General features: G+C 45.7%; 39 protein-coding genes (1 of these 39 running past the window's edge). 18 read left to right on the forward strand and 21 right to left on the reverse strand.

The annotated features are described in order from the left end of the window. Positions 1 to 343 precede the first annotated feature (343 nt). Entirely contained in the window at positions 344 to 1,375 is a 1,032-nt protein-coding gene (locus tag C7475_RS31920; RefSeq protein ID WP_110057503.1) for a LacI family DNA-binding transcriptional regulator, read from the reverse strand. 111 nt (positions 1,376 to 1,486) lie between these two features. Here C7475_RS31920 and C7475_RS31925 point away from each other — a divergent pair, with 111 nt between their 5' ends. Next, complete coding sequence (locus C7475_RS31925; RefSeq protein WP_110057504.1) at positions 1,487 to 2,611, forward strand: acyltransferase family protein; 1,125 nt, start codon at positions 1,487 to 1,489, stop codon at positions 2,609 to 2,611. A gap of 91 nt (positions 2,612 to 2,702) precedes the next feature. After that, complete coding sequence (locus C7475_RS31930) at positions 2,703 to 3,488, forward strand: SDR family oxidoreductase (protein WP_110057505.1); 786 nt, start codon at positions 2,703 to 2,705, stop codon at positions 3,486 to 3,488. Between the two features lie 191 nt (positions 3,489 to 3,679). On the opposite strand, the gene C7475_RS31935 is transcribed toward C7475_RS31930, so the two are convergent. The 5 genes from C7475_RS31935 to C7475_RS31955 all read right to left on the reverse strand — a co-directional run bounded on the left by C7475_RS31935 (position 3,680) and on the right by C7475_RS31955 (position 12,744). Beyond that, positions 3,680 to 5,110, reverse strand: coding sequence for a SusD/RagB family nutrient-binding outer membrane lipoprotein (locus C7475_RS31935; RefSeq protein WP_110057543.1), 1,431 nt, complete (start codon positions 5,108 to 5,110; stop codon positions 3,680 to 3,682). 23 nt (positions 5,111 to 5,133) lie between these two features. Continuing rightward, positions 5,134 to 8,349, reverse strand: a complete 3,216-nt coding sequence (locus tag C7475_RS31940) for a SusC/RagA family TonB-linked outer membrane protein (protein WP_110057506.1) — start codon at positions 8,347 to 8,349, stop codon at positions 5,134 to 5,136. A gap of 369 nt (positions 8,350 to 8,718) precedes the next feature. Continuing rightward, complete coding sequence (locus tag C7475_RS31945) at positions 8,719 to 9,480, reverse strand: hypothetical protein (RefSeq protein ID WP_110057507.1); 762 nt, start codon at positions 9,478 to 9,480, stop codon at positions 8,719 to 8,721. Between the two features lie 17 nt (positions 9,481 to 9,497). Beyond that, positions 9,498 to 10,292: an N-acetylmuramoyl-L-alanine amidase gene (locus C7475_RS31950; protein ID WP_233260039.1), complete on the reverse strand. Its 795-nt coding sequence runs from the start codon at positions 10,290 to 10,292 to the stop codon at positions 9,498 to 9,500. A 163-nt stretch (positions 10,293 to 10,455) separates the two neighbouring features. Beyond that, entirely contained in the window at positions 10,456 to 12,744 is a 2,289-nt protein-coding gene (locus tag C7475_RS31955; protein WP_110057508.1) for a GH92 family glycosyl hydrolase, read from the reverse strand. Positions 12,745 to 13,097: 353 nt separating this feature from the next. Here C7475_RS31955 and C7475_RS31960 point away from each other — a divergent pair, with 353 nt between their 5' ends. Continuing rightward, positions 13,098 to 14,660: a S41 family peptidase gene (locus tag C7475_RS31960; RefSeq protein WP_158286669.1), complete on the forward strand. Its 1,563-nt coding sequence runs from the start codon at positions 13,098 to 13,100 to the stop codon at positions 14,658 to 14,660. A gap of 2 nt (positions 14,661 to 14,662) precedes the next feature. Here the strand turns inward: C7475_RS31960 and C7475_RS31965 are convergent, their stop codons facing one another. The 5 genes from C7475_RS31965 to C7475_RS31985 form a co-directional block, all read right to left on the reverse strand. Then, positions 14,663 to 15,559 carry an aldo/keto reductase gene (locus C7475_RS31965; RefSeq protein ID WP_110057510.1) on the reverse strand — a complete coding sequence of 299 codons (897 nt, stop codon included), beginning with the start codon at positions 15,557 to 15,559 and terminating at the stop codon, positions 14,663 to 14,665. Between the two features lie 22 nt (positions 15,560 to 15,581). Beyond that, on the reverse strand, positions 15,582 to 17,870 hold the full coding sequence (locus tag C7475_RS31970; protein WP_146217722.1) for a DUF2357 domain-containing protein: 2,289 nt from the start codon (positions 17,868 to 17,870) through the stop codon (positions 15,582 to 15,584). Between the two features lie 5 nt (positions 17,871 to 17,875). Next, complete coding sequence (locus C7475_RS31975) at positions 17,876 to 19,579, reverse strand: McrB family protein (protein ID WP_110057512.1); 1,704 nt, start codon at positions 19,577 to 19,579, stop codon at positions 17,876 to 17,878. A gap of 559 nt (positions 19,580 to 20,138) precedes the next feature. Next, positions 20,139 to 20,666 carry a hypothetical protein gene (locus C7475_RS31980; protein ID WP_110057513.1) on the reverse strand — a complete coding sequence of 176 codons (528 nt, stop codon included), beginning with the start codon at positions 20,664 to 20,666 and terminating at the stop codon, positions 20,139 to 20,141. A 49-nt stretch (positions 20,667 to 20,715) separates the two neighbouring features. Beyond that, positions 20,716 to 21,249, reverse strand: a complete 534-nt coding sequence (locus C7475_RS31985) for a hypothetical protein (protein WP_110057514.1) — start codon at positions 21,247 to 21,249, stop codon at positions 20,716 to 20,718. Positions 21,250 to 21,470: 221 nt separating this feature from the next. Between C7475_RS31985 and C7475_RS31990 the strand changes: the two genes are divergently transcribed. From C7475_RS31990 to C7475_RS32045, 12 genes are all read left to right on the forward strand, one after another. Continuing rightward, the gene (locus tag C7475_RS31990; RefSeq protein ID WP_110057515.1) at positions 21,471 to 22,127 is read left to right on the forward strand and encodes a GIY-YIG nuclease family protein; all 657 of its coding nucleotides are present in this window, start codon (positions 21,471 to 21,473) and stop codon (positions 22,125 to 22,127) included. A 149-nt stretch (positions 22,128 to 22,276) separates the two neighbouring features. Further along, positions 22,277 to 23,107: a DUF6515 family protein gene (locus C7475_RS31995; RefSeq protein ID WP_110057516.1), complete on the forward strand. Its 831-nt coding sequence runs from the start codon at positions 22,277 to 22,279 to the stop codon at positions 23,105 to 23,107. A 607-nt stretch (positions 23,108 to 23,714) separates the two neighbouring features. Beyond that, entirely contained in the window at positions 23,715 to 30,689 is a 6,975-nt protein-coding gene (locus C7475_RS32000) for a type I polyketide synthase (protein WP_110057517.1), read from the forward strand. A 21-nt stretch (positions 30,690 to 30,710) separates the two neighbouring features. After that, the gene (locus tag C7475_RS32005) at positions 30,711 to 34,943 is read left to right on the forward strand and encodes a type I polyketide synthase (RefSeq protein WP_110057518.1); all 4,233 of its coding nucleotides are present in this window, start codon (positions 30,711 to 30,713) and stop codon (positions 34,941 to 34,943) included. Continuing rightward, positions 34,931 to 35,239 (forward strand): acyl carrier protein, encoded by a 309-nt coding sequence (locus tag C7475_RS32010; protein WP_110057519.1) that lies wholly within the window; start codon positions 34,931 to 34,933, stop codon positions 35,237 to 35,239. The genes C7475_RS32005 and C7475_RS32010 overlap by 13 nt, the downstream gene beginning before the upstream one ends. Then, complete coding sequence (locus C7475_RS32015; protein WP_110057520.1) at positions 35,221 to 36,048, forward strand: alpha/beta fold hydrolase; 828 nt, start codon at positions 35,221 to 35,223, stop codon at positions 36,046 to 36,048. Before C7475_RS32010 ends, C7475_RS32015 begins: the two co-directional genes overlap by 19 nt. Next, complete coding sequence (locus C7475_RS32020) at positions 36,015 to 37,238, forward strand: glycosyltransferase (protein ID WP_110057521.1); 1,224 nt, start codon at positions 36,015 to 36,017, stop codon at positions 37,236 to 37,238. The genes C7475_RS32015 and C7475_RS32020 overlap by 34 nt, the downstream gene beginning before the upstream one ends. Positions 37,239 to 37,251: 13 nt before the next feature. After that, positions 37,252 to 38,451, forward strand: a complete 1,200-nt coding sequence (locus tag C7475_RS32025) for a glycosyltransferase (RefSeq protein WP_110057522.1) — start codon at positions 37,252 to 37,254, stop codon at positions 38,449 to 38,451. Positions 38,452 to 38,467: 16 nt separating this feature from the next. Beyond that, entirely contained in the window at positions 38,468 to 39,781 is a 1,314-nt protein-coding gene (locus C7475_RS32030) for a condensation domain-containing protein (RefSeq protein WP_110057523.1), read from the forward strand. A 7-nt stretch (positions 39,782 to 39,788) separates the two neighbouring features. Then, positions 39,789 to 41,060 (forward strand): condensation domain-containing protein, encoded by a 1,272-nt coding sequence (locus tag C7475_RS32035; protein WP_110057524.1) that lies wholly within the window; start codon positions 39,789 to 39,791, stop codon positions 41,058 to 41,060. Beyond that, a complete protein-coding gene (locus tag C7475_RS32040; protein ID WP_110057525.1) occupies positions 41,041 to 41,532 on the forward strand; it encodes a hypothetical protein in 492 nt (163 codons plus the stop codon). The genes C7475_RS32035 and C7475_RS32040 overlap by 20 nt, the downstream gene beginning before the upstream one ends. A gap of 81 nt (positions 41,533 to 41,613) precedes the next feature. Continuing rightward, on the forward strand, positions 41,614 to 42,726 hold the full coding sequence (locus C7475_RS32045; RefSeq protein WP_110057526.1) for a hypothetical protein: 1,113 nt from the start codon (positions 41,614 to 41,616) through the stop codon (positions 42,724 to 42,726). On the opposite strand, the gene C7475_RS32050 is transcribed toward C7475_RS32045, so the two are convergent. The 4 genes from C7475_RS32050 to C7475_RS33100 all read right to left on the reverse strand — a co-directional run bounded on the left by C7475_RS32050 (position 42,727) and on the right by C7475_RS33100 (position 45,100). After that, positions 42,727 to 43,353: a response regulator transcription factor gene (locus C7475_RS32050; RefSeq protein WP_110057527.1), complete on the reverse strand. Its 627-nt coding sequence runs from the start codon at positions 43,351 to 43,353 to the stop codon at positions 42,727 to 42,729. A 93-nt stretch (positions 43,354 to 43,446) separates the two neighbouring features. Further along, positions 43,447 to 44,658, reverse strand: coding sequence for a lanthionine synthetase C family protein (locus tag C7475_RS32055; RefSeq protein ID WP_110057528.1), 1,212 nt, complete (start codon positions 44,656 to 44,658; stop codon positions 43,447 to 43,449). A 63-nt stretch (positions 44,659 to 44,721) separates the two neighbouring features. After that, on the reverse strand, positions 44,722 to 44,907 hold the full coding sequence (locus C7475_RS32060; protein ID WP_110057529.1) for a hypothetical protein: 186 nt from the start codon (positions 44,905 to 44,907) through the stop codon (positions 44,722 to 44,724). A gap of 37 nt (positions 44,908 to 44,944) precedes the next feature. Then, positions 44,945 to 45,100: a hypothetical protein gene (locus C7475_RS33100; protein ID WP_158286670.1), complete on the reverse strand. Its 156-nt coding sequence runs from the start codon at positions 45,098 to 45,100 to the stop codon at positions 44,945 to 44,947. A gap of 246 nt (positions 45,101 to 45,346) precedes the next feature. Here C7475_RS33100 and C7475_RS32065 point away from each other — a divergent pair, with 246 nt between their 5' ends. Beyond that, a complete protein-coding gene (locus C7475_RS32065) occupies positions 45,347 to 48,469 on the forward strand; it encodes a lantibiotic dehydratase (protein WP_110057530.1) in 3,123 nt (1,040 codons plus the stop codon). Here C7475_RS32065 and bla read toward each other — a convergent pair. Continuing rightward, positions 48,462 to 49,352, reverse strand: a complete 891-nt coding sequence (gene bla, locus C7475_RS32070) for a class A beta-lactamase, subclass A2 (protein ID WP_110057531.1) — start codon at positions 49,350 to 49,352, stop codon at positions 48,462 to 48,464. The two genes, C7475_RS32065 and bla, sit on opposite strands and share 8 nt — an antisense overlap. Before the next feature lie 10 nt (positions 49,353 to 49,362). Beyond that, positions 49,363 to 52,005 carry an amino acid adenylation domain-containing protein gene (locus C7475_RS32075; RefSeq protein WP_110057532.1) on the reverse strand — a complete coding sequence of 881 codons (2,643 nt, stop codon included), beginning with the start codon at positions 52,003 to 52,005 and terminating at the stop codon, positions 49,363 to 49,365. 335 nt (positions 52,006 to 52,340) lie between these two features. Here C7475_RS32075 and C7475_RS32080 point away from each other — a divergent pair, with 335 nt between their 5' ends. Further along, positions 52,341 to 53,063: a hypothetical protein gene (locus tag C7475_RS32080; RefSeq protein WP_110057533.1), complete on the forward strand. Its 723-nt coding sequence runs from the start codon at positions 52,341 to 52,343 to the stop codon at positions 53,061 to 53,063. A gap of 23 nt (positions 53,064 to 53,086) precedes the next feature. Here the strand turns inward: C7475_RS32080 and C7475_RS32085 are convergent, their stop codons facing one another. Continuing rightward, positions 53,087 to 53,443: a Crp/Fnr family transcriptional regulator gene (locus C7475_RS32085; RefSeq protein WP_110057534.1), complete on the reverse strand. Its 357-nt coding sequence runs from the start codon at positions 53,441 to 53,443 to the stop codon at positions 53,087 to 53,089. Between the two features lie 139 nt (positions 53,444 to 53,582). Between C7475_RS32085 and C7475_RS32090 the strand changes: the two genes are divergently transcribed. Further along, a complete protein-coding gene (locus C7475_RS32090) occupies positions 53,583 to 55,019 on the forward strand; it encodes a T9SS type A sorting domain-containing protein (protein ID WP_158286671.1) in 1,437 nt (478 codons plus the stop codon). A 231-nt stretch (positions 55,020 to 55,250) separates the two neighbouring features. Here the strand turns inward: C7475_RS32090 and mnmE are convergent, their stop codons facing one another. The 3 genes from mnmE to C7475_RS32105 all read right to left on the reverse strand — a co-directional run. Continuing rightward, entirely contained in the window at positions 55,251 to 56,636 is a 1,386-nt protein-coding gene (gene mnmE / locus C7475_RS32095) for a tRNA uridine-5-carboxymethylaminomethyl(34) synthesis GTPase MnmE (RefSeq protein ID WP_110057536.1), read from the reverse strand. 97 nt (positions 56,637 to 56,733) lie between these two features. Then, entirely contained in the window at positions 56,734 to 57,573 is an 840-nt protein-coding gene (locus tag C7475_RS32100; protein ID WP_110057537.1) for an energy transducer TonB, read from the reverse strand. Positions 57,574 to 57,610: 37 nt separating this feature from the next. Next, positions 57,611 to 57,671: the 3' end of a biopolymer transporter ExbD gene (locus C7475_RS32105; RefSeq protein WP_110057538.1), read on the reverse strand. 533 nt of this gene lie beyond the right edge of the window; 61 of the gene's 594 nt are visible here — the last part of the coding sequence; the start codon falls outside the window, past its right edge; its stop codon occupies positions 57,611 to 57,613.

Raw genomic sequence — 57,671 nt, forward strand, 5'->3', positions numbered from 1 at the left:
CCTTGCTTGACCAATACCAGAAAAGAAATAATGAATTGAAAATAAAAAGATTAGAAAAAAGACTGGAGCAACTTAAAGCGATTGTTGTATAGAAGAACTACCAACGTCTAACCGACCAACCAAAGCTAAATATCAAGGAAACTTCAAAGAACTGCAGCCAGCGGTCCCACCTGCAACCGCGAGCTAGAAGGTCAACGCTGGAATCACCGCATCCCATATTCGCGTCCAATACATAGCATCTAATCTGCAACCACGAGCAGATCGCCGTTAGTCGCCCCCTAAAGCACAAAAAAATAGCCAGTAAAACTGGCTATATAATTAAATAATAAATCTTCAACGAGAATCAACCAAGACGCTTCTGCGACGATTGCCTGAACCGCTCAATCGGTTCTAACACAACTTTCGTCCGCGTCTGCTGACTAACAACACCATTCCCTTCAATCAACTCCATCAACAGCCGGAACGCCTCCTTCCCCATCACGACAGTCTGCTGATCAATACTCGACAAACTCGGTGTAATATGCTCATCAAAAGATTCATTCGCGAATCCGACAACACCAAAGTCGCCGGGAATATCTATGTGTTTATCTTTTAATTCCTTGACAGCACCTAAAGCCGTAAAATCCTCAACGGCAAATACCGCATCCGGTGGTTTAGGCAAAGATAGCAGATGTTGAATAGCCTGGCGGCCTGCATGAATGGATACATCCCCTATATATACCAGTTCATCCTCAACGGGAACACCATTCGCGACTAAAGCAGCCTTATACCCCTCAAGACGGTCCTTGAAGATCTTGAGATGCTGCTGCCCCGCAATGTGAGCGATCCTTTTATAGCCCTGCTTCAACAGATGTTCGGTAGCATAGTACGCCCCTTTAAAGTCATCCACGACAACGGAAGGAATATTGAGACTGTCATTCGCACGGTCAAAAAAGACCAGTGGTACTCCCCGCTCCTTAATTTCAAGGTAGTGACTGAACTCCATCGTCTCTTTGGCAATAGACGCCAGAATACCATCAACGCGGGTACTTAAGAAGGTTTCGATCGCCTTCTTCTCATATTCCGGCTTCTCATTGGATTGATATATCAGCACGTTGTAACCATGCTGATTGGCCAGGCTTTCTATGCCGTGGACAACAGAACCGAAGAAGTTGATCTCTGCACTGGGAATGATCACACCAATGATATTAGTACGTCCTGACCTGAGCGACCAGGCGATCCTGTCCCTTCTGTAATTCATTTTTTCCGCAGCTGCCTGCACCAGTTTACGTGTTTCCTCACTGGTGCCTTTGCGGTTGTTCAGAGCGCGGGATACAGTAGCACCCGTTAAATTCAGCTCTTTAGCGATATCTGCTATGGTAACTTTGTTATTCAACCAGGGGTAGCTTTAGCACTAAAGTAAAAAATTCATTCCGGATACGCTAAAATTTCTATCTATGCGTAGTAAAATGGTTGTACTATATTTATAGGCAACCAATTACCATCTATGACCAATACTATACCTCAGCGCTTTTTACCGCTGGACGTTTTCCGTGGGCTCACGGTATGTTTTATGATCATTGTGAATACACCGGGTTGGGACACCGCCTATGGCATCCTCAATCACGCACAATGGCATGGCTGTACACCCACAGACATGGTATTCCCTTCTTTCCTCTTCGCCGTAGGTAACGCCATGAGCTTCAGCATGCGCAAGTTTGCACAGCTGGACAACACCACGGTGCTGGCAAAGATCTTCCGCCGCACCATTCTCATTTTCCTGCTGGGTTACCTGATGTACTGGCTGCCCTTCGTACGTCATACCAGTACCGGCTGGGAGTTTATTCCTATTGCCGAAACCCGTATCCTGGGAGTATTACAACGTATCGCCCTCTGTTATTGCTTTGCCTCATTACTGATCCACTTCCTGCCTAAAAAGGGCGTATGGATCGTTAGTGCATTGCTGCTGATAGGTTACTGGCTCATTATGTATGCCTTCGGCGATCCGGCTGACCGATATAGCCTGACAGGAAATGCAGCGCTGCATTTTGACAAACTGGTGCTGGGCGATAAACACCTGTATCATGGAGAAGGCATTCCTTTCGATCCGGAAGGGCTGTTAAGCACACTTCCGGCTATTGTGAATGTCATTGCCGGTTATTATACAGGCCTCTTCATCCAGGAAAAAGGTAAAACAGCCGTTGGCAGGACCCGCCTGTTCCAGATGGGAGGACTACTTATACTGGTGGCGTTATTGTGGAATACGATGTTCCCTATCAATAAAAAGCTCTGGACCAGCTCCTACGTACTGTATACAGTTGGGATAGACCTGCTGATCCTGGGCCTGCTGATCTATATTATAGACTATAAAAAACAGGAAAAATGGACCGGCTTCTTCACCGTTTTTGGTAAAAATCCGCTGTTCCTCTACCTGTTGTCGGAAGTGCTGGTCATTTTCCTCTATTTCTTCCAGGTAGGCGACCTTAGTATGCACCGGTGGATCAATACCTATCTTTTCCAGGTGATACTGCCAGGTAAACCCGGCTCCCTCCTGTTTGCACTTGTATTTATGCTACTTTGCTGGTCCGTGGGTAAAATCCTTGACAAAAGACGTATATACATACGTGTTTAGACAAGTATATCCTATCTTAGCTAAATAAATAACGTGAACTAACGACAACGGCTTTTGCAGATCATTGTGTAATTATCAGTTATCTATTAGTATGGAACTATCGTTAAAGGGGAAAACCGCCGTTATCTGTGGAAGCACTCAGGGAATAGGACTAGCTACTGCCAAAGAACTGGCTGCCTTAGGTGCGGAATGCATCCTGCTGGCCAGGAACAGGGATACGCTCAAAGCCGCCATATCCACTCTTGCCACCGATCATTTACAGGAACACAGTTATCGGGTGGCCGACTTTCGGGACACTCAGCAGGTAGAACAGACCATCCAGAGTATTACCGAGGGTAAAACAGTGCATATCCTTGTTAATAATACCAGCGGACCTAAAACCGGTCCGATAATGGAAGCCGATATCCACGAATTTACAGATGCCTTCCAGCAACACCTGGTCATCAATCATATACTTGTACAGGCAGTCATAGCCGGCATGACCGCTGCCGGCTATGGCCGCATTATCAATATCGTTTCTACCTCGGTAAAAACACCGCTCAGAAGTCTGGGCGTTTCCAATACCATCCGCGGAGCCGTGGCCAACTGGGCTAAAACCATGGCCAGTGAACTGGCCCCCTATGGTATTACTGTGAACAATGTACTGCCCGGCACTACTAACACCTCCCGCCTGCAGACCGTCCTGGAGCAGAATGCCACCAGACGTAATACCCCGGTAGCCACCATTGAAGAGGAGCTGCTCAATGAAATTCCAATGAAACGTTTTGGGGACCCGAAGGAGATAGCAGCTGCTGCTGCATTTCTGGCTACCCCGGCAGCTGCCTATATTACCGGTACAAACCTCTGTGTAGATGGGGGCAGAACTCCTGTATTATAATTAATCAACTAGCTAGAACTGTGTCAAAAGTAAAAGCCCCGGCAAAAACCGGGGCCTAATTCATCACTTTTTACTATTACAAATTGAACAAGTGTGTATCTGATATTACAAAACTCTACATTCCTGGCTCTTTCTGTAATGCAAAAACGGAATTTCTTTTACGCAAGCGGGAAAACTATCCCGCTTTAATATTATTCCTTGTCAAACCATAAACGGGTAGTCAGCAGGTCAGCACCCTGATTCTTCACAGCGTCCCTGTAATTAACTCCGTTCAATGCCTGCTCAGAGGAAGGATAAGTCAATCTTAAAGGTATCTTACCACCCAGGGTTCCGGTATAAGCTGCAGGCAACTGTGGATAATCCAGTCTGCGCCATTCAGCAAAACCTTCCAGTCCTTCGCTGAAAAGGGCCAGCCATTTCTGCTCACCTATCGATTGCTTATAGTTGGCAGAGTTATAGAGCACCTTAGGTTGTGCCAGGTAAGTGACAATCTTGTCGTCGCTCACATTGTATTGCTTCATGGCAGTAGTTACCGCCTGTGCATACAAGGTAGCTGCATTGCCGGTTAATAAACCACGTTGTGCAGCTTCTGCTTTGATGAACCACATCTCTGCAGCATTGAAGAATATTGCAGGAGCCAATGTAGCAGTAAATACCGCGCCTACGTCAGAAGTTTTGTTCAAACCAAGACGTGAAGCTGAATCGGCAGATAAACCATTAGTCACACCAATGATCTTATTAGTGTCTCTTGCCGGTGCTGCATAGATAGTCAGACGCGGATCACTCAGCTCGTTCAGCTTATCCACCATGCTCTTGCTGATCCTGTAGTCATTACGGGTTTCCCTGTTCCTGGCTACCGGGTTCTGATAAGGAGACGGCTGATAAATAAGCTTAGCATTATCACTATTGTCGATGATCAGGTTATTATCGTCAGCACCGATTTCGTTAAATACAGTTCTTGCCGCTTCCAGCTCCTGATCTGAAATACGCAGCGCGATACGCAGACGCAGAGAGTTGGCGAACTTTCTCCACTTTGACATATCTCCGTTGTACATCAGGTCACCTGCTATAGGATTGCCTGTCGGATCGATCAATGCTACGGCATTCTTCAATTCTGTCAGCAGACCGAAGTAAACATCACGTTGCGGATCGTAAACAGGCGTCAGGTATTGCTCTATCTGGGCTGCCTGCTTGTAAGGAACATCTCCATACAGGTCAGTCAGCACCTGGAAGATCCAGGAACGCATGATAATGCCGACTGCTTTATAGTTCGGGTTATGCAACGTATCGCCCAGCTGTACCAGCTTGGTAAAATCGGTTACGCCCTGTGCATAAAAGTTGTTCCATACCGTCTGGATATTAGTCGAAGCAGGAATATACCTGTCCGGGTCCGGATATTGGATCTTCGCCCAGTATTGTACATACAGCAGGCTCGTTTCCATAGTAGCATCAGTTCCCCAATAAGTATCTGCATTCGCTTTGATGCCATTGCTCAACAGGTAGTCCGGCGATGGTGTTTCCGCTTCGTTCGGGTTCTTGTTGATGTCTTCCAGCTCTTTCGTGCAACTGCTCAGCACAACTGCTGCAACTGCGAGACCTAGTATATATTTAGCTAATTTCATTATTACTGCTTTTACTGTGTTCATTAAAAGGATACGCGCAGATTAACACCCATGCTACGTACTGTCGGGATCTGTAAAGTTTCAAGTCCCTGGCCGTTACCGGTATTGAACGCTGTTTCAGGATCAATGTTAGGCGCCTTCTTGTCGATGTACCAAAGGTTTCTCGCCGTTACAGTAAGGCTTACTGCCTGCATTCCCCATTTGTGCGTCAATTCCTGCGGCAGCGCATATCCGATCCTTACCTCACGCAGCTTAATGAAAGATGCATCATATACACTGCTTTCATTAATAGTACTACCGTAAGCTGATTTATAATATTGCTGTGCAGATATTATCTGTTCATTCTTCTTTCCATCCGGAGTTACACCATTGAAGACCATACCGTCATGATAAACAGTTTCTCCGTTCGGCGCTGATGCATTGTGATTTTCTAACTTGGTCGCACCGTTCTTAGTAACATTACCGGCGTAATAGTATGGCAAGCCGCCATTTTGTTCATTACGGCCAGGCAGTGTTGATTCCAGTACACCTGTGGTAATACCGGTAGCGTTGGTACCTGACCAGATCTGACCACCTTGTCTTGTATCGATCAGGAAGCCTACTGTTATACCTTTGAAAGCGAAGTTATTATTCACGCTACCAGTCCATTTCGGTGTATAATAACCCAGTACTTTTTTGCTTGGGTCCACCTGTGGGATACCAGTAGAATTTCCATTCACATCTGTACCAACGAGGATCTGTCCCTGTGCATCGCGTTTGTAAGCGGTACCATATAAAGCACCATAACGTTTGCCTTTGCTGGCCAGCACCTGGATGTTACCTGAACTTCCCAGTATATAGTCATTCAGTAAACCTTCTTTATCCAGTTCTATTACTTTACTCACATTTTTCGCATAGTTGAAGTTAACATCCCAACGGAACCCTGATTTGGTTTGTACCGGCGTAGCTCCTAATGTTACTTCCACACCTTTGTTATTGATCTTACCGGCATTCAGCAGCTTTTTCAGATAACCGGTAGTGGCGCTTACGTCAGCAAGCAATATCTGGTTAGAGCTACTGGATGTATAATAAGTCACGTCGGTACGGATGCGATCATCCAGGAAGCTTGCTTCCACACCAAACTCTGTAGCCCTGGTGATCTCCGGCTTCAGGTCCTTCTTCAGGAATTTATCATTCACCGTCAGCAACGGATTACCGTTGAATGGCTGTGCAAAAGGATATGTATTAACCAACTGGTAAGGATCAGCATCTTTACCTACCTGTGCCCATCCTCCTCTGATCTTCAGCAGGGACAATACAGGACTTTTAATATCCAGTGCATCGCTCAATACCACACTCGCATTCACTGATGGATAGAAGTAAGAGTTGTTCTCGGCAGGCAGTGTAGATGAACGGTCGTTACGTGCAGTTACGTTCACGAACGCCCAATCACGGTAGCTCAGCTGTGCTGATGCGAATGCACTGTACACTCTCAGTTTAGAGAAATAGCTGGTAGATACCAGGGGATCTCTTGAGTTGTTCAATGTGTACACATCTTTCACTGCCAGTCTTGGCGCCTGCTGATAGTTCTGTTCGAACTGGTTAGTACGCTCGTTGGCGCCGATCAATCCATCGATAGTGAAATCACTGTTCAGTTTCTTCTTCGCATTCAGCGTAAACTCAATATTAGTTTCTGATACTACATAGTTGTCTTCAGTATAAGAACCGAACGGAGTACCATTTGTATAATATGCTATCTTATACTTACGCTTGTCGTTGTAAGTGTCTGTACCTACACGCAGATTAGCGGAGAGCCAGTTAGTGATCTCATAAGAGAGGCGGGCATTTCCGAAGAAACGGTTACGTGCCTGTCCTACTGTATTTTCATACTGGATCCAGTATGGATTGCTATAGTAGCTATGGTTCCAGTTATAGTCTGTGCCATCTGGATTCTTGTAATTACGCAGCAGGCGGGTATCTACCTGACGGCCAAACCAGATGAACTGTAAGGTCACACTATTACCGCGACGGCCATCCACACCTGGCAGGTTATCAGCACCACCTTTTGTATAATTCGCAAAAGTGCTGATCGTTAATTTCGGCGTAAGACGGTAAGTGCTGTTCAGTGCAAATGAGTTACGGGTGATCCCTGTATTTGGCAGGATCCCTGTCTGTTTGGTATTATTAAAAGAGAACCTGTAATCTACTTTTTCACTGCTACCACCAACAGATACACCGTTGTTCAGTGAATAACCTGTTTCATAAAAATCCCTTACGTTATTTGGATGCGGTACAAATGGTGCAGGCTGACCATTGGAAAAGAACTGTGGAATAAGGCGGCCGTCCATTTCGGGGCCCCAGCTTTCATCCAGACCATCATTCACTCCACCTCCTTTACCATCTACATAAGAGAACTTTCCACCTGTACCCTGACCAAACACGTTCTGGAATTTTGGCAATACCAGTACACTTTCCAAAGTAGCGCCGGAAGTCAGGGTTACACCCATTCCCTTTGCACTTCTGCCAGTTTTCGTTTTAATAACCAGTACACCGGCAGCTGCACGGGAACCATATAAAGCCGCCGCGTTAGGTCCTTTCAGGACGTTCAGCGACTCAACATCATCAGGGTTCAGATCGGAGATAGCGTTAGCGAAGTCACGACCTGTACCGATACCGAGCTGGCTGTTATCTACCGGTACTCCGTCCACTACGAACAGCGGCTGGTTGTTACCGGCGATGGAGGTTTCACCACGGATGATGATACGGGAAGAACCCATACTACCCTGGCTGTTGGTTACAGTCACACCAGCCAGTTTACCTGCCAGTGCATTTACGATGTTCGTTTCTTTTGCTTCTGCGATATCTTTTGCCTTCAGCTCCTGTACCGCATAACCGAGAGAGCGTTTCTCCCTGGAGATACCGAGTGCGGTTACCACCACTTCATTCAGGCGGCTTTCTGCGCTTTCAAGCGATACGTTAATCACCTTGCTATCGCCCACAACCTGGTCTACTGCATTATAACCTATGAAAGAAAAGTGAAGTGTGTCAGTTGGTTTAGCGGTGATGCTGAATTTACCATCAGCATCGGTATTGGTCCCGCGTGTAGTACCCTTGATACTCACGACAGCGCCCGGAATACGTTGTGCATCGGAACGGGATGTCACCACACCTGATACTTTGTTATCCTGCGCCTGTGCCCATTGCAGCCCCAGTAGCATGAACAGCAGTATACCAGCTGTTGTTTTTAATTGTTTGATCATTGTATCAGATTTTCGAATTGTTTTAGTTTACTGATCTGTCGGGACAAAAAATCCCCTTCTGCCAGGTGATGACCCGCAGCGACGAATTAGTTGGTTTGCTGATTTATTTATCTGAAGTTGGCGTTACATGCACATACAGGAAGCGTGCACGCCGGTATAATAACCGGATATGGTGTTGACTGAAATACTACAGACTTCTGTTGCAGCACTCTTATTGAACATATAGGTAATGACCATTGTTTACTCAAATACTTTAATACGGGGGTAAAATTAACATACATTTAGTAATCTACAAAACAAGTAGACTTAATAGGTTGAAATAATATTTATCTCTGTTTAAATAATATCAGTAACAAGAGAAATAAGTATTTACTGGCCTGCCGACGGGAGTAATCCGGCGTCTTCAAGCTGCTTTCTTACAGCCGGGTTGCCACTATATTTGGAAATAGGGACCTTCAGACTCTTTCCATCCAGGGTTAACGGATTGAATTTATCACGGAATGCATCCGCAAAAGCGTTCCCATATATCAGGTTCATCCAGCTGTAATAAGGCTCATACCTGCCATATCCACGATATTGCCAGAACTGGTCCATCCGGCCGGCAAATTGTTCCAGACCTGCACTAAACTCTTCTTCTGTGGCCTTTGTAACAGGCGGCTTCCGCTTCTGGGCATCCAGCTTTTCTTTTTTATAAAGGGTGATGCAGAAATGGGTACCTGTGTCTTTTTTGATGGCAGCCAACGCTTCCTGCATCGATTTGTAACCATCGTCCACACCATCGGCGCAGAACATCACCAGGGAATCCTTATCCTTAAAGTATTGGAACGTAGTACAGAAATAGATGTTATCAGATGATAGGTGAACTGTATACATCCTCCCCCTGTTAAATACCCTCTTCACTTCGAGACGTTCGGTCCCCCCTCCCCTGCTTGCCGTCCCTGCTAACTTTCCCTGCCGGGATGGCGTACCAGTACCTTCCAGTACCAGTTCATCCCCATCGATCTTCAGATGACAGACCGGGTTACTTCCCGTAGTGAATGTATACCAGTCTCCTTTCTGCGCCCAAACGGGAGAAGACGCCAGCATACATAATATAAAAAGATAGCAGAGGCGGAGCGACAAGGATTTCATAACATTAATTATAAAGGTTATTCACTTTGTTCCATGAGACTGAATAATATCTTCCTTTCGCCTTCATCCAGGTTGATACCGGTTGTGGAATCTGCCGGGATGAAATGTCTTTTGAAGGCTTTTATAGCGGCTGTAGTATCCCTGGTATCATATCCAACGATACGCAGCGCCTGTTTGCTATTGAAATCGCCAGGCAGGATGATCTTCGACGTATCGCCGTACCATAGTCCGAAACCCTTCTCCGCCAGCTGCTGCCAGGGGAAATAAGCACTGGGATCTACCTTGCGGCTTGGAGCAATATCCCCATGACCGATAAAATTGGCTGCCGGAATATTAAACCGGTGTTTCAGGGAATCCAGTAACACCAGCAGACTATTGATCTGTTGCGGCTGAAATGGCACTAAGCCGTTATTATCCAGCTCGATACCTATAGAACAGGAGTTCATATCCGTCACGTTCCCCCATTTGGACAATCCCGCATGCCATGCCCGCAGATAATCGTTCAGCATATGATTGATCGTTCCGTCACTACACACTACATAATGTGCGCTCACCTGTGTACGGGGCAATGTGAAAGTATTAAAAGTGGTATCGCAGGAACCCTGCGCAGTATGATGGATGATCACATAGTTCGGCTTCCGCATATTAAAATTGGTCGTGCCTATCCAGTTTACTGCTGTGGGAGCACCGGCGGCAGGTACAGGGGCCGGTTGCACTCTCAGTACACTGGCGTATTGTTTGGCCTGCTGGCGGTACACTTTATTGGTCGTTGCATACGGTTTAGGAGCACAACTGTATATGGTTGCGGTCATTACCCATAGTATTAAACGTGGATATTGTTTCATTGTGTTCATCTTTGGTAGCTTAATTTAATGATTATCCGGTAATTAACAACGAAGCCCGGCTCGTTTCACCGGCCGGGCTTCATTGCTTGTATCTGCTGATGGCCGTCTTACGACTGCCATACTGATATTATTATTTCAGTTCCTGTGACAGGGAATAAGGTACGTTCTTGTCAGAGATACCTCTTGTCTTGTTAGGTACTGCATCCATGTCGAAGTTGATAGTAGCGCCTTTCATGATCGCATTGTGGTCCAGCCAGTTGTTGGCATATGGCTGACCATTGAAGGTAACACCTTTGATATAGCGGTTTGCTTCGCTGTTCTTAGGAGCGGTTACGATCAGCTGTTTGCCATTTTCCAGTGTAACAGTGGTCTTCTTGAATAAAGGCGCACCTACTACGTACTGCTGTGTACCAGGACATACAGGGTAGAAGCCCATAGCGGTAAACACATACCAGGCAGAAGTCTGACCATTGTCCTCATCACCGCAATAACCATCAGGAGTAGCGGAATACAGGCGGTTCATTACTTCCCTTAACCAGTACTGTGCTTTCCAGGGTTGACCTGCATAGTTATACAGGTAGATCATGTGCTGGATAGGCTGGTTACCGTGTGCATACTGACCCATGTTCATGATCTGCATCTCGCGGATCTCATGGATGGTACCACCATAGTAGCTATCGTCGTATACCGGAGGCATAGAGAACACTGAATCCAGCATGTCTACAAATGTCTGTTTGCCACCCATCAGGTCTATCAGGCCCTGAACGTCGTGGAATACTGACCAGGTGTAGTGCCAGCTGTTTCCTTCAGTGAATGCATCACCCCATTTGAAAGGGTTGAAAGGTGTCTGGAACTTGCCATCTTTATTTTTACCACGCATCAGTTTTGTTTCAGGATCGAACACGTTGCGGTAGTTACGAGCCTGTTTTGCAAATCTGTCAATCTCAGACTGAGGACGGTTCAGCGCTTTTGCCAGTTTGTAGATGGTGAAGTCGTCATATGAATATTCGAGTGTACGGGCAGTGTTCTCATTGATGTTCACATCGTAAGGCACATATCCCAGCTCATTGTAATATTTCACACCAGCACGGCCAACGGAGGTCAGCGGACCAGCATTATCTGCATTTTTCAGCAATGCTTCATAAGCTTTGTTTACATCGAAACCTCTGATACCTTTTAAGTAAGCATCTGCGATCAGGGAAGCAGAGTTAGAACCGATCATACAGTCGCGGTGACCAGGGCTTGCCCACTCAGGCAACCAGCCGCTTTCGTTATACGCGTTCACCAGTCCTTCCATGATGTGTGCATTCATAGATGGGTACATCATGTTGAAGAATGGGAAGGTAGCACGGAAAGTGTCCCAGAAACCGTTATCGGTGAACATATAGCCAGGTAATACTTTACCATTGTAAGGGCTGTAGTGTACTACGGCTCCTTTAGCATCATATTCATAGAATTTACGTGGGAACAGCATAGTGCGGTACAGGCAGGAATAGAAGGTACGGATCTGTTCAGAGGTACCACCTTCTACTTTGATACGGCCCAGTTCTTTATTCCAGGCTGCTTTTGCCTTTTCTTTCACCACATCGAAGTTGCTGCCGCCGATCTCTTTCTGGAGGTTCAGTTCAGCCTGTTCAGGGCTGATGAAGGAAGATGCTACTTTTACGTTCACCTTCTCTCCTTTTGCAGTAGCAAAGCCAATTACAGCACCTACGTGTTTGTCCTGTGCTTCCGCTTCACCGGCTTTCAGTTCACCGTTCTTAAAGGTTGCCACATAGGTAAATGGCTTATCGAAAGTCAGTACGAAATAGTTCTTGAAGTTAGATGGTACGCCACCGCTGTTCTTGGTGGTGTAACCAACGATCTTGCGTTCAGCCTGTAATACTTTAACGTAAGAGCCTTTGTCCAGCGCGTCAATTACCACGAAAGCACTGTCTGTTTTCGGATAAGTGAAACGGATAGCCGCTGCTCTTTCAGTAGGCGTGATCTCGGTGGTCACATTGTGATCCGCCAGATATACGCTATAATAGTATGGTTTGGAAACTTCAGCTTTGTGAGAGAACCAGCTGGCCCTGTCATCTTCCTTGAACCTTACTTTCCCGGTTACCGGCATGATGGCAAACTGGCCGTAGTCGTTAATCCATGGGCTAGGCTGGTGGGTTTGCTTAAAACCGCGCAGTTTATCAGAATTATAGGTATAAGCCCAACCATCTCCCATTTTACCTGTCTGCGGCATCCAGAAGTTCATGCCCCATGGAGTAGCGATAGCGGGATAAGTATTCCCTGTGGACAGGGAGCCTTTAGAATCGGTACCCATCAAAGGGTTCACGTACTCTACAGGGTCAGTTACGCTGTTGATAGTTTGTGCCTTTACCCAGCAGGAAGCCAGCATAAGGGCGGATAAAATAATTCTTTTCATGTTGAGACGGAATGGAATTTTAGCTTTTTATAAGTCTGTAAAAATAGCGTTTCAACCGAAAAGTACATGTTTATTTTATAAATGGCGATAGCGTGACTGACACCCAGGCTAAAATGTTTTAGCTTCGCAGTACGGAACTGCCATCTTTATTTTAAAACTAATATGTTTAACTACCAGACTAAACCTGACCCCGCTTTTGTAGTCAAACGATTGATTTTGTCGTTTGACAGACGAAAAAAGGCCATGTGATGTTTTCATATACGACAAGATGCCAATCTGCCGTTTCTATATTAGCCGAAGCAAATCAACGTGATGTTCGCGTATCCCGAATGACTTAAATGAACAATGGACATATGAATAAACATTTTACACTAACCATGAAAATGGCCATGGTAGGTGTTCTCTGTAGTGCTATCTTTAGTGCCTGCCGCAAGGACAGTAACAAAGCCGACAACACTACGCCAACTTCCTCCACCGTTACGACAGACGAAGACTCCCTTAAGTATCTCATGTACCGCATCATGCAGGTGACGTATGTGGACGGGGGCCGTAACAAGCAGACCGATCTGCCAACTTATTTCTGGTATAACCAGGTTCCGCAATTAGATCCTTCCAGTAGCAACTATGCTACCGCAGAGGACTTGCTGAATACAATGAAAACGTATTCGAAGAATGCAAGTGGCACCGTCCTGGACCGATATAGCTTTCTGGACCGTACGGGATCATTATCGACCTCCCTGCAGAACGGGATGTCCGAGACATTCAATAAAATCAGCGCTACAGGCAACTACGGGATGGAAGTCAGCTATGCATCCGACAATACCAGGTCTTACCTGTATATCGTTTATGCCGACAAGAACTCCCCTGCCGGGAAGAAAGGCCTGAACCGTGGTGATGAGATCATTGCTGTGAACGGCGATACGAACATTTCATATGACGGCCCTAATGGCGCTAACGTCAGTAAGGTGACCAATGCCATCTATTACTCCGATGCCGTGACACTGAGGGTTAAAAAGGCCGTAACGGGTACTGAAGCTAATTACAGTCTTGCATCAGGTGCTTTCACGATCAACCCGGTATTGTTTGATACTATCTATACGGTGAACAACCAGAAAGTAGGCTACTTTGTGTTCTATACTTTTACGAACACCTTCAATACCCAGGGCGCGGCTACTTTGACCAAAACCGCATTAGACGGGCTTTTCTCCAAATTCAAAGCTGCCGGTATCAGTAACCTGATAGTTGACCTGCGTTATAATCAGGGCGGTTCTGTCGCTACAGCTGAATACCTGGATAGCGCGATAGCACCGGCTTCTGCAGCAGGGAAAACGATGTATTACTATCAGTACAATGATAAACTGACAGCCGATCTGGGCGGTACAGGACTGGAACCTTTCGTGAAATTCCCCTCCACTACCGGAGGTCTGAACCTGAACAACGTATTCTTCGTTACAGGCTCTCACACGGCCTCTGCCAGTGAACTGACGTTGAATAACCTCTTGCCTCATATGAGCGTAAAACTGGTGGGCGATACCACTTATGGCAAACCTGTTGGTTTCATTACGTTCAACATTTCAAAGTATGACGAGACACATACCAAGAAATACCTGGCCGATCTGTATGCTATTAACTTCGCTACGGAGAATGCCAATCATGTGGGCGGATATTATACAGGTATAGCGCCTGACCAGCTGGCGGACGATTTCATTAATGTACCCTGGGGTTACAGGACTGAAGACGAGAACCTGGACAGGATCTTCAATTACATCACCACTGGTAGTTTTGCCAGGACCAGTGCCAATGCGCGTATTGCGACGGCAAGCACCGCCAATCAGCGGGCTGCCATCCAATCTTCTATTACATCTCCACGGTTCAACGGGATGGTTGATTACCGTATAGGCAAACGCATTCAATAATATTAACGGTGCTGGTCGTAATAATTGGCGACCAGTTCGTACCCTAACAATACTCTTTCCGCCGACGTAAGCGGGGTGGTAGCGGGCATTCCTGCAGCCTCTTCCAATTGCGTCGGCGTTCTTATTCCTACTACAGCTGCTCTTACCACCGGCTCACCCAGTACATAACATATAGCAGTCTGCGCGGGTGTACGTTTATTCTCGGAGAACTGAGCCACGACTTTCGCCATTTTACTAACATCTTCGGTCGTATAGTTCAGGTAAGGTTCTGCCGGCTTTCCTGCCAGTACTCCTTTCGCTACACTTCCTCTTGCCAACACACCTACTCCATATTTTTCCAGCAGCGGAAACACCTCTTCTTCTGGTCTTCTGTCCAGCAGACTATACTGCATCATGACACTACTGATACTGGATTTATGCACATATTCCCTGATCACATTAGGCCGGATGGAGGAAATACCATAATACCGGATCTTCCCCAGATGTTGTAACCGTTCAAAGGTTTCAATGATATCATCTATAGGGTCTTCGATCGTGCCGCCGTGTAACTGGTACAGGTCAATGTAATCTGTTCCGAGCCGGCGCAGACTATCGTCCACGGCCTTCATGATATATTCCGGGCTTGGGTTCCAATCCCAGCCGCTACCGTCGCTCCGCCACTGGTTACCAACTTTAGTGGCAATGATGGCGTCACTCCGCCGGTCTTTTAAAGCCCTGCCCAGCTGTGTTTCATTCTCTCCATGTTGGTATAGGTCGGCGGTATCGAAGAAGTTGATGCCTTTGTCCAATGCCTGTTTGATCAGGTTTTCATTTTCTGTTGCATTATTGCCGAGGGACATACATCCGAAAGCGATCTCGCTGATGTCCAGATTAGAGTTACCCAGAATATTGTAGTTCATGCTCTAATTTAAGCAATTCTGCTTACGAAGCAGAAGGATCTTCACTACGGTCAGGCCAGCGCACGTCCTCTTCTGTCACTGTCTTAATAAAACCCTCCTTCGGGCTGTACAGGTGTTTTATTTGTGTAAATCTTCTATTGCCTGCCATGCCCTTTATCTGTACATAGCCTTCAAGCATTTCTTTCTTTCGCAGTTTTAGCACCATATATTTTCTGCCTTCATCGCGAAACAAAGGATGGCCGGGAGGATATACTTTTTTGTAAGGCATATAATTGATACTTACTATTTCATAAAAGCAGATAATCCCGCGTCCTTCTATATAAGGAGCAAAGTAGCGGGCCTTCAGGTCTCCGAGTGTCTGATCCAATTTTTTGCGGCTATAGATCATCGCTTCATTTTCTACGAGCTCGCTGTACATTGCTATGTCTGCGGCATCAACGGGATCAACAAATACATAAGCATCTGTCGTCATGTAGTCCCGTCCATTTTGTGCTGGTACTTTTGCCAGCAGCTGCGTAGCATCTGTCGCAATAATATATCTGAGATGTTTTTCCAGTAATGAGGATCCTTCTTCACTGCCTGGCAGGAAGGGAAAACCTCCAATGTTCTCCGGAAGAATAACCTCCCGGTAATATCGTTCGTGATATTCTTTCTTTTCCAGACCAGGAAAGAGTATATATGCGCCTACCACCTCCTTGTAGAGGTCATATTTTTGTCCTTCTTTTTTCCTGCGATAGATAGACTCTCTGTATTCACGCATTTTCCCCACATCCTTTGGGTCCGGCTCATCCATTTTGTCTTCCATATGGAACCTATCTGATTCCACCAATCGATATTTGGAATCAAACAAATAGGTCAGGTACAGATTACGTGGCTGATCTTTTTTCTCTATCCGCAAAATGATATCGGGGCAAACCGGCTTATCGAATGTACCCGCATCTTCCGTATCGAAACTGTTCGTATACCGGAGTTCCTGGTAAAGTTCTATGTGAGTGCCATCCTTACAGGTAAAAACCATTTTGGAATGCATATTCTTTTCCGGCAATAAGCGAAATGCAGCCGTTTTTATTCTGGGCATTTTCTCAATATCGGGTGCCACACCTGTGATTTCCTGCAGCAAGCGGGCAATCCCAAAGAAACATGAGAGCTGGTAGAGATAAGCAATATCTTTCAGTTCTATTTCATACAGTCCTTCCTGTAGTTCATATCCCATTTTTAAGGCCTCCCAGTCTTTCAGCAATCCTACATAACCCGGATGGTTTAGCAGCACAGCCGAATATCGTCGTCCATTATGATGTTTTCCTACTTTTCTGAAAACCGTATGCGTGGGCAGTGTGGCTATGGCTTCTCCTGCAAATTCCAGCTGCATCCGGTAGGCTTTGTCCATCCGTTTGATACTGCTATCCTGCGAGACTTTAGTGTAAATGCGCTCATAGCTTTCCAGTATATCTTTAATGATATGTTTTACGTACCTGTTCTCGTAATTATCTTCTCCCAGCTGCTTATCTTTAACTGCAAAGTATTCACCCGCGCGCCCGGAGCTCTTTGCCAGTTTATCTACCAGCGGTCCTTTGGGCTTCTCTATCTTGTCTCCTTTCGTTCTATTTCTTAGAACAGATATTTCACGATGAGGATTCTCAACAATCAGCCGCAGATTCCTCATTATGCTTCTGAAGATGTTCCCAAAAATTGTCCACCATAAAACATCACTATCGCCGGTACCTTGTAAACCAAAATGGTGATAAGTTTTCCTAAGATAATCTATCACCAGCCGGGGAAATACGGTTTCAATCTGGGTTACCATAGCCGGATGGTCCTTCTTGGAATCAAGCTTTGCCGAGAACACGGTAAATTGAAACAGTACACTATGCTGTACAGTTTTCAGCTCATAGTCGATAATAAGATCAAATTCTCCCGGTTCATTGTAGAATGTTAGCTCAGCCGAGGCGTACAAGTTCCCTCCCTGGGTTTCTCTTACATCAAACAGGTCCTTTACATTTTTCACTCTGGAGCGAAAGGAAACCGCTACTACATTAGGATCAAAATCTACTCTTAACTTATAGACCGTATTCTCAAAGAATACCGGGTGCCTGACCATATGGATATCTGCCTTTTCTGACCGTTGTGAGCCGGGTTGCCAGATCATGAATTTCTTAACGTATCCGGAAAAGAGATAGGCTGTTTCAAAGTTTTCTTTTGTATGTCTCTTCTGCGTTGCTTCGAAGACATCGGCAAAGATCTCCCCTGCCGCTACACTTGTAAGATCAAACCCCAGTTTGAAATCTTTATAATCGATAGCTAGTATATTCATGTTGATCACCAGAATGAAGTGAGGCCGGTTTTTCTTAATTGGAGCTGTATGCGTGATAATTTCCGCTGGCAGTTTGGATACTGGCGGGTAGCTGCTAATAGCTTTTCAATAATATCCCCACATTCTGTATCATCTCCTGATATTCTTGTCAGTATCTTCATACAGATTATTTCATCGAGGCATATATTCAGCCAGTTTGCCGGCATAGTGCCATAAGCGGCTAACGCTTCATTATAGGCACAATATAACAGTATATCTTCCCTGACGCGATAGGAAATAGCAAAGGGAGAATCTATCAGTATCCCGTTTAGCTTCTTCAGTTCATTCATGATCTGCGTACCCACTTTAGGACTATTGTTATAGGCTTCCCTCCCGCTTAATTTCCCTTCCATCAATACTGCAGCTGCTTCATAAGTATCGGGGTATTCCCATGTTTCTACCGGCGATGTCAGGCCGTGTTCAATATCCATTCCCTGCATTTCGATCACAATGGTCCTGTCCAAAACACGTTTACTCAGGATATGGGTCGTTTCATCCATATTGATCGTGCCAATTACGGTTAGATTGGCCGGTAACATAATCCCTCTGCTCAGAAAATACGCCTGCATTTTAGGATTACCTTCTATACCAAGTTTCGCCCAAAATTCAGGGTCCTCCCTGCTATATATTGCAACACTCTCTTTACTGATAAAAGCATCATAGACTATCTCGCCATCTTTACGCCTGCCGGTTTCGAGTATGCTCAGGAAGTCGGAGAAATAATGCTCGATCCTTGCCAGGTTCATTTCGTCCAGGCAAACAAAAAAAGGGACATGCGGGTATTGGCTTGCCTTGACAATAAACCGGAGCAGGTCCGTACAATGATACCGGGACATATCTGCACGTATCATAGCATATCCCAAAAGATCATCCGGTTCGTGCCAATCCGGCCTTACCCTGATTATTTGAATATTACCAGGATAATCTTCGTTTCGAAGTGCACTATCCGTGCAGGTTATATAAGCAAGCTTTCGCACCAGCCAGGATTTACCTGTCCCGCTTACGCCGCTTAACAATACAAAAGGCTTGGTTCTGACGGACATCAATAGCTGCCGGTAAGGGTGATCGAACGTGATGCCATACGATGGAAATTCATCTTTGGCCCTTTTTAGCCGCTTTGAGCCACTCATTGTTTTGGGTTGGGTTACTAATGCCATTTCTATTTTTGTTTGATTAACAGTCAGATTTATGCCCTTTAAATGCGGGTTACATTGTTCGAGCATGTCCCGTGCAGGCCCCTGGTCGAATAACTGTCCCAGGTCGTTCATCCTGGCCAACCTGTAGGCATTGTCTGCCTCCCCCGGTATCCAGACATCAGCGATCCCGTTGTGCCGTAAAGGTTTTGTCCATTTCCATCCCCGTGGGATCGCTTCCCACTGCAATACGGCATATTTCCTGAACTCATCGCCTTCCCGGGAGGCATACAGTCCATCCCCATATGTAAACTCCTTCAGCCAGGTATGCTGGCTACGCACACCTGTGCACACAACGTCAGTGGCTACTGTATACAAAACTTCCTTTTCCTCCCTGTTCACAAAGAACACCACATCTCCCTCCTGTGCGTTCTTCAGTATAGCCTCATCCCAGAAAATAGCATCCTTATTGCGGGATAACATATTGCGGTAGTCAGTGTCCCCATTCCTGACGTCATATACCCTTGCACGTTTCATGAACGTAATTTCACCTAAATATCAGATCAAAAAATAACATAAACAACTAACTATCAATACAATATCATTATAATATTTGTATTATCATATTGATCGTGTAAATAAAAACGACCGTTTTGACACACTACTTCAGAACCGACATAAACCCGCTTCAGTACTGTCTTTACTCTACCCGTCCATATCACTATACCGTCATTTCCATATCATTTTACCGTCATCTCTATATCGAAAGGATATACAGATGACGGTAAAGTGACGGTGAAATGACGGTATAGCGATATGGAGATATAGAAACCCGGGTAAATCCAGAGTGGGATTGAGCGTTTTTAGCCGTGCTGGTTTGATTTCTCAAGATGTGAAGCATTCGCAATTCAGAGGAAAAACACCGGTATTCAGGGGCACAGGATCTTAATACAGTCTTTTCAATAAAAACTTGTCTATGATTAAAAGAGGAAATATCCGGTTTATCTCTGCAAATTAAAAAGGCCTCTCAAGTTTTCGCTTGAAAGGCCTTTTTGTACATAATTATTTTCTTAACGGGAATCGTCCCTTTTGAACTTTAAAAGGAAAAATGCAGGTGTTCATTTACATATTTTTTCTCACTCTCTACAATGGCGCTATTATGGATCAATTCATACTCCCTTTCCTTTTCCAGGATCTTAAACCACATAACAGCGGGAAAATTCCTGTTAGAGTGTAATTCCAATCTATAAATAATCTTTTCCGTGGGTTTTCTATGCTTATTAATAATTTGACTCAACTCAGTTGGATCAACGTTAATTTCGTTTGCAAATTGCTTATTCTTCTTTTCTATTCTCGTAATATACTCCTTTAAAAAATATCCGAAGTAAAACTCTTTATTAAAGTTATTTCCTTTCAAATAATCCTCAATTAAAAACTTCAGCTGAAGTAATTTTGCGATTAGTTTGTTTTCTTCTGATTGCTTCTCCGCATGCTTTTTTCTAATCCCTTTGAATGCAGAGATCAACTCTTTCCGTTCATCTCTACCTGCAGAGACAGGGAAAACAAGTCCTTCTGCAATTTCCTCCGGTGCATGCTTCTTTTCAATTTCCTTATACGATTTCATATCGACGGTTTTCCTTTCAAAAATCTATGTTATTAACAACTCTAATTAACTAAGCCGGCTTTCTATCAAGAAACTCTCTAATTATTCTCCGTGCCCCTGTATCATAATGAACCATGAACCCATCCGGCCGGCCAGGAGCCTTTATTGGCTCATACTTGAATCCATATTTGCTGATATAGTGATCAATTAACGATGTTTTAGGGATCAGAAAAACACACCCTTGATGCCCTCTTTTAAATGACTCCCTGCAGGCAAAAGCGATTAAACATCCACCGATGTAATCAAACGACTTTCTTTTTCCTATATTTTCTGCCGACACCTCTAACAGTTCAATCTCAACCGCATCAATAGTAGGATCTTCATGTTCAAAAAGACACATTAATCCTACTATTAACTCATTCTCTTTCAATTTTAACTTGTAAACTTCTTTGGCTTTGTACTTGTTCCAATCAAACTTATCAAATCGGTCTTTACTTTTTCGAATCACTGTAAGATCTTTAACCATCAAAGGCTCAATAACCGCATCAATAAATCTCCCAGCCGCCACATCCATTAATTTTACATCTAAACCCCCATTTAACATTCACAATAGATTTACTTTAATAAAGATACCAAAAAAATTACGTTTTTGTAAATACTTTACAAAAAACACAATCTGCCATATCAAAATAGCCCTGCCCTCCCTGACTACACATAACGCAACGATTACCGATTCTCAGAAAAATTCGGCAACTTGCAATGGTAACCTGAGTAGCGGAAAGGAAGGACGATTGTCATTACAACACCCATGAACTATTTTACCCGATGGAGCAAGTACAGATCGGTAAGTGCGTTTACATTATAAACACTGGGAAAAACCTTTATAAGATCGGCAAAACGCAGGACCTTCAGAAGCGTTTGGCCGGTTATCATACCCACTTGCCCGTTATGTTCAGGGTGATCAGGCAATACGCTTCCGCAAATATGACCGAACTGGAAGAATGTCTCCATATCGTATTCCAGCATAAAAGGGTCAAAGGTGAATGGTTTGAGCTCACTAAAGACGACCTGGTCATCTGCGATAACATAGCCCGCAACTACGCCCTCACGGAACTGCATAAACAGGCCAGAAAATATGCCGTGATCCGCTATAGTGACAATCCCTTGCTCCAGGTCATGGAAGCCAACGAAAAGTACCTGCAGGACTATTCCCGCGTAGCGCAGGATATAGAACTGGGTCTCAGTACCGACGAGATCTTCGAGCTGAACGAAGGCCAGGTGGCTAAAGCCGTTATTGAAACTGTAAGGCGTTTATTGAAATACCGTACCCCCAATTCTGAATTCCTCAGTAAATGGCTGCGCGTGGTGAACGACCTCGGCGAAGGACTGAGTGAAAACGCTATTCTCGAAAGATATAAGGGACAGATCAGCCGGACAACCGTTCAAATGATCAAAAGGATCCTCCGCAACCAGCTTTACTAAACCGCCCCGCTCCAACTATTTGATTTCCAATTGCTAATTATTTGGTATAGGAATTGTTAAAATACCAGAAACGTTAAACCTTGCCACTTAGCAGCGATCTAACTACTAATAACAGGGGGAGGCGATTCTCTCTTTAAATCTATCAACAAATGAAAAGCAGAATATATTTACTGTTCTCACTCATCGTCCTGGCCGGTGTGAGCACAGTGAGCAGCGCATATGCACAGCGGGGCCGCTTCGGAGGCGGAGGACGAGGACATTTCGGAGGTGGACATATCTCAGCAGGTAGCAGGATCGTTTCATCTCCACGCGTGTCGACCAGGATCGGAGTTGGAGTGGGTGTAGGATACGGTAGCCGTTATCATTACCGTGCCCCGGTACGTTACTATCGCGGAGGCGGATATTATCACGGAGGGTTCTATCATGGCAGAGGATATTATTATCGTCCTTACCGTTACTACGGTCCGCCGATTGGTTTCCGTGTAGGATTCCTTCCTTACGGATTCCTGACGTTCAATACCGGTTGGGGCCCTTACTATTACTACGATGGTTTCTTCTACCGTCCATACGCTAATACTCAAACACAGACTGAACAGTATGAAGTAGTTGATCCGCCTATGGGTGTAGTTGTGCCTGACCTGCCAAGTGATGCAAAGAAAGTCACTATAGACGGCAACACTTATTATGAAAAGAATGGTACCTTCTACCAGGAAGTACAACAGGACAACAAGACAAAATATGTTGTAGTAGGTAAGAACGGCGAGCTGAATACCGGTACCGGCGATGACAATCAGCAAGATCAGGATTCAGCAGCTCCTATCGAAGATGTGATGGCGACATTACCTGACGGCAGCCGCAGTGTAGAAATCAACGGGCAGCAACTGTATGTTTCTCCGGATGGTATGTATTATCAGGAAGTAACCAATGCCGATAATTCACGGGGTTATAAAATAGTCGGAAAGACTTCTGCCGACAATTAAATACTCCGCTAAGTAAATGAACAAGTGGAATATAGTAGCTAATGCTATCATGTTCCACTTGTTTTTTTTATGCATGTAAACAAACTACTCAAATATTAAGTTCACGTTAACGCACGCATATTTGAAGTTGTCCATTTTTTTATAAAATTTATTTTATTAGTTTTAACTGACCGTTAAGACTAGCGCTAGCATTGTGAAGCTGAATTCTCAAAATAACCATAACAACCATATTTGTTCTATGAGTCCTATAACCCGAAGTAATGTCAACGCCCGTAAGGGAAAGCCACAAACACTATACGCCGTTTCTGTTAAATGTCCGTCAGAAAAAAACATTTGATTTTATCCGTAACATTGAACAGTGATTACAACAACACCAACGTGTTGCTCATGTGATAAATTCGGGCCGTTTAGCCTATATAATTCTGCGCTATGAAAAAATCCTATTACGAGAAACAGGATGGGCATGCCTTGTCTATGACGTCCCTCAGGGCATGACCGGGAACTACAGCCGGATAATTTAAAATTAATACCAGCGGTATAGCACTAAACGATGATTCGTAAATCATGGTCAGGACTAGTCATGCCTGTTACCTACTAAACGTCCAAAATGGAAACATCTACTATTATCGGGATCACCCCGATGGAGCACCCTGACGTGCCACTGGCCCTCGCATTAGCCAAAGAGAACGCGTTCCCTGTATTACATCTCGGACGCAACAGAGACACTGCTATTAAAGCCCTTGAAGACCTTTCACAACATGGTTATCCTTTTGGCGTTTGTTACGCGGAGAAAGAAATGACCGACATCCCTTTACCTGCGTTGGTAACGCTGATCATAGCGCCCTATCACATTAAGATCAGTGCACGCAACCATACACGTATCCTATACCAGGTACACACGTTATTTGAAGCACAACAAGCCGTGCAGGATAAAGCCGATGGCATCATTATAAAAGGAAATGAAGGCGCAGGTAAAGTGAGCGATGAATCATCCTTCATTCTTTTTCAACACATAGTAAAGGCCCTTCCTCATACTAAGATATGGGTACAGGGCGGTGCAGGCATTCACACTACTGCAGCACTGATGGCCATCGGCGCAAGCGGTGTAGTGCTGGACAGTCAGCTGATACTCTTCCCCGAATGCAAAGCTCCCGCAGCTATTAAGAACGTATGCGAAAAGCTGAATGGTAATGAAGCGCGCGTGATAGACGGATACCGCATATTGGTGCGCCCCAACTCACCTGCATTACCTGACAATGCCACACGTGAAGATGTAAAACCATTTCTGGGGATGATCGATCTGGAGAAAGGCCTGCTACCTATGGGGCAGGACATCGCCATTTCTATTGACCTCGTGAAACGCTATAAAAAACTGGGCAGGATGATCAATGGCATTCATGAGGCCATCCGTGGTCACCTGTTACAGGCGAAGACAGTGAACGTGATCAGTCCGGGTAATGCCCTGGCAAAAGAACTCAACATCACTTATCCTATTGCACAGGGGCCCATGACGCGCGTAAGCGATGTACCGGCGTTTGCAGCTGCCGTCGCCGATGCAGGTGCACTGCCATTTGTAGCGCTTTCCTTATTGAAAGGAAACGCGGCACAGGACCTTGTACAACAAACAAAGGCACTCGCCAAAGATAATACATGGGGTGTCGGTATCCTGGGCTTTGCGCCACAGGAGCTGCGCGACGAACAGATTGAAATCATTAAGGAAGCCAGGCCTCCGCTGGTATTAATAGCTGGCGGCCGTCCCTCTCAGGCAAAGGCGCTGGAAGATATGGGCATCAAATCTTTTTTGCATGTGCCTTCAGCTTCTCTGCTGGATATGTTCATAAAAGAAGGCGCCAGAAGATTTGTGTTTGAAGGCAGGGAATGCGGTGGTCACGTAGGACCGTTATCCAGCCTGGTGTTGTGGGAAAAACAAATAGAGCGCTTACTACAAGAGGAGCAAGCTTCACAGCTGAACATCTTCTTTGCAGGTGGTATACACGATGCATTGTCAACAGCCTTCATTGCTGTGATGGCGGCGCCACTGGCTACCAAAGGCGCCAAGATAGGTGTGCTCATGGGCACTGCTTATATCTATACCAGGGAAGCGGTAGAAACGGGCGCTATCTTGCAGCAATTCCAGGACCAGGCTATATCGCATACCGGCACAGTATTGCTGGAAACAGCTCCTGGCCATGAAACACGTTGTCTCCAATCGCCCTTCACTAATTTCTTCCGTGAAGAAAAAGATAAACTTCATGCAGCGCAACTGGATAAAAAAGAGATCTGGAGCACGCTGGAAGCATTGAATGTAGGCAGGTTACGAATAGCGGCTAAAGGCGTTGACCGCAAAGAGAATGGACTGGTACAAATCGATACGCCACAGCAGTTGCAGGAGGGCATGTATATGATCGGCCAGGTAGCTGCACTGCGGCATGAAGTAGTGAGCATGACTTCTCTTCACAAAGAAGTTGCTGAAAATAATTTTAATTATATACAGGCAGCGGCTTTACCAACTCCTGTTACTCATCCTGAAAAAGCGCTGGATATTGCGATCATCGGTATGGCCTGTATCTATCCCGGTGCACGTAATATAGAAGAGTTCTGGAGTAATATACTGGCGGGAAAAGATTGTGTGACAGAAGTACCGGATGAACGCTGGAATAAAGAGCTGTACTATGATGGGAACTCTCCTGATGGTAATAAATCTCCCTCCAAATGGGGAGGATTTATTCCGAAGATAGATTTCGATCCTGTAGCATTCGGCATACCACCACAGTCGCTCGCTGCTATTGATCCCACACAATTACTTGCACTGCTGGTAGCTAAACAGGCATTGGATAATGCCGGTTATGGCGACGGCAGTCACAATACTGAAGATATCTCTGTGATCATTGGTGCTGAAGGTGGCAATGATCTTGCTAATAATTACGGCTTCCGTTCCCTCTACCGTCAGTATCTGGGAGAGATGCCGGAAGAACTGAATGAAGTATTGCCTAAACTCACGGAAGATTCGTTCCCTGGCGTACTGGCGAATGTAATATCAGGGCGTATCACTAACCGCCTGAACCTGGGCGGCAGAAACTATACAGTAGATGCAGCCTGCGCTTCATCACTGGCGGCGGTGGACCTTGCCTGCCAGGAACTGATACTAGGTAAATCTGATATGGTATTGGCTGGTGCAGCCGATCTGCATAATGGCATTAATGACTATCTCATGTTTGCCAGCACACATGCACTGTCCCGCAAAGGACGCTGTATGACCTTCGATTCGGCTGCCGATGGCATTGCATTGGGCGAAGGTGTAGCCATGCTGGTATTAAAAAGATATGCTGATGCAAAGCAGGACGGAGACCATGTTTATGCGGTGATTAAAGGGGTAGGCGGCTCCAGTGACGGTAAGAGCCTGGGGCTGACCGCTCCCCGCAAGGCAGGACAGATCAAAGCCCTGGAAAGAGCCTATGAACAAAGCGGCGTATCGCCTGCTGCATTGGGTCTTGTAGAAGCGCATGGTACGGGTACTGTGGTAGGCGATAAAACAGAACTGAGCGCACTGTCGGATATGTTGATACAGTCAGGCGCTATTGCGGGACAAACACACCTGGGTTCCGTGAAAACACAGATCGGGCATACGAAATGTGCGGCAGGCCTCGCAGGACTGATCAAAGCTACCCTTTCAGTATATCATGGTGTGAAGCCGCCAACGCTGCATATTAAAGCACCGAACGCTTTCTATAATGAAGCAACCAGTCCTTTCCTGTTTAACACGCAGGCAGGTATATGGCTGGATGAGCAAAGACTGGCCGGTATCAGCGCCTTTGGTTTCGGTGGTACCAACTTTCATACAGTCATCCAAAATGACCCCGTTGGCAAAGAGCAAGCGGTTGCTCTTAGCTCCTGGCCTGCCGAGTTGTTTGTATTCCGTGGAGAAACGGATGCAGATGTAAAACGACTTTTACAGGCAGTACGTAACCTTCTTGAATATAATGACCAACTGCCGTTAAGGAATATTGCATATAGCCTCTATCATTATAACAATGCACCGGTGCGCCTCTCCATAGTGGCATCCAGCCGTGAAGACCTGGTGTTGAAAACAGACCTTGCACTATCTGGCGCTACATCAAAAGAGATCCATGTTACCAACACGGTACACGGTAAAGTAGCCTTTATGTTCCCCGGTCAGGGTAGTCAGCGTATCAATATGGCAAGAGAGCTGTTCGTAGCTTTTCCGCAGATGCGTAAACAATTAAAGGCATACCCGCAGTACGAAAAAATACTGTTCCCTTCTGCCGCTTTCAGCGAAAGCACACTGCAACAGCAAAAAGAAAAGATCAAAGACACCCGTATCACGCAGCCCCTGCTGGGCATTGTAGACCATGCGATAGCCTCTTTTCTGAAAGAACTCGGTATTTGGCCGGACATGGTAGCAGGACATAGCTACGGAGAATTACCTGCCCTTTGTTTTGCTGGTGTATTCGAAGAAGAGCAACTTGTACAACTCAGCGAGAAAAGAGCTAAAGCGATCATGGATGCAGTGGAAGGAGATAAAGGTGTGATGGTAGCAGTGAATATCACAAAAGAAGCCCTGGCACCTTTCACAGAAGAAGGAAGCGGCGTTTATGCAGTAAACCATAATTCCCCGCAGCAATGGGTACTGGCTGGAGCAACGAAAGACATGGAACAACTCATGTTGCAGCTGAAGGAACAAAAGATCTCCTTCAAACAAATGGAAGTGGCCTGCGCATTCCATAGTCCGCTGATCGCAAAGTCAGCCGCTCTGTATAAAGAAGCAATTGGTAATACTCCATTCGCTAAACCTGCTATACCAGTATGGTCAAATACTACAGCAGCGTTGTATCCTGATACAGCAGCAGGTATTAAAGAAAGAATGTCCGAACACCTGGTAAGCCCTGTGCTGTTTTGTGAAGAAGTAGAAAAGATGTATGCAAACGGTGCACGGATATTTATTGAGGTTGGTCCGGGCAAAGTATTAACAGGTCTGACGCGTTCCATCATCGGAAAAGACGGACTGGTTATGCACTCCGAAGACAGTGAAGCTAATGCCATCACACACCTGCTTAATACCATTGCGAAATATATTGCCAGTGGCAGAGATGTACAACTGGATAAACTATTCGAAGGCCGCACGACATCAACTATTCAACTCGATACACCTGAACAATATAAAAAGAGCGCTACTATCTGGCATGTGAACGGTCAGCTGGCGATGCCTGCTACAGGCAAGTTACCTGCACATGGTGCGTTACCGGTATTGACACCTGTAAAGCTGAAAACAACAGTTGTATCACAACCTGCTATCCATGTAAACGGGAATGCAGAGCATATGGTGCAGGAATACCTGAACAGTGTGAAATACCTGGTACAGGCGCAGCGGGATGTTATATTAGGCTACCTGGGACAAAACCCTGGCAATATTACACGCCTGGAAATACCCGATGCACCGGCAGCCAAACCTGCTGCCATTAAACACGAGCAGGAACCGGCACAACTGAAGATATCCATCAATACACAACCGGCCAGAGGGAAACAGGACGTAAAAAAGATCCTGATCGAAGTGGTCAGCGCCAAGACAGGTTACCCCCATGAGATGTTGGGTATGGAGCTGGATATGGAAGCTGACCTGAGTATTGATTCCATCAAACGGATGGAGATCATTGGAGAGTTGAGAACACAGATGGGCGGATTTAATGCAGGCGGCAAGAGTGATGAAGGTGCAGTAGAACAACTGGCTGGTATTAAGACCTTGAATGGGCTGCTTGAATGGATCGCCAACAATGTGGATGATGCTCAACCGGAAGCCGGCGGCATCTCCTTACAACATGCCATTGAAAAACCGACCAATAACACCGCCAGTCAAAGCTGGACGGAAAATGACATCAGAAGTACCATACTGCTGACTGTCAGTGAAAAAACAGGCTATCCGCAGGAGATGCTGGGTATGGACCTCGATCTGGAAGCGGATCTGAGCATTGATTCCATCAAAAGGATGGAAATATTGGGAGAACTGCGGATCAAAATAGGAGGATTAGCGCAATCGGAGGAGAAAACGGAAGCGCTGGCCGGTATCAAAACGTTGAATGGCCTGGTCAACTGGATTACCGGAAATCTTCCCACAACCGTACCTGCTCCTCAACCTTCTGAGGCACCTGTGTCTGTGTCTACAGCCGCACCGGCTTCCCTATCCAGGATACGGTTCAATTTAGTGCCCGGCAGCTTCAATGAAAAAGAGAAAGTTAGCCTCGCCGGTAAAAGCTTCGCCATTACTGATGACGGCAGCCATCTGCCACTGGCTGTTAAAAAGCTGCTGGAGCTTCAGGGAGCGGAAGTGGATATTGTTACGGACAAGGACATACTGGAACATTATCATGGACTGATTATCCTGGACATGTTATCAGCTCCTGACCGGCCGGACATTCTCTCCACTTTCGCCACTATCAAAAAACTGCATCCTGATAACGTGAAATGGGTATATGCCCTCTCAGGATCAACAGGCGGCGATCCACGTCAACTGCGGGAACTACAGGGTTATCCTGGTTTCCTGAAAAGCCTGGACAAAGAGTGGGAGCATGCAAAATGCAGAAGTATCAGCCTGACCGGTCATGTATCGCCAGAGAAGATACCTGCTATCCTGCTCGGTGAGTTATTACATCCGGACACACCTGCGGAAGTCATTTATCATGATGGCATTCGACACATCTTTGACCTGGTCCCTACACAACTGCCCGCAGGACAGACTGCAAACATCAGTCTGAATAAAGATGCCGTTGTACTGGTACTTGGTGGCGCACAAGGCATCACAGCGGAACTGATGGTACGGTTCTCGAAAGAGTATCCTTGCAATTATGTGCTGGTAGGCAGATCTCCTGATCCACGGGAACAAAAAGGTACAGACTATACCGGCTTTAAGACGAAAGACGACATCCGAAAGCGACTGATAGAAGAAGGGAAACTTACTTCACCGGCAGCTATTGAGAAACACTCTGCAGATATCCACAAGGCGAACCAGATCCTGCAAACTATCCGATCGCTGGAGAACAACGGATCGACAGTTATCTACAAGGCACTGGACCTCAGAAATGAAAGTGAACTGGAAGCGCTCATCAACCAACTTTATGAACAATACGGGAAGATAGACGGTGTAGTACATGGCGCCGGATTACTGGAGGATAAGCTGTTCCGCCAGAAAACATCTGACTCATTCGAAAGAGTGTTCTCCACTAAGGTAACTCCCCTCAGAATACTGGCTGAAAAGCTGCGGGCAGATACACAGTTTGTCGTACTCTTCTCAAGTGTGGCTTCTGTATATGGCAACCGCGGACAAACCGATTATGCTGCCGCCAACAGTGTACTGGACCGTTATGCCTGGGAACTGAAACATGTGATCAAAGGAAAAGTAACGACCATTAACTGGGGCCCATGGAAAGGCACCGGTATGGTATCGCCCACGCTGGAAAAGGAATACGAGCGCCGGGGAATAGCCCTGATACCATTACAGACAGGTATGGAAACCTTTGTGAACGAACTGAAATATGGTAATGAAAGCCAGGTGCTGATCATGGCGGAATAATCATCAATTAAAGTCATGACAATGAAAAAACAGGCGGATGCTGCTATTATAGGTATGTCCGGAATATTCCCGGGAGCCGGCGACATACACGCGTTCTGGCAGAACATTATCAACAAACGAGACGCTATACAAACTGTACCCGGCAACAGGCTGGACGACAGTTTCTTTGATACCCGGACAAATGCGGTAGACCGTTTTTACTGCAGGAAGGGAGGATTTATAGACGATTATGCCTGGTTCGATCCTATCCAGTTTGGCATTCTGCCGTTGGCCGTGGAAGGTACGGAACCGGAACAACTCCTAACCCTTTCACTGGCGCAACAGGCGTTACAGGATGCCGGCGTATCAGACAGTACGCCACTGGACAGGACGGGCATTATCATCGGGAAAGGCAACTATACCGGCCCCGGTGCTACAAGGGCCATAGAGATCGTACGCACAGGTGAACAGATCGTACAGGTCTTACAATCAGTTTTGCCAGAATTATCGGCAGAAGAACTGGATAAAGTGAAGAAAGAGTTCCAGGCAAAAAAAGGCCGTTTTGGGCCTGATACGGCTATGGGACTTATCCCTAATCTTGTGGCCTCATTGGTGGCAAATAGATTAAACCTGGGCGGGGCGGCGTACACCTTAGATGCTGCCTGTGCCAGTTCTCTCATAGCAATAGATCATGCTATCCAGGAACTGAGTTCCGGAAGGGCCGATATGATCATTGCTGGAGGCGTACATGTTTCACAGAATGCTCCCTTCTGGAGCATCTTTACTCAACTGGGAGCGCTTTCCCGGCGTCAGCAGATCCGTCCCTTCGATCAACACGCGGACGGCCTGCTGATAGGAGAAGGCTGTGGTTTTGTAGTGCTGAAAAAACTGGAAGATGCCATCAGGGATAAAGACAGGATCTACGCTGTTATCAAAGGCACCGGTATATCCAGCGATGGTGCTGGTACCAGCGTGATGAGCCCTTCTGTAAAAGGGCAGGCCAAAGCTATCAGGCAGGCCTGGGATGCGGCAGGTATTGATGTGCAGCAGGTAGGATACATTGAAGCACATGGTACGGGAACACCATTAGGCGATAAAACAGAATTGGAAACACTGGCTGCCATTTTCGGTCAGCCGGGTAAATTACCCAAAGCAGGCATAGGTTCGGTAAAGTCTATGATAGGACATACCATGCCTGCGGCCGGTATTGCAGGTCTCATTAAAACAGCGCTGGCGCTGTATCATAGCAAACTCCCCCCTACCCTTCATTGCGATACTCCGCTGGACATTATGCAGCAGACCCGTTTTGAACCTGTCAGGGAAACCTTAGACTGGAACCTTACAGATTTGCCTAAACGTGCTGGCATCAACGCATTCGGTTTCGGAGGCATTAACGCACATGTGGTAGTGGAAGGATTTAGTGAAAATGATCTATCTCCCCGGAAATTATTCAATGGTATTACACCCGCAAAACCAGCAGTGATCTTACTGGCAAGAGAGAGCCAACAGGCCTTAATACAGGCATTAGAGCAACAGCAAAGCACACCGGGGCAGGGAGATTATCGCATTGCGTTGTTTGACCCTACGCCTGAACGTATCCGCAAAGCGATCAAAATAGTAGAGCGGAATACGCCGTGGAGAAACAAACAGGATATCTGGTACACGAATGAACCGTTGATCAGTAAAGGTGGTAAGGTCGCGTTTCTTTTCCCTGGCCTCGATGGCCTGGCGGGTGGAGAGATTGATTCAGTAGCCGGTCACTTCGGATTATCATTATCCGGACAGTCTACTGCCAGTAAAGAAGGCGTCTGGGATTCCGCTATACAATTGCTGGAAAAGAGCCACGTGCTTGACACAGCGCTTAAAGTGCTGGGGGTATATCCTGACATGAATGCGGGCCATAGCCTCGGGGAATGGCTGGCAGGCCGCTCTTCCGGACTTGCAGCAGAAAGCTCTGTACTGATGTTATTACAGGAATTGAACCCGGCCGCCTTTGAACAAAAAAACACACGCTTTCTCGTAGTGGGTTGTGGATATGAGCGGTTGGCACCTATGCTGGATGATATTGCTGACATTCATCTGTCGATGGATAATTGTCCGCAGCAGGTCATTCTGTGCGGTACGAATGAAGCCGTGGATCAACTGATCCCGTTACTGAGAACAGCGCAGATCTTTCATCAGGTATTGCCTTTCCAATCCGGCTTCCACTCTCCTTTTGTAGCCAATAAACTGGACCTGCTACTGGATGGTATCAGCAAGGTGCAGTTCCAGGATACGAAGATCCCGTTATGGTCGGCTACTACCCTTGACACTTACCCACGCGAGTTTGAAGCGATCCGTCAGATGAGTATTGATCACCTTATCAAACCGGTACGTTTCCGGCAGCTGATCGATAAACTTTATGCAGAAGGTGTAAGAATGTTCATACAGGCAGGATCAGGCGGGCTAACAGGTTTTGTGGATGATACATTGAAAGGTCAATCCTACAGTGCTGTATCCGCAAATGTTCCTACCAGGACGGGATTGGAGCAACTGCAAAGAGTACTGGCGGCATTGTTTGCAGAAGGCAAACAAATTAATCTGTCATTCCTGGGCATTACACCGGGGAAGGAAATAGTAAAAGGCGCACCGGTAAAACTACAGCTAGGCTCTCCTATCGTAAGAGATATTGCAGCCCTCAAATCGTTGCGGCCAGCAATGGCCAAAGTATCTGTACCGGCAGAAGAGACGCCTGTCATGCGGGCATTCCTGGACAATTGTGACGAGATCACTGCGATCCAGGAAGAGATCATTGCACTGTTTAATCATACAACGACAACACCGCCCAAGCGGTTGCCAGTATCAAAGGACCTGGACATTTCACTGGAGAATACGCCTTATCTCATAGACCATTCCCTGCTGCGCCAGAAACCGGGATGGCACTGTGCAGATGATATGGACCCGGTTATCCCGATGACCATGATCTTCGAATTGTTTGCTGACATCGCAGTAACAAACGCACCGGAAACTAAAGTAAAAAGCATCTCACACATACAGGTGTTCCAGTGGATGAACGTAGCAAATCCTTTCAGGGCGACTGTAAAAGGGCAATGGCAGGACCCGTTCACGATCTCTATGAGCATAGACAAGTATGCCAATGCAATGGTCACTTTGTCGGAACACGACTCAATCCCTCCAGCCCGGTCGTTGCAATATGGGAAGCCTTTAAGTATTACCAGATCTTCCGAAGAAATATATGAACAACACATGTTCCATGGCCCTGCCTATCAGGGCATCCGGAAGATAGTGGCCGTAGGTGATAAAGGTATTACAGGCATCATAGAAAGCAGTTCAGGTAAAGGGTCTTTACTTGACAATGCCGGGCAACTATTCGGCCTATGGCTGCAACTAACCTTACAGAAAGACAGGATCGCGTTTCCTGTGAAGATCCAGGAAGTAGCTTTCTATGGCGATATGGAAGACCAGAGCGGCATTTTTGAATGTACCTGTGAACTGACAGATATCAATGACGATACCGCTACTGCCGACTTCATACTGAAACGGGATAATGAGGTATGGGCGATCATTACAGGCTGGCAGAACGCCAGACTGGAAATTGATGAACCGCTGTGGAAAGTGTCTATGGCCCCCTTGCATAACAGTCTTTCTGAAGAGATCATGCCTGGCGTATTCCTGTTCCGCAATACCTATCAGCGTGTAGTGGCCTGGGATTTCATTATGAAACGTTACTTCAATCAGGCAGAGAAAGCGGAGTTGAGAGCTATGTTGCCGAACAAACGTAAGGAACGGATCATTAGTCGCGTAGCAGTAAAAGATGCAGTAAGAGCCTTGCTCAGAAAGGAAAAACAGGAAGCTTATTATCCCATAGAATTTGAGATCAGGAAAGATGATGCCGGGAAACCATTTCCTGACGGAACGATGGTAAACGGCATTCATGTATCCCTTGCGCATAAAGATAAAGAAGCTGTGGCCATTGCCCGTAGTAGTGGTCCGGTGGGCATAGATATAGAAGCCATCAGTGAAAAGAACGATGGTTTTAATGAAATGGTCTTCCATCCGCAAGAGCTGGCGCTTATTACATCTGCCGACAAAACAGAGTGGATCATCCGCTGCTGGGTAGCAAAAGAAGCCTATGGAAAATACCTCGGCAAAGGCTTGCAGGGCAACCCAAAGAAATATGTAATCGAATCAATAAACGGCAATACACTTACGATAGGCGATGTAACAATTCAAACAATTAAACACAATAACTATATCATAGGATGGACGCTATAACTACTCTACACAAGTTAAACAATGAAGAGATCTTTACTATTCTGAAATCATTCATCACAGAAGTAATAGGCGAAGAATTTGCAGAGGACCTGGACATTTCCCGTGAAAGCTCTTTCACCCGGGACCTTGAAATGGATAGTATTGAAATTGTTTCTTTCTCTGAAAAAGTGAAATCACATTTCGGCGAGCACATTGACTTTACCGGCTGGTTATCGGGTATGGACCTCGATCAGCTGATAAACCTGAAACTCGATGACATCATAAATTATATAGAAACATGCCAGTCATCCAAGTAAAAAACAAAAGCGTTCATATCCAGGAATTCAACAAAGGTGCGAGAGAAACCATTGTGTTGATCCATGGCATGTTCAGCAACCTATCTGTTTATTATTTCAACATTGCGCCCGTACTGGCGCAGGATTTCCATGTGGTGATGTACGATATGAAAAGCCACGGTATGAGTGAACGTTGTCAATATGGATATGACCTGCATGCAATGACAGACGACCTGCGGGACCTTATGGATGCACTGCACTTAAAATCAGTACACCTGGCAGGTTATAGTTACGGTGGATTGGTTGCCATGAAAATGGCTATCCGTTATCCTTCAAGGGTGAAAAAGCTGGCGGTCATAGAAGCGCCTGATCCCTGTGACAATGAGACATTGAGCATTATTGACATCTACAGTAAGGAATTCCTGGTAGACTATATCAATAACTATACGGATACTACACGTATGCGGATAGGTAAAAGGCAGCTGGACAAGAATCACCGGATGTATGAATACCTGTTCTATGAAACAAGTATTAAAGAAGACATGCACAATGAGCGGTTCTTTTTTTCCGATGATGCTATTGGCAATGTTACACACGATACGCTGCTGATATATGGTAAAGGCTCTAATTGCCTGCCATCCGGCCGCAAGCTGTATCATACGGTACCACGCTCCAAAATGACATTGATAGAGGGAGATCATAACCTGCCTATCCAGCAGCCGTTGGAAGTTGCTAACAAACTGAAGGATTTCTATATGGGCTGGCATGTCAAATTCAAACAGATCAACTACAAATTATGGCAAGCTTTGCGTTTATCGTACCACCACTGATGGGGCATATCAATCCCACATTAAGCCTGGGAGCTGCGCTATTGGAGCGTGGTCACCGGGTAGCCTGGATCAGCCTTGATCCCTCGCTGGCAGCCAGACTGCCGAAGGGAGGTGAATTACTCGCTGTGCAGTACGATCAGGATGATATAGCTAAAAAGAACAGTGAACAATACCTTGATCAGATCACGAAGAAGAACGTGTCAGGAATAGAAAGCATCAAGTTCCTGTATGAGGAAGTGCTGATCCCTTTGAACAGGTTTATGTTTGACGGGATCATCACTATCCTGCAGGATTTTAAGCCGGATGTTATCATCAATGATCATCAGTTATTTGCAGGCGCTATTGCCGCCTGGCGCTTACAAATACCCTATGCCACGTCTGTGACCGCACCGGCAGCCATCAAGATGATGGAAGACCTGCCGGGCATACATGAATGGGAGATCAGACAGATCGTAGCACTGCAGCAGGAACTGGGCATTCCCGGAGACACGTCCGTAGCTACCTCCGATGCCCTTACGCTGGTGTATACATCCAAACGCTTTTTCGGAGAAATGCCTTTACCTGATCATTACAAGTTCGTAGGGCCGGTTATTCAAAACAGGCAGGTTACGAACAGTTTTGACTGGGAGCGGTTTCATGAGATGGACCAGCATCCACGTGTCCTGGTGTCTATCGGGACTACTTTTGACCACAGCTACAAAAAGGAATTCTTCGGAAAGGTGATCGAAGCATTGGGGAATGAACCGGTATCGGTCATTGTCGTATCAGACACGGCGCTGTTTGAAGCGTGGCCGGACAATTTCCTGGTGCAGGAAAAGGTACCCCAGCTGGAATTACTCCCTTACCTGGATGCAGTGGTATGCCATGGCGGCCACAATACAGTATGTGAAACCTTATCTCACGGCCTGCCATTGGTGGTTATCCCTATAGCCTATGACCAATCGCACGTAGCGGGCAGGGTGATACAGGCTGAAAGCGGAGTTAGATTGAACTACAAACGATTCAGGGCGCTTCATCTAAAAGCGGCCGTATTGGAAGTATTGTCAAATCCGGCTTACAAGGCAGCTGCACAACGTATCCGTCAGTCGTTCGAGCAGGCGGGAGGCGCCGCCACAGCTATTGATCTGCTGGAAAAGCTATCTGACCCGGGCGGCGGCATGGCCTTTCACCGTAACCGTTTCTATCATTAATCAATGTCAACGCATGTCTAAATTTATGTTCGTTGTGCCGCCATTCTTTGGGCACATCAGTCCTACCCTTAGTGTAGGAGCCAGCTTGCTGGCAAAAGGCCATGAGGTAATATGGGTCGGGTTAAAGGAACTGGCAGCGGAACATATACCTGCCGGAGGGCAATTCATTGTTCCGCATGCAGAACTGGAAAAGCATCAACTAGCTATACAGACTATCCTGAAAATGCAGGATGACGGCCCGAACCTGTCGGGTGTTGAAACGCTGAAACTGGCGCTGGAGGGCACCTATGTTCCCTTTGCCCGTATCATGCTGCCGGGAGTATCCAGGATAGCCGACGAATTCGGACCGGATGTTATCATCAGTGATTGTATCACGTTCGCAGGCGCTATCTGTGCCCATCTGAAAGACATCCCCTGTGTAACTACTACACCCGTACCTCCCGACGTTACCGGCGATGCGATGCAATCGCCCAGGATCTTTGAATGGCAGCAAAGCCTCATCAAGAACCTGCAATACGAACTGGGCGTCTATACCGATGAATATGTGATCCACTCGCGGGATATGAATATCGTTTTCACATCGCAGGAATTTGCAGGCAGCAAAACACCATTGCCACACATGAAGTTTGTAGGTCCTGTAAAAGGCCGTCCGAATAACACACCTTTTGACTGGGAAAGACTTTCGCGTGCGATGTCACCGAAAGTGTTCGTTTCCCTGGGAACATTGCTGGTAGACATCCGAAAGGATTTCTTCCGTAAACTGATAGCTGCATTCGCTGATGAGCCTATTACTATTGTGGCGGCAACTGATCCTGCCATCTTTCCGCAATGGCCGGATAATTTCATTGTCCAGGGATTTGTACCGCAAACACAGCTAATGCCGCATATGAATGCGGTGATCTGTCACGGAGGTTTTAACACGGTGAATGATGCCTTTCTGAATGGCCTACCTATGCTGATCACACCGATCGCCTATGATCATTTTCATACGGCTTCGCTTATCGAGAATTCAGGCTGCGGTATCAAACTCAGATATAAGCGTTTACGTATCCCGGACCTCAAAGCTGCTATGTGGGAGGTACTGGACAATCCGCAATACCGGCAGGCAGCACAACACATTCGCGATACATTCATAGAGGCAGGAGGTAACGATAAAGCAGTAGCGCTATTGGAAACATTTGCACAGGAAAAGAAGAGCACTCTTTCTGTTTAACCAATCATTCGCTGTTATGAAACGCAAACTACTACTACCCGAAAGATTGATGCTGGGAGATGGCGCCACACCTTTCAACGGCATATTTGTGATCAGGATAAACGGTACGCTGACAGCAGAACATCTGTATAATGCATTGTCGAAAATACAAGCTAAACATCCGCTGTTAAGAGCCGGCATTGTGCAGGACAAGGCAGGTACACCTTATTTCACCATTCCAGAGGTGTATCATGCCATTCCACTGACCATAAAGGACCGTACAAGTGCGGACGACTGGCAACAGGAAACCAGGGCTGCCTGGGCGTCGGTATTTGATATACCTAATGGTCCGCTGATCAGGATGGTTTGGCTGAAAGGCAGCAGGCAATCGGAATTGCTGCTGGCTTTTCATCACTGCATGTGTGACGGAGGAGGCGGGTTAATGTTGGTGAAGGAGATACTGGCTGTGCTGGATGATCCTTCCTATGATATCGGTATTCATCCGACTTTCACAACCCTGCAGGACATTGTGCCGGCCAATGTACTAACAGGCACACGGCAGGTACTAAAGGCGCGGCTGAAGGGAGCATTCATACAGACTGTACTGGCAACGATAGCTACATTTATTTCCACCCGCAATAAGAAAACGGTAAGCAGGGAAGACGATTATCTTATACACTGGAAACTGGATACGCAGACCTCTGCAGCGTTGTTCCAGCATTGTACCACACATGCGGTGACCGTCAATACAGCATTGTGCGTATCCTTCCTCAGAGCGTTTAAACAGGTGCTCGGGGAAAGGGCGATGAACAAGATCACCTGCCCGGTAGACATCAGAAGGTTTATTCCTGAAATAAAGAAAGATGTGATCTTTTCCTTTGGCATGTCTCTGGAGCTCTCTGTCAATAATGTACCTGATCTTACATTCTGGGAAAGGGTGCAGTTATTACAGGCAGTAGCTACACAGAAGATGAAACAGATGAACCCTTATGACTTTATGCTACCTTTTGAATATGCGCATGGAGGCATTAAACATATGCGGAAGTTCCTTACCTACGGGAAACCGGTTTATGACCTGATGTTTTCCAATATGGGCAAACTGGATGTACCCGATAAATACCAATCCTTCGAAGTAGACACTATATTCAGTCCGACAGTAGTGGGGCCATTTGCCAATCCGACAACCATCATCACATCTACATATAAAGGCCAAATAGACTTTTCATTTGTATCCAATCATGCAGTACTGGACTACCAGGAAGCATTGGCCATTAAAGAACATGCAATGACCATATTACTGGAAGACTTGCATGTAGTCACGCCCACGCCGGCGTTATCATCAATTATTTAACCATTCTATGAACAGAAAATTAATACTGGGTGAAAGGATCATGTATGTAGATCCGGCAGCTACTGTTAACTGCATTTTTACGGCGAAGATACGTGGCGCCATCACCCTGGAAGGCCTGATACATGCCCTGGGCAAACTGCAACAGAAACATCCGCTGCTGGGCGTTGTGATCAGGGAAGATGAAAATAGCAGGCCTTATTTTGTATCAGATACCAAGATCCCTCCTATTCCCATACAAATGATAGAACGACAGGATGATAACCACTGGCAGCAGGTATCTGCAACCGAGTGGGAACATACATTCAATGTGCGTAAAGGCCCACTGGCGAGGGTTATATGGTTACGCTCAAACGATGTTTCTGAGCTGTTATTAGTACTGCCTCACTGTATCTGTGACGGGACCTCTATCCTCACCCTGATGCGTGAACTATTACAGGTGCTGGATAAACCGGAAACAGTATTAATCCCCTATCCTTCTTTCGAATCCATTCATGATTTCATTCCGGCATCATTATCCAGTTGGAAACTACAGCTGAAGCTATGGCTGCTGTCAAAGGTAGCAGTTCCCCTATTGGCGCTTCAAACACGAGGACAACTACCTGCACAGGGGAAACATTATATGGTACGCTGGAAGCTGGACCAGGCAGCAACGACAGCATTGATCAATGCCTGTAAGATAGAGAACGCATCCCCACATGCCGTTTTTTCCGTAGCCTTTATGGAGGCCCACCGCCATGTAATGGGAAATACCTCTCATCGTAAAGTGATCTGTCCCGTAGATATACGCCGGTTCATACCTGAAATAAAACAGGATCACCTGTTTGCCTTTGCTCCCATCGCAGAACTGAGTATCAGTAAAACAGAAGGGAGCTTCTGGGCGAAAGCGAGGCAGCTTAAAACGGACCTGATCACCGCAATAGATAAGATGGACGTACGAAAACAGCTATTGACGAGCGAGTATTTTCATTCAGCCGCTAATTGTATGGTCAGTTTCCTGAAAAAAACCGATGGTACACACGATGTCACCCTTTCCAATATGGGCAAGCTGGACATCCCTGAAAGGTATGATACATTCGAACTGGAAACCCTCTATAGCCCAAGTGCTGCATTTCCCTGGCGGAATGCTAATACCCTGGTGGTAAGTACGTTCAGAGGGCAGACAGACTTTTCGTTTATTTCCTGCGAGACTTTTTTGGAAGAAGCAAAAGCCAGGGCTATTGTGAAGAAGATGCAGGAATTACTCCCCATAAACCCTGTCCATGAACCAGCCCATCAATAGTATTCTGAAGAAGTTTACACAGCGGCAGGTACTGTTCTATTTCATTACCAATGTGATCATTAATGCACTGGTGCCCTATTTCGGCTTTGATGACCTGAATGCTGTATACATGTTCCGGGGAGAACACCCCATAGCGAGGTTCTTCCTGCCGATGTCCCTGTTGCTGCCGCTGTGTATAACTATTGATATATTAAATAAAACAACTGCACTGCTGGAAAAGGAACAGGTGTTCACTGTCCTTCCACCGAAGAAGATCAAGGTCCGTTTCATGCTAAAAACAGCGTTCCTGAACGCAATAATCACCCTGCTTCTGACGTTAGCCGCTATGCTGGGTATTCATGCCTGCTTACCCGAGAATTACAGCTTTAATGGTACGCTGCTGTCAATTCTCTCAGGAATACTGGCCGGAGGGATGGCCGTTTTCTTTACCCTTCAGCCGATCCATAAGGTAAAAAAGCTGTATCCGCACTAACAATCAGGAATATTACATAATTTAGTCATGGTAATTGCCTGATTGTTAACAGTCCAATTCCCATTACTAAAACGACCATGCATGAAACGCATCATTGCCATATTAGCATTCATTTTACCCCTTACGATACAGGCGCAAACAAAACTGGAAGATAAGCTTGCAGAAGACTTTTCTGATAAGTTAGCCAAGCGCTATGAGGTAAGAAATGATTCCCTCATTGTTTTTGTGACAGAACAGATGTCGAGAAGCGGCGCTGCCGGACTGGATATAGATAAAACGATGACAGAACTGAAAAAAGACCCTGCAGCACTTGATGCCGCGCTGAAGTTCATTTACCAGTTCAGTAATGGCAACAGACAACAATTTATTGGCCACCTGCGGGCAATGAACCTGCAAAGCAACAGTGTATTCCCACTGGCGACGTACACGGTAAATAAGTTCAAAGGAGAAACGAAAGAACTGCTGGAAGAAAAATCCAGCCTCTATACCACAGGCGCTATTCCGGCTACGTTGCCGCCATTGCAGATAGCACCGGCAGTAGCCCAGAACAATACAACGGAAAGCAATAGCAGCGCTTCTGAAACATCAGCTGCGAATCCGGCTACCACTGCTACGGGTATACCGGCAGAACCAGGCACTACGCCAGCCGCACCTGCAGCGCCAACATCTCCGGTGGCTGACGAATTCAATTGGGACGTAAGGCAGATCTTCAAACTGACTGACGTAAACCAGTTATATACAATGTATGGTAAGCAAAATGTAGAAGAACGTACCGCCCAGGATTTCCAGGGTAATGACGACGGTACGGCTTTCTATGTGTTCCCTGATACTGACAACGAGATGATCGTACAGTTCAATGGAGCCGGCGGTACCAGCGTTACTTTCACTAAAGAGAATTCCAAATGGAAACCTCCGTTCGGTATTAAGGTTGGCGACCCGCTGGATAAAGTTGTAAAGGTAAACGGCAGAGACTTCAGGATCAATGGGTTTGAGTGGGACAACGGCGGACAAGTGGCAGACTGGGAAGGTGGTGCTTTTGCCGGTAAAGGTGTGAATATCGCATTCAAAGCTAATAACTCCAGCGATCCTAAATTGTACGACCAGGTAACCGGCGACAAGAAAGTGAAGACTGACGCTTCTGCTATGAAAAAGCTGGGTGTTGTGGTGGAGAAAATTGCCTTCAAAAGCAATTGATCATACCAACAGTTTGTTGTCAACAGCATACTTGATCAGCATAGCGGTGTTTTTCACCTCCAGTTTGGCTAGTAATTTTTTCCGGTGACTGTTCACAGTATCTGCACTGATAAACAACTTTCCTGCGATCTCAGTATTTGTATTTCCTTCTGAAATCAGGCATAAAACTTCTTTTTCCCTTCTCGTAAGAGGAGGGAAATTTTTTTGTATGCCCTCCCGCTCACTTTTCATGGCCTGCTTGATGGCCGGGGATAGGTAGTTATCCCCAGTGTATACGGTATGTATAGCGCAGAGCAACTCGTCTTTGTCTGCTGTATTGACAATGTAACCGCTGGCGCCACAATGAAACAATTCAGAGATGAACTTTTCCTCCCTGAGGGCGCCCAGGATAAGCATAGACACATTCGGGTAGTACATTTTAATATTAGCACATAATTCGACGCTGTCTATATCCGGCAGGCAGGTATCCAGCATAATGATATCGACCGTGTTATGGAGGAGGAATTTAAGGCAGCCACAGCCACTCCGGGCATATCCAGCCAGTAATATGTCATGCTCGGGACCAAGAAGGGAATGCAGGCCTTCCAGGATCAACGGGTGGTTGTTTACGAAATACAGGCGGATCATGGGTTATCCAATTTAAGATGCCAATATGTGCTGTAGAGGGTTACATGCAATTCATGGCAGGTGATCGGCATTATATGTAATATAACGAAAATATCAACATAATAATATACACCGGTCCCATGCAGGATCAGTATCCTGATCGATGGCAGCCATTAGGGAAAGACCAATACCGGCTGCTCCTTCCAGGATACCGTAACTGTTTTCATAGGCATCTTTTCCGAAAAAACGGTAGCCTCCGGGGCCATCTTTGTGTGTATTCATCTGTAAGGTCTGTTGTAACCAATGCGTTGCTCCCTCTAATAAGACGGTATCTTTTGTATGCAGCCAGGCTCGCCTGTAAATATGCGCAATACCGGCACTACCATGACAAAGACAGGCGTCATGTATATGGCTGTTTTTTATATGCCGGTGTTCCAGCGTATGATGAAAGATCTGCAGCGCTTTCTCCTGATAGGTTTTATCCCCTAACCAGGTCCCTGCATTCAATAGCAGGATGGCAATTCCCAGATCGCCATAGCACCATCCAAGCCGGCTTTGTTTCCCGGTCAATGGTTTGCCCTCAACATCTACCAGTACGGGATATAATGCGGTCAATCCATCTTCCGGACTGTTCTCTGTAGAGAGTATCCAGGATATGCCTTTTCTGATGAGGTCATTGGTTTGTTCAACCGCAATGCCTTTGTGGTGGATCATTCCAAGTATAGATATAATGGCAGGAGCGCCATGCGCCAATCCCATATTGAAAGAAACTTCGCCGGGAGGTCTATCGGCCAGCCCGGTCAGGTGATCCTGCCAGGCGATACCATCTGGTGTTTTAATTGCTGTTAATGCCAGGTTTGATGCTACAGCTTCCAGGTATTCTTTAGCCTGTGGATGTGCGGCTCTTTCCAGGAAATATAGTGCAATGCCCAATCCTTCATGCAGAAAATCATGCCGCCCCTGTTGCAGGGCATCCAGCATGGCTGTACCCAGTACTTCATCTACTTCTTCAAAAATGTCTTGCATACCGTCTTCATTCACAAAGCCAGCTTTGCTGAGATGTTGAATATTCCAGACCATCCCGGCAATACCGCTGCAATGCGAGAATGGTAAAGCTGTTCCGGCAATATCGTGCACACTTCTTTCCAGCAGCTGGTGCACCTTCTGCAGGTATTTCTTTTTTCCTGTTAACTGATAGTAGTATGCAAAGAATAATGCAGCACCTGTATAACCGCCCAATAAACCGGGAGAAGCTGCTTCTGCTGTAAGATAGTCGAGTGAAAGACTGATTTCCTGTAAGATCTTTACCGCTCTTTTATCATCCATATTTCATCAGATACAAAAATCATGGTGCGACTAACAACCACAGCAAGCCGCACCATGATCAATTTAGAATCGGCAAGAGTCAACGCTGCAAATAGGCGCACCCTGGCTGATATCATCCGTACAAACTCTGAAGGAGAGGATTGTGGTAGTAGGCACTTGCGCTATACCGTTCGTATCCTGTTTTGTGCGGGTTAAACTGGCGATCTTGATCTTACCAAGGTCCAGCTTCTTCTCTGTTTTCTTTTTCATAAGAATGCGGTTTTAGATTTTGAATAAACTGCTGTACTTAGTGTCTGCCATTCTCAGGCGGAGGGCATCTGAAAAGACTGCAACCGGTGTAGGTAGGAGCATTTGCCTGTGGGTTCGATTCCTGTTTGGCTGTGCTCAGTTTGGCGATCTTTATCTTGCCAAGGTTCAGCTTTCTGCTTGACGCTTTTTTCATAGTTAACAACTGGTTTAAATATTAAGAAATGAATACTTGTCTTTAGCGGTCAGATTTCAACAGTGGGAAATGTGGGCACGGTTTTCATTACGTTTAAAAGATACGTTTAAAGATAAGGATAAAGCCTGCTTCCCCTCATCACTGGAAAGGGGGAATTTCTGACATTTTTTTCCAGTAAAAAAAATATCACCTTTTAAGGGGGGCTTCCGGTGTGTGTATAAAAGCTATCTTTTTACCTGTATTCACATGACTATGATAACCAATAAAGGCTTCTATCTGCTTAGAGCTCCATTGCTGCCGGTAGACTTTTTAACCCGCTTTTTACAGCTTCCATATGCTGCATTGGCTGACGAGATAAAACAGACATTTACCGATCCTTATCTGGCGGAAGCTATTTATATCGCATCACCGGAACTAAGCAATGAATTACGGAAATGGCAGAGAGGGCAGCTCACCGGAGAGAAGGACATTAACAAACTGGTTTTGTCACTGTTCAGATACCTGTTACGCATGAGTACCCGTTGTACCCCCTATGGTCTGTTTGCCGGTTGTGCAACCGGGGCATTTGACACATTCACCAATATCAATGTCGAAGATGTAATGGCTCACCGGAAATACTGCCGGCTGGATATGAACTATGTCGCCGAACTGGCAGAAAAGATAGCACTGATACCGGCTGTACGGGAGCAGTTACATTATTATCCGAATAACTCGTTATACCAAACGGGAGATACGTATCGTTATGCAGCATTCACCGTTAAAAATAAGTTCCGCTTATATGATCTTACTGCTGTCAACTATTCAAACTACCTGGAAGAGATATTAGAAAAGGCGGCTACTGGCGCTACTATCGGGGAGCTTTGTGCACATATGACAAGCGAGGAGATCACGGAAGATGAAGCCAGGGAATTCTTATCAGAACTGATAGACAGCCAAGTGCTTATCAGCGAGCTGGAACCGACCATTACAGGTGAAGAATTTTTCCATGTACTGACCAGGAAGCTAAAAGGGCTACAGCATACGGAAGGCATTCATGAGACTTTGTCTGCCATTAAGCAACTACTCAGCGTACCTACAGCTGGTATTGACAAGTACCTGCAAACACATCATCTTGTTAAACAATTACTGCCAGATACTAACAACAAAGACCTTGTACAGACAGATCTTTTCCTTTCTACCACGGCCAATACCATCAGCCAACAAACCATCTCGGAAATACAGGAACAGCTAACCAGCCTATGGAAACTGCCGGCACCAGACCGGACCAGTGATCTGCAAAACTTCAGTAAAAATTTCAGAGAGCGGTATGAAGAACAGGAAATTCCACTGGCCATTGCGCTGGATACGGAAGCCGGTATCGGGTATGGAGCTTATACCAGTCACTATGCTGCCTACGCGCCTTTACTGGACGATATCGTGATAAAGAGTGTAGCTACATCGGACAGCATTTCCTGGAATAAAATGCGGGACTTCCAGGTAAAACGATACCTGGAATGTATACAACAGCAACAAACGGAAATTGTATTGACTGATGCGGACATAGAAAGTCTTTCAACTATAGAGGGTATCCCTGTTCCTGACAGCTTTTATCTCATGGGAAGTATTGTCAGTGAGAGTGCACAGGCTGTAGACAATGGGAACTATCTGTTTGACTTTAGCTCCTGTGGCGGACCTTCAGCAGCCAATCTACTGGGCAGGTTCTGTCATGGCGATGACATACTCAAAGAGAAAGTACAGGAATGTCTCAAGGAAGAAGCACAGCACAATCCTGACATCATCTATGCAGAGATCATTCATTTACCTGAAGCCCGTACAGGGAACATCCTGCTACGACCACAATTAAGGGATTACGAGATTATATATCTGGGCAAGGGCAGTGTTGACGCAGATCATCAGCTACCTGTAACAGACCTGATGGTACTGGTAGAAAATAATACGATCATCCTCCGATCCCGGAAGTTTAATAAAAGGGTAATTCCCCGTTTAAGTACAGCACATAACTTCAGCATGGGTAGCCTTCCGATGTATAAGTTCCTCTGCGACCTTCAGTTTCAGGAACTGCATCATGCCACTGGCTGGCAATGGAACCTGCCAGTAACAGCACCTTTTCTGCCACGGGTCCGTTATAAGAAATTCGTGCTCCAGAAATGCACCTGGACGTTGCATAAAAAAGACTATCCCCTGCTTGTAAAACATGCAGGTGCACAGGATCATTTCCGCATATTTAAAGACATCAGAGCGGCTTTACGTTTGCCCCGGTATCTATCTATTACAGAAAGGGACAATGAGCTGTTTATTGACCTGGAAAACGAGTCCTGCGTGCATCTACTGGTGGCCACGCTGCTTAAAACAGAGGAGGTCACCTTACAGGAAGTATTGCAAGCACCGGGAAATTGCTGGGTAGCAGGACCTGCCGGACGTTTTACCAACGAATTGATCATTCCCTTTAAAAGTACAGTAGTCAAACAGGCAAAAACACTCGTTCCTATTAATATTACAACACTTCCACAACGGCACTTCCTGCCAGGTAGTGAATGGCTGTATGTAAAAATATATGCCGGCATCAATACAACGGAGAAAGTCCTTAGAACAGTGATCAAACCATTGGTGGAAGATCTTAACAGGAAGGGTATTATCGATAAGTGGTTCTTCATCCGGTATACCGATCCGGATGACCATATCAGGGTACGTTTCCATCATGCTAATAATAAAGACTTCTGGAAAACGGTGCTATCGGAACTTAATACGATCATTTCCCGGGAACTAGATCCCGGTCTGATTCATAAAATACAGACGGATACTTATATCAGGGAAATAGAACGGTATGGCGCTGATACTATTGAATGGAGTGAAAGTCTTTTCTGCTACGACAGCGAGGCGGTATTAGGCTGTATTGATCTGCTGGAAGGTGAAGAGGGAGAAAATTATCGCTGGCTGCTGACTTTGCGTGGAGTAGACATGCTATTACAGGATTTCGGTTATTCACTACAACAGAAATCCGCGTATCTGAAAAGATTACAACATCACTTCTTCCAGGAGTTTGGCGGAGGTCAGTCTTTACAGACCCAATTAAACAGTGGTTACCGGAAATATATGCGGCAGATCAGCACCTTCCTGGACGCCCGCCAGGACACAGAAAATGAAATAGAAGAAGCGATAGCCCTATTCGCAATAAGGTCATCCCACATCCGGCAAGCAATACAACATGCACCTGTTGAGCGATGGGATGACCTAATTGGCAGTTATATTCATATGTTCCTGAACCGGATGTTATTATCTAACCAACGGAAACAGGAACTGATCATCTATCATTTCCTGAACAAATATTATGAGTCGCAGGTCGCTATGCAAAAGCAGCAGCTTATTTAGCGGTATTCCAGAACAAATGCGTCAGCTGTGCAACAATGGCATCGCGGGTGGCTTCATCTGCTTTTGAATTACTTACAAAAACGGCGATCGCATAATGCTTGCCATTGGGCAGGGTGACAATTCCTACATCGTTTGTTGCCGCAGTAATACCGGCCGCACTGGTACCTGAAGTACCTGTTTTATGTGCCACGACTGCGTCTTTAGGCAATAAGCCTCTCATTCTGTTGGGACATGTGGTCGTTTCTCTCAGGACTTTCAGCAAAAAGTCGTTGCTGGTTTTAGAGAGATACCTGCCGGCATACACCTTCTGTAACAAACCAAGCATGGCTACCGGCGATGACCAGTTTGTATATTGTACATCCCATGCCTGCCCCATTTGCTTTTCTGTTGCTTTGATCGCGATGCTGTCGATACCAAGACCATGAATATACTTATTCACATATTCAGTGCCTCCCACTAAGCGGAACAGCAGATCACAGCCATTATTATCGCTCTGGGATACAGTATATGCCAGGATATCTCTCAGCTTCATATCTGTGCCTTCCGGGAATTTGTCACGGATAGGGCTCCAGGTCTTCGGCATTAAATCCTCTTTCCTGATATGGATAACCTCATCGAGGGCCAGCTTTCCCTTGTCTACCTGATCGAGTACAGCTATTGCCAGTGGAAACTTGAATACGCTCTGCATAGGAAAGCGGTCATTCCCGTTCAGGGTCATGGTATCTCCATCCTCCAGAGACAACATGGCCATACCAACATGTCCCTGTGCGGCTCCGGCTATCTCATAAACCTTATTTCTATCAATATTTTTTTGAGCAGTGCTTTGAAGAGTGAGCAGTAAAAAAGGCAGCGCAAGACTGCCGCATAAAATACGATGCTTCATTGGGTCAATACTATTTACTATCTGTGTCCTGTTTTGTGCGATCGTCCACCAATCGCTGCAACAAGATAGCGAAATCTTTATCATTGGGAGGCATTAGAAATGTCTTGTGATTGCCTTTGACAACATGTATATTGATCCCTTTCAATGCGTACGGTTTCCAACCCAGATAAACGGGATCATCCAGAAAATATAGCCTTGTATCTACGCGGAATAGATCTATTACGCAGGCATCGGAAGGTTGCATGTGATATTTGCGGTAGGCAGCTTCATATTTTTCATTGATCTTATCTTCCGCTGTCTCTGATTCTGCCGGGCCTTGCAATCCCATATATACGGCGAACTCGTTGTATTTGCGAATGAAGAAAGATTGTTGATAACGAAGTGTTTCCATAGGCTGCCGTGCGAGAGAACCTGTTATAAAAAGCAACTTGGGAAACTGGCGTTTTATTTTCGTAATATATTTAGGGAGACCGGTTTCAAAATACCCAACATTGTAGGCATAGGTGTCCAGCATCGCCAGTATCTTCACTCGCTTGCCCATCATTTGTAACTGCCGGCACATTTCAAAAGCAACAATGCCACCATATGAGTATCCGGCCAGGATATATTCATCTGTAAAGTCTTTCTTCAGTAACGCAGCAATATATTCTGCCGCCATATCCTCTATCGTTTCAAATGGCTCGTCCACCCCATTCAGCCCTCTTGGCTGAAAACCATATACCGGCTGATCAGGGTCCATGTTACGGGCAATGTTGTTGAACAGCAGCACATTCATATCGAGGCCATTGACGAAGAAAATGGGTGGTTTATTTCCTGTAGGTTTTACAGGTACCAGTAACTCCCATGAAATGGACTGGTCGTCCAGCTCCATCTGTTTAGAGAGCTTTTCAACAGTATTGGCAGTGAATAAACTAGCGAGCGGCAAACGTTTCCCGGTTTCTCTTTCGAGCCTCGCCATGATTTGCATAGCGATAATGGAAGTACCTCCCAGTTCAAAAAAGTCGTCTCTGATACCCACCTGGTCCACATGCAACAGATCACTCCAGATACCTGCAATGAGCCTTTCCTGTTCTGTACGAGGAGCGGTGTATATTCTATTAGCCTTTTCCATTTCCTGCCTCATCGCCTCCAATGCATTCCGGTCTACCTTACCGTTAGGCGACAAGGGGAAGCCAGGCAGTGTCACAAAATTGCTGGGCACCATGTATTCAGGCAAGGTTTTTCTTAATGCCTGTAGCCATTCTGCGAAGTGTGCGGTATAACCTTGTTCGAGGACAATATATGCTACCAGTCGTTCATCTTTAGGCAGGACAACTACATCCTTTACTCCCTTTTGTTTACTCAGGGTATGTTCAATTTCCCCCAGTTCAATCCTGTACCCCCGGATCTTTACCTGATGATCTATTCTGCCCAGGCACTGGATCTCTCCTCCCCCGACAATTCTGCCGAGATCTCCTGTTTTATACATTCGCGCTCCAGGCATGTCAGAGAAAGGATCGTCCATAAACAACTGCTCGTTTAGTTCGGGCCTGTTCATATACCCCTTACCTACTCCTACGCCGCCCATGAAGATCTCTCCTACTGTGCCATCAGGCACCGGTCTTAGCTGATTATCCAGGATATAGGCGAACATATTATTGATAGGGCGCCCAACAGTGATGATTTCGTCATCCGCATGTATCCGCTTATATGTAGACCATACAGTAGTTTCTGTGGGACCGTACATATTCCATAAGGAGTCGCACTTCTCCAATAATCTTTCCGCCAGTTTCTTGGACAAGGCCTCACCGCCGATCAAAGCTTTTATAGGTAATCTTCCACTCCAGGATTCCAGCATCATCCTCCAGGTAGCTGGAGTTGCCTGCATCACTGTTACGCCCTGTTGTTTGACGATCTCCATCAGCAACCGGGTGTCCTTCGATGTTGCAGCATCTGTTAATACAACTTCGGCTCCGGTTATTAAGGGAAGGTATAGTTCGAGACCAGAAATATCGAAAGAAATTGTCGTAAGTGCCAATACCCTGTCACTCTCATCCAGGCCGGGTTCTTGTTGCATTTCTATAAGGAAATTCATCAATCCACGTTGTGTGATCTGTGCACCTTTTGGCCTTCCAGTAGATCCGGATGTGAATAACACATAAACAACGTCATCCATATTGGTAGTTATGACCGGAGGCTCCACGGAATATAATGGCGACTGCCGGCGCAGGTCTTCCAACAGGATCACCTTTCCTTTAGCCTGAAATCTATTGCCGTATTTTTCTTCGGTGATCAGAAAACCAGCCTCCGTATCTTCCAACATGAATTCAATTCTCGCCTGGGGATATTCGGGATCTAGTGGCACATAGGCAGCACCAGACTTGACAATAGCCAACATAATGATCACCATTTCGGGAGAGCGGTCAACTGCAAGACCGACAATGCAGCCACGTTTAACGCCATATTCTGCAAGTAGCCTTGCATATTGGTTAGCAGAATTATTTAAATTAAAATAAGTCAACACATCATCTCTGAAGCGTAGCGCGATCTTATCGGGGTACTGTAACGCTTTTTCATGGATGAGTTCCGGTAAAGAACGTAACTCGAATGGGCTTGAATTGCGATAGTCCGATGTAAGCGTGGAATCCCGTGTATTCTCATGTCTCTCTGACATAGTCCTTCATATATGGTCCTGATTATATATTTCTAACAAGCAAAAACCGGAATTAGTTCGGCCTTATCAAATAATCCCATCTATAGCTGATCTGTCCGTAGCAGGTATACTTTCCCCAAAAGTATCAGTGGATACTGACTGTCACGGTAATTGTACTGCCAATAATAACCTAAATTTAAATAGAAAAAATGATGGATGAATTGATGAGTTGCTTTTCTTCCGAGGGAGTCCATTTATTCACATATGTGAATGGTCAGGGAAACAGACTGTCGTTACTTTACATTGTGCATGGGACGTAGAGGTCCGGCACTTTTACACAAAAAAAACTAAACATCATGAACGACTTATTAAAACTTGTAATAGATGCCCATGGCGGATTGTCAAATTGGGAACGCTTTGAGACCATTTCGGCACATCTTAAAAATGGCGGTGTTACCTGGCCTATGAAAGGCCACCCGGAAGTGATGAATGAAATTGATGTAACCGTCAATCTTAAAAAGCAATGGGCATCACATTATCCTTTTGTCCAGAAAGGCTGGCACACGGTTTTCCGCGGAAACTATGTAGCCATTGAAAATGTAAATGGCGAAGTTGTGGAAGAACTGTCTGCCCCTCGCGACTCCTTCAATGGACACAACCTGGAGACACCCTGGAGCAGGTTGCAACTGGTCTACTTTATCGGCTATGCCATGTGGACTTATTTTAATGCTCCTTTCAACTTTGCTTCACCTGATTATGAAGTAACAGAACTTGAACCGTGGGAAGAGAATGGAGAAACCTGGCGCAGGTTAAGAGTGAAGTTTCCTGAAGGTGTAGCCAGCCACGGCGCGGTGCAGACATTTTATGTCGGCGCAGATGGTCTGATCAGAAGGCATGACTACGACGTTGACGTTTTGGGAGGTGCAGGCGCGGCTCATTATCTATCAGATTACGTGGATGTTTCCGGTATCAAGGTTGCCACCAAAAGGCGTGTATATGCAAGGCTTGAAAACAATATGCCTTTAACGCCAGAGCCTTTGCTGGTTTCCATTGACCTGAGCGATATTAAGTTCAGTTAGCCTTTTGTTGTAAGACCTACTATTCAACCTGGAAGTGTTATACATCTCCATGCTGAATAGTATTGGCCATGCGTTCTAATCCTGCCTAAAGATTGCGGAGCAATGCCCAGGTAAGAGGCGATATGATAGTTGGAGAACATCTGTATCAGATGCGGCTCTTCCTCCAACAGCTTATGAGATCGTTGTGTAGCATCCATCATCAGCATGGTAAATACCCTGTCATAAGTATAGATGAAAGCCTTTTCATTAAGCTTACGTATCCACCGTTCAAAGACCGCAGAATGCTCTATCAGGAACTCGTTCTGTTCTCTGGTGATCTTTATGGCCTGTACATCTGTTAATGTTTCTATATGAAAACAAAGTTTGAGACTATCAAACACTTCAGGCGAAATGTGATTACCCGATGCAGGATTATTGCAGCAATAATTAGTAATTTACATAATATAACCAGCCCGTTGTCCCTGGAAAATGTTCAACCCAGCACACTCATTTTTATATACATTTTCAAACCATTCATTTATGAAAAAACTTTTACTCAATTTGTTAGCCATCGTATTTGCATGTACCTCTCTAAGGGGGGCATCTAACACGGCAGATACCACATTACCCTGCGTATCTGCCTATGAGCCTAACAACACAGACGAAACAGCCGCATTGATACCGACGAATACGGACATTCAAGGCGCGATATACCCTTCGGGCGATAATGATACTTATCAGATAAATGCCCCGGCTAATTCGGCGATACATATCACCCTACATAATCCAGCCGCCAACACATATCTGGGAATTTACAACGACGCCACCGGAGAATATGACTGGTCGCTTGATCCAGCCGTCGACGTCGTTCTCAATTTTAACACCGTCGGAGGAAGATGTTATATCTATGTAGGCGCTTATGGAGAACCTTCGGAAACCTGTTATACACTTAATGTTGGATTGGCAATTCCCCCACTCTGCCTAGACACTTTTGAGTACAACGATATATTGGATTCTGCAAAGACTATTGCTATCGGACAAACAGTCGCAGGCAGGATCTCAGATTACGTTGACAGAGATTACTTTAAATTTACGATCGACACGCCGTCTACCATCAGTGCGTATATGACGAATGTTGTTTCAGAACATCTGCAATTCGACATTAAAAATGCTAATGGTATACCTCTCCGTTCAGGTGTATATGATGCAACCAATAAAACCAAACATCTTTTCCAGTACGGAGCACCTGCAGGTACTTACTACATTGAAACCAGCAGTCAGGGACTTGCCATCAGTCCCGAATGCTATCAGCTGACGGTGAACACCCAGCCATCACAGGAATGCGCAGATTGGTATGAGCCTAATAATAACGACATTGAAGCTCCCGAAATACCAATTAATACTGACATCATTTCAAAACTACAGGATCCGGACTTCTATCTGTTCTATGTCCCTTCAGGTGCATATTACTGTGAAGTAAGAGCAGACGGTCTCTGGCCTGATTGCCGGGTAATCGTGACAGATCCCTTCCTTGCTGACGTTGGATTTGACCATGTAGAATACAATGAAGACTATGGTTCTGTAGAAATATTCAATGGAGGAGGTAACTACTATCTCGTAGAAGTCAATCCTTACACAGGTGGGACCTCATCCGATAAGTGTTATAAGCTGAGAATAAATGTACCCGGGGCCGCCGCTCGAAAAGGAGCGCCCACAAACAGAAATGAAGCTATCACACCAGTTAAGTTATATCCGGTACCAACGACAGGTAAAGTCTTTATGGAGATTAACACCAAAGGCGAAAACGAAAAATATATCACCATATCTGACCTCAACGGCCGTGTTCTCTCAAGGCAGAAGTATGGCGTTGTGAATGGCCTCAATAAACTGGAAATCAACCTTCCATCAACGCTTACCAATGGTGTGTATATTATCTCTGATGGCAAACAATCCAAGAAGATCCTGGTGAGACGCTGATCTTCTGAAACGATGCTGGCTGGTATTAACAACATAAATAGACATCATTAGTTATGAGGAGGGCTGAGAAACCATTTTAATGAAGTTCCTCTCAGTCCTCCGATACTAATGATCGTACTCATCTTTTTGGGGGATCGGTATATAGTTAAAGATTCGCTGATAGGCTGATAGGCACATAGTCTAGATAATCATATAATGACCATGTCCCTTTGGTATGCTTATTTGGACGATTTACTTCCCAATACAAAACTTACTGAAAATAAAATCCAGCTGATCTTCATTAGTAATCTGTCCTGTGATCTCTCCAAGATAATGCAGGCATCTTCTGATGTCCAGCGACAGCAGATCTCCAGGCAACTGACTATCTAATCCGAACCTTACATCCTGTAGTGCTTTCAGTACTTCCTGTAATGCAGCATAGTGACGTGCATTGGTCACAATGGTATCTTCTGTATTGATATCGCCACTCATTACTTTGTGCACGAGACGATCTTTCAATTCCTGAATATGTTCATGTTGTTTAGCAGATATGAACAGGATATCTTGTATCTCAGCAAACTTATTTTGAATAACAGGAAGGCCTGCAATATCCGTCTTATTACCGATCAGCAGATAGTTCACCCTCTCCTGTTCAAACGTGCCCACCTGTGCTTTCAGATCTGCCAGTGAAGTCTCATTTACATCAAATAGATAAAGTACAACTCCCGCTTCCCTGATCTTTTCCATTGTCTTTTGTACGCCAATACTTTCAATGACATCTGCGCTTTCACGGATACCCGCAGTATCGATAAGGCGGAAGATGACACCTTGTATATTCAGGACCTCCTCTATGGTATCACGGGTTGTACCTGCAATGTCGCTTACAATGGCCCTATTTTCATTTAAAAGCGTATTTAATAATGTAGACTTACCCGCATTAGGTTTGCCTACAATGGCAGTATTAACACCATTTTTGATCACGTTTCCCATGCGGAAAGAATCTACCAGATGTTTTACCACCTCTGTTGCTTCATTGATCAAGCGATAGAACTGGGTACGATCAGCAAATTCAACGTCTTCCTGGCTGAAGTCGAGTTCCAGTTCAATCAGTGCTGAAAAGCTGATCAGCTGTTCGCGCAGCGCGTATAACTCCTTCGAAAAGCCACCTCTCATCTGTTGCATAGCCGTCTGATGACTTGCTGCGGAGTTGCTTGCTATAAGATCAGCCACTGACTCCGCCTGTGTAAGATCCAGTTTGCCGTTGAGGAATGCACGCATGGTATATTCTCCCGGTTTCGCCATTCTGGCGCCGGTATGGATACAGGCGTCAATGATCTGTTGCTGAATATAGGGTGATCCATGGCAGGAGATCTCAATGATATCCTCCCCTGTGTAAGAACGGGGGGCCTTATAGAGGCTAACTACCACTTCATCGATGGTCCGTCCGTTTTCCACAATAGGGCCGAAATGAAGGGTATGTCCGGCTTGTTGGTGAAGGTCTTTTGCGGGGAATAATTTATTACAGATATCAATGGCCTTTGTGCCATTCAGACGGATCACTGCAATCGCTCCTATTCCTGGTGCTGTAGCTAGTGCTACAATTGTATCATCGTATCCTGTAAGATTATTCCCTAGCATAACATTTCAAATTCAGGCAGCAATATACCAATAAATAAAAAATCCCAGTTCCGGCGGAACCGGGACTGGGATTTTAGATAAAATATCCTTTAGTCTGCTACTCTTGTAAAGTAAAGCGGATTGGCAGGTTGAACTGTACAGACACCTGACGGCCGTTCTGTTTACCAGCTTTCCATTTAGGCATTATTTTTACCACACGGATCGCTTCTTCTTCCAGACCACCACCTTTTGCAGCACCAACAGTTTTTACATCTTTGATGTTACCTTCAGAGTCTACTACGAACTGTACGAACACAGTACCTGAGATCGCATTTTCCTGCGCAACGCGAGGATAATGGATGTTTTTGCTCAGGAACTTAGCCAGCGCTTCTTCACCACCAGGGAAGGTAGGCGGCTGTTCCACGAATGTAAAGATCTCTTCTTTTGGAGGAGGAGGAGGAGCTTCTACCACACCTGTACCTTTACTGTCTTCCAATAATCCTGGGTCGATACCGTTAGGATCACCTTCTACAGTTTTAGTACTGATCGCCTTATTCTCAATTTCCTTGATCTTAGGCGGAACTTCATCTTCCGGAACTTCTTCATCCTTCTTGATTACAGGAGGAGTGAATTGCACCGAAGGTTTCACCGGTGGTGGCGGAGCAGGTGGAGGTGGAGGCGGAGGTGGAGTTTTCGGATCATCCGGAATCTTCACGTCCTCCATCTTGATCTGCTCTATAACAGGCTGCTTGTTAGGGTTTTCCCTTTCAATTTTGAGTATGTAGTTATTAATTGCATAACCTCCGATAACAAGCAGCATCAGTGCAGCACTACCTATTACGGCATTGCGTACCCTTTTGTCGTACTGTCGTCTGAGATCATAAGCCCCATATTCTTTATTCCTGTTCTCAAACAGGATATCCAGAAAATCGGACTTTAAGATTTTAGCGGTATCCATTGTTTAATTTTTAAGGATGGATGCAAATTAGTGTCGATTACTTGGAGCCTCCAGCGTTAGCAGCTTCAGTTTGACGGATCCAGGTTTTATCCTGATCG

The organism is Chitinophaga sp. S165, assembly GCF_003182155.1.
Taxonomy (GTDB): domain Bacteria; phylum Bacteroidota; class Bacteroidia; order Chitinophagales; family Chitinophagaceae; genus Chitinophaga.

Coding starts and splice junctions, on each gene's coding strand:
- C7475_RS32055 (WP_110057528.1), bottom strand. CDS start 44,658: ATGGATGATAAAAGAGCGGTAAAGATCTTACAGGAAATCAGTCTTTCA.
- C7475_RS32020 (WP_110057521.1), top strand. CDS start 36,015: ATGGCAAGCTTTGCGTTTATCGTACCACCACTGATGGGGCATATCAAT.
- C7475_RS31980 (WP_110057513.1), bottom strand. CDS start 20,666: ATGAAATCGTATAAGGAAATTGAAAAGAAGCATGCACCGGAGGAAATT.
- C7475_RS31945 (WP_110057507.1), bottom strand. CDS start 9,480: ATGAAATCCTTGTCGCTCCGCCTCTGCTATCTTTTTATATTATGTATG.
- C7475_RS31970 (WP_146217722.1), bottom strand. CDS start 17,870: ATGAATATACTAGCTATCGATTATAAAGATTTCAAACTGGGGTTTGAT.
- C7475_RS31955 (WP_110057508.1), bottom strand. CDS start 12,744: ATGAAAAGAATTATTTTATCCGCCCTTATGCTGGCTTCCTGCTGGGTA.
- C7475_RS31965 (WP_110057510.1), bottom strand. CDS start 15,559: ATGAACTACAATATTCTGGGTAACTCTAATCTGGACATCAGCGAGATC.
- C7475_RS32100 (WP_110057537.1), bottom strand. CDS start 57,573: ATGGATACCGCTAAAATCTTAAAGTCCGATTTTCTGGATATCCTGTTT.
- C7475_RS32005 (WP_110057518.1), top strand. CDS start 30,711: ATGAAAAAACAGGCGGATGCTGCTATTATAGGTATGTCCGGAATATTC.
- C7475_RS32090 (WP_158286671.1), top strand. CDS start 53,583: ATGAAAAAACTTTTACTCAATTTGTTAGCCATCGTATTTGCATGTACC.
- bla (WP_110057531.1), bottom strand. CDS start 49,352: ATGAAGCATCGTATTTTATGCGGCAGTCTTGCGCTGCCTTTTTTACTG.
- C7475_RS32065 (WP_110057530.1), top strand. CDS start 45,347: ATGACTATGATAACCAATAAAGGCTTCTATCTGCTTAGAGCTCCATTG.
- C7475_RS32080 (WP_110057533.1), top strand. CDS start 52,341: ATGAACGACTTATTAAAACTTGTAATAGATGCCCATGGCGGATTGTCA.
- C7475_RS31930 (WP_110057505.1), top strand. CDS start 2,703: ATGGAACTATCGTTAAAGGGGAAAACCGCCGTTATCTGTGGAAGCACT.
- C7475_RS31960 (WP_158286669.1), top strand. CDS start 13,098: ATGAATAAACATTTTACACTAACCATGAAAATGGCCATGGTAGGTGTT.
- C7475_RS31975 (WP_110057512.1), bottom strand. CDS start 19,579: ATGAAACGTGCAAGGGTATATGACGTCAGGAATGGGGACACTGACTAC.
- C7475_RS31925 (WP_110057504.1), top strand. CDS start 1,487: ATGACCAATACTATACCTCAGCGCTTTTTACCGCTGGACGTTTTCCGT.
- C7475_RS32060 (WP_110057529.1), bottom strand. CDS start 44,907: ATGAAAAAGAAAACAGAGAAGAAGCTGGACCTTGGTAAGATCAAGATC.
- C7475_RS32040 (WP_110057525.1), top strand. CDS start 41,041: ATGAACCAGCCCATCAATAGTATTCTGAAGAAGTTTACACAGCGGCAG.
- C7475_RS31985 (WP_110057514.1), bottom strand. CDS start 21,249: ATGTTAAATGGGGGTTTAGATGTAAAATTAATGGATGTGGCGGCTGGG.
- C7475_RS32050 (WP_110057527.1), bottom strand. CDS start 43,353: ATGATCCGCCTGTATTTCGTAAACAACCACCCGTTGATCCTGGAAGGC.
- C7475_RS31935 (WP_110057543.1), bottom strand. CDS start 5,110: ATGAAATTAGCTAAATATATACTAGGTCTCGCAGTTGCAGCAGTTGTG.
- mnmE (WP_110057536.1), bottom strand. CDS start 56,636: ATGCTAGGGAATAATCTTACAGGATACGATGATACAATTGTAGCACTA.
- C7475_RS31990 (WP_110057515.1), top strand. CDS start 21,471: ATGGAGCAAGTACAGATCGGTAAGTGCGTTTACATTATAAACACTGGG.
- C7475_RS31940 (WP_110057506.1), bottom strand. CDS start 8,349: ATGATCAAACAATTAAAAACAACAGCTGGTATACTGCTGTTCATGCTA.
- C7475_RS32025 (WP_110057522.1), top strand. CDS start 37,252: ATGTCTAAATTTATGTTCGTTGTGCCGCCATTCTTTGGGCACATCAGT.
- C7475_RS32000 (WP_110057517.1), top strand. CDS start 23,715: ATGGAAACATCTACTATTATCGGGATCACCCCGATGGAGCACCCTGAC.
- C7475_RS32030 (WP_110057523.1), top strand. CDS start 38,468: ATGAAACGCAAACTACTACTACCCGAAAGATTGATGCTGGGAGATGGC.
- C7475_RS32015 (WP_110057520.1), top strand. CDS start 35,221: ATGCCAGTCATCCAAGTAAAAAACAAAAGCGTTCATATCCAGGAATTC.
- C7475_RS31995 (WP_110057516.1), top strand. CDS start 22,277: ATGAAAAGCAGAATATATTTACTGTTCTCACTCATCGTCCTGGCCGGT.
- C7475_RS32010 (WP_110057519.1), top strand. CDS start 34,931: ATGGACGCTATAACTACTCTACACAAGTTAAACAATGAAGAGATCTTT.
- C7475_RS33100 (WP_158286670.1), bottom strand. CDS start 45,100: ATGAAAAAAGCGTCAAGCAGAAAGCTGAACCTTGGCAAGATAAAGATC.
- C7475_RS32045 (WP_110057526.1), top strand. CDS start 41,614: ATGAAACGCATCATTGCCATATTAGCATTCATTTTACCCCTTACGATA.
- C7475_RS32075 (WP_110057532.1), bottom strand. CDS start 52,005: ATGTCAGAGAGACATGAGAATACACGGGATTCCACGCTTACATCGGAC.
- C7475_RS32035 (WP_110057524.1), top strand. CDS start 39,789: ATGAACAGAAAATTAATACTGGGTGAAAGGATCATGTATGTAGATCCG.
- C7475_RS31950 (WP_233260039.1), bottom strand. CDS start 10,292: ATGACCGCAACCATATACAGTTGTGCTCCTAAACCGTATGCAACGACC.